Genomic DNA, 55,313 nt, shown 5'->3' with positions numbered 1-55,313 from the left:
CTTTCGCAGATTACCGCTTCGATCGTTACGATGCCGTACTGACCCGGGCGATGGCCGAAGGGCACCGTATCTACTCGGCCGCCTATATCATGCCGCCGGGCAGCTCGGCGTTCGGCCACAAGGCCAAGCACCAGAATCACCTCAAGCTCCTTGAGATGATGATGGCGCAGTCCCTCCCGCAGAAGCTTGCATCGGCGCGCACGATGCAACGCGGCTTCGAGTTGCTACGCGCCTATCCGACGATCGGCGATTTTCTCGCCTATCAGTTTGTCACCGACGTCAATTACAGCGAGGTGACGAACTTTTCCGAAATGGATTTCGTGATCCCGGGACCGGGCGCCCGCGACGGCCTGCGCAAATGTTTCGCCGACACGGGCGGCCTGAGCGATGCTGAACTGATCCGCTTGATGGCCGACCGGCAGGAGCAGGAATGTGCGCGGCTGGGCCTGGAATTTCCCTCGCTCTGGGGGCGGCCACTACAGCTCATCGATTGCCAGAACCTTTTTTGCGAAGTCGATAAATATGCCCGCGTGGCGCATCCTGAAGCGGCAGGTCTCACCGGCCGCACGCGGATCAAACAGAAGTTCGCCGCACAGGCCCAGCCCATCGAATTCTGGTATCCGCCTAAATGGGGTATCAATGATCGTATTGCCGCAGGTGCGGTGCCGAACGAAGCGTTTGAGGCAACTCGGCCGGGCGCTGCAAATACGCAAGATGAAAGCATCTAGGTTGGGAGTATTGCGGTGGATCTAAAAGCCTATCAAGCGCAGGCGCTGCTTACCGACCAGGTGCCGGGAACCAGTGACGACGAAGCCGCGACGGCGTTGATCGTGCCGATGCTGGGCCTGGCCGGCGAGACTGGACAGCTGCTGAGCGAATACAAGAAGCATTTGCGGGACGGCGCGGCGCACCGTCTCTTCAAGGACCGGGTCGGCGAAGAGCTTGGCGACCTCTTATGGTACATCGCCAATGTCGCGAGCAAGTTCGGCCTCGACCTCGATCAGATCGCCGAAAAGAATCTCGACAAGGTGCGCGCGCGTTTTGCGCCCACCAGTGCGCAGGCGCCCCAGCACGATTCCGAATTTCCCGACCTCGAGCGCTTGCCGCGCCAGATGATCGTGCGCCTGGCCGAAGAGCCCGAGACGGGGCCGAGACCGAAAGTGCGAATGACGATCAATGGCGAGGGGATCGGGGCGCTGCTGGGCGACAATGCCTATGATCCCGACGGCTACCGATTTCATGATGTTTTCCACCTGGCCTATGCGGCGGTTCTGGGCTGGTCGCCGAACCTGCGGGCGTTCCTCAAGCGTAAGCGCAAGAGCCGCCCACTGCTCGACGAGGTGGAGGACGGCGGCCGGGCTCGGATCATCGAAGAAGGCGTGTCCGCCTTGGCCTTCGACTATGCGCGCGTGCATAGCTTCCTCGATGGCGTCAGCGAGATCGACTATGGACTGCTGCGCACGATCCAGAGCATGACGTCGCATCTGGAGGTCGGCGGCGCCACCGCAGCCGATTGGGAGCGCGCGATCCTGGAAGGCTTTGCGGTCTGGCGGCAGGTTCTCGCCAACAACGGCGGTGAGATTTCGGTCGATCTCGACGCCCGCACGATCAGCTATCTCGGCGCGCTCTGATCTCCCAGAGCGATCACGCTCGCCATGGCCATGTCACCTTCATGGCTGGTGCTGACCAGCCAGGACACGATGCCAAGCGCCTCGGCGCGTGCCTGTGCCTCGCCATGCAAGGCGATTGTCGGAGCGCCGGAAGGCAGCGTTATGACCTCGATGCTGAGGAAACCGACCCCGCCCGAGAAGCCCGTGCCGAGCGCTTTCATGACGGCCTCCTTGACGGCAAGTCGCCCGGACAGACGCGCGACGCGATCGGCGCCGGTCCCGGCAGATTCCTGTTCCTGTAGCGTGAAGCATCTGGTCAGGAGCTGATCGGTCGGATCAGCGAGCAACCGCGCGGTGTGGGCGATGTCGACCAGATCGATGCCGTGCGCGATGATCATATTGTCAGCTCGTTCATATTTCTGACAAATCTCTAAGACGGCTTGTTAGATTGGTGTAGCGAATTTTGACAAACGGGAGGAGCATGATGGGGACAACGGGGTTCTGGAGCGGGGAAACGCTATCCACACGTTTGCCAGCGCTCATCGCGCCATTCGACAAAGATCGAATAGATTGTTCAGCATATACCTTGAGCATGGGTCGCGAGATCTATGTTTCTCCAAGCGATCAATCTGAAGATCCAGAAAGCGTTACAATTCGCAAGCTAGCCGATGGTGATGCGTTCACGATTCCGTCGGGCCAATTTGCATTTCTACTGACCGAGGAAATCGTAGAAGTGCCCGATGATGCGCTGGGCTTCATATCGATTAAAGCGAAAATCAAGTGGCGCGGCCTCATCAATGTTTCGGGGTTTCATGTCGATCCTGGCTTTAAGGGGCGTCTGATCTTCTCTGTCTACAATGCGGGGCCAGTGCCGGTCCACCTTCGGCAGGGGCAGCCAATGTTCCTACTTTGGCTGTCGAGCCTCGATCGCCCGACGAAATTGGGCCGAAAAAATGCGGCTCAACTCTCATTCCCGGCAGAATTAATACCTAGCATTTCCGGCGAACTGCAATCAATCGCCGGCATCAACAAGAAAATCAAAGATGTTGATAAAGACCTGACCAGCCGCATCCACGCGGTCGAACGCGAACAAACCTACTATCGGGTCATCGCGTTAATTCTGATGCTATTCGTCGGTGCCATGGTGACAAATTGGGTGCGCGAAGGTGGCTTGCAGCAACTTCTCGCAGCCTCTTCAACCGGGCTGGATCAAGCGAATGATGCAAGCGTCGACCCGCGCGTCAATTCGAGTGGCGCAATCCCTTCAAATGCGGCGGACTCGGTTTCAAACTCAACTGAAGCCGGTGGTGGGGTTAAATAATGCAATTGCTGCGGCCGACCGCACTCGAGGACCTCGCAACCTATCTCCCGCGATTTCTTTCTTTGGTCGGTCGAGAGCGTTGGTTCAAGCGCGCTGACCAGCTAGATGAGGAACAACGCCGGTCGCCATATCGATGGAAAATCGTCGCTGACTATCATTGGCTGGAGTTGGCGATCAGCTTCCAATGCGACGTGCTGGCAAAGGAAGGCCGTCTTCTCCCTGAATATGCGGACACGCAGGCACGGGCTGGCCTCCATTTCGCGGCTACCGTGGTCGAGGTGCATGATGCGCTGAACGACAAGGGCAAGAATGCCCTCATTGGCCGCCTCAGAGACGCGCTCAAGGCCGAAACCGGTTTCGCGGCGCTGTACCTTGAGATGGACGTTGCGCAGCGCCTCGCCATTGACGGATTTCATCTCGAATTCCCGGACCTCGAGGGCACGGGCCAATTCGATGTCGCCTTTTCGCTGGAAAACATTCGAGGTGAAGTGGAATGTAAAAGCCTCTCTGCTGACGCTGGAAGGCAGATTCACCGCAAGGATTTCTATCGTTTCATCGAGGCGATGACCCCGGCCTTCGCAACCCAGATGAAACGGTCTCGTCGCGAAGTTATACTAGTCGACTTAGCTGACCGCCTGTCGGCTAAACTAAGCGATCAGAAGCAGTTGCGAAACAACCTCACAGAGTTACTTTTGAGCGGCAATAACGGGAATGCCGCTTCGGCGCCGTTCGAGATCACGATGCTCAATTTCGATGAGGAGATGCAGGGTGTCACGATCAACAACCAAGCGACCCTGAGCGCCGCGTGTCAGAGTAGATGGGGGCACAATTGCCATGTCGCAGGCGCAATCACCGAAGACGCTGGTTGCCTAATTGTGATGCGTAGCAAGAAGGAAGACGATACGTCCAAGCCGTTGTTGGCGGCAATGCGGAAGGCAGCAACTCAGTTTTCGGGCGATCACCCGGCGTTCATCGCTGTACAATTTAATGAGATCGATCCTGCAGATTTGATGCTTCCGCATCTTCGTCGGCGCGCTGGAATTCTCTCTTATGCACTGTTTCTACACTATGGCGCGGAGCACGTAAACGCGACATGCTTTAGTGGCTTCGACGGCTTGGTCGAGCATGAAGGCAATGTAGCCTCTCCCTGTTTTTGCATCCCCAATCCCGAGCCCCGGTTCTCATTGAACTCGTTAGATATCCCAACCTTTCTTCAATCGATTCCTGACCAACAATTCGCTGGCCTTATCGGAGCGCCAATGCCTGCGCCCGACACCTCAAACATTCCATTCGACAAATGACACGCGCATGTCCGCTCCGTTCATTAGCTAGACGAAAGTGTGTCGGCTTTGGCGATTCAAAATTCACAGGCTGCCAGTCCGCTACCGGCCAGTCTTGGGCATCCAGAATGGGAAAGCTGCCGGTCCGCACCTGCGAGCGTAAAATTGGGTGCTGAACGACGGGGAAGGGTCGGCGTCGGCCGCTCTTCATCATGCAAGCCATCAAGGCGGTGTTCGCCGACAAAGCGGTCATTCGCAGTTCAAAACGCGGCCGTCCGAAGCTGCCCTTCATTCATGGGGTTCTATCGGTAATTCTCACCGATTGCCGGCATCGGCGGGCGATGGCGCGTTTAAAACGAAGTGAAGAGGGGTAGCGTTGTGACGCGTCAGCGGGTGCCGACGGCTATCGCATGCCGCATCCAGTTGGGGTTCGGTGCCTCCTTTCCTATCCACCGCCTTTCTGGACGACAAAGCGTGTAAATCTCAAGTCGGCGGCAGTGTTCATACCACGACGCCACATACGATCGCTCCACATGCGGCCGCAAAGCGCATTGGGATCATCCCGGTCGCGAGTGACCCACACCGCTCCCCGGAACTTGGCATCATCGCTTACGACATCGGTCTGGTTCACCTGCTCGAAAATATAGGCGAGAGCATGTCGACCGCGTTTGCCCCGAATGGGTTCTACGACAAGCGTTGTCGATTCCTGGATCGGTCCCGCTCCTTGCGGATTCCAAAGCTCCATTTCGATGTCGAGCCAGGACTGGCTTATACGGGCGCGCATCTGAAACTTTCCCAGCGGCGGCAAGGCATCCTCCGACCCTGCTCGCATGTCGATCAAGGCAGCATCTCCCTTCGCCGCTTTCAACAATGCGTCTATGCGATTCCAGTTCGTGTCTCCGACGACATCCCACTCGCCGTTGAGGTCGGGAAATACCCACTCGTTGAGCTTGGGGCACCAGCGCCAGATCACGCGCCAGAAGGGCGTGACGATCGCCAGCGTTATGATCGACTGCACGACCAGAATGGCCCAGGTTACTTTGGGCGTGATCCCGAGGCCGCCCAAGGCTGGGGTGATGGCATCCAGTCCGGCGAGGACGAGAACAGTCAACCAGGCGACCGGAACGACCAAAAAAGTTGGAGGAAACATCTTGAACATAGCATGAACGCACCTACATCTATGGTTAAGAAGAAGTTAGCATACACAATACCGGGGGCATAGGCCGTTCCGGGGAGGTAAGAGCAAATGGGGTTTCTGGCCAAAGCGAGCGCGCTTTTCGTCGGCCTTCGGGTTACGGCAAGTTATCATCAGGCGCTGCAAGTCGCCGACTTGCAAAAGTCCAGCCTTCTCGACGCGCGCCGCGACATCCGCAAGGCTATCCGGGCAAGCGCGGCCCGCATTCAGATCGAGGACGGTTTCTGGGAGCCGGCTTATGCCGCTCGGTCGGCCCGGTCGCGACCGTCCATCATGCCGAAGTTCTTCACCCAAGGGTCTTTCGCCTACGATCTGTTGGTGGACCCGTGTCACAAGCCCCCGCAGCAGCTCGATCTCGACGACGGCATGTACGTCCGGGTGGATTATCTCGAAAATGGCCAGCCTGCGCTGGTCGCCAAGACATTATTCGCGCTCGTTGAGGATGCCCTCCGACCGCTTTGCCGCGAACGGGGTTGGATTTTGGATACCAGCAAGCTGACATGCGTCCGGGTCCAGCTCAGCCGCGAAAGCCATGTCGATATCCCGATCTATTCGGCTCCGCGCGAACTCGCGGAGTCGATCTCTTTTGGCGATGCGCAAATCCAGTCGGGCCAGTTCGCCAAGCGTGCGGGACGATTCTACGCCAAGTTGCCGTCCGATCAGATCATGCTCGCGCATCGCGACGGGACGTGGCAGCAGTCCGATCCGCTCGAATTGCAGAAATGGGTGGAGGCATGCGTCGCCCGCTACGGTGAGGACTTTCGCCGCGCCTGTCGCTACTTTAAGGGCTGGCGGGACCATCGCTGGGAACATTGTTGCCTGTCGTCAATCACGATCATGGCCGCCGTTGCGGAGGCTCTGGAGCAGCTCAACGGCACCCACCGCAACCTGGACGATGACCGCATCGCCTATGAAATCGCCCAGCGGCTCCCCGGCATCTTTCGCGGTGAACTCCTCAACCCGGCCTTTCCGGGCCAGCGCATTGTTCTGAATGACTGGACCGATGATGACCGGACTACCGTCGTCAAGGCTTCGGAAGCGCTCGCAGCGGATATGCACAGCGCGCTCAAGGGGACGGCCAACGCCGATCTCGTTGTCCACGCGCTGCGGCGTGCCTTTGGCGAGCGGATTCCCTATCGGCCAGATATGGTCGAAATCCTTCCGACAGTGGCGGCGACCGTCGCTGCCGAGGCGCCTGCCCTCGTGCCTGCCCCTAAGGTGACGAACTCGACGTCGGGCTAGGACCACATCTTGGCCGACCCGCTTTGGACCATTGATGCGACGCTCAAGCACCAGGGCTTCACGCTGGAGCGGCCGATGGCCACGTACCGCGGGCAGATTCTGGCGCATGGCAAACCAGCGACCGTCGAAATCGACATTCCCGATGTGCGTTTCGTAACCCCTCCGACCGTCCGGCTGGTCGATGGTTCGGCATTGCCAGTGCCGGAACTCGCGCATCTGATGACGAACGGCCATATCTGCTATGTTGGCGAAGGTGGCCTGCCGCTCGACCTCTACAATCCCGGCGGCTCTGTCCTGCGCGTGCTCGCCGAAGCCTCGGCGACACTCGAACGGTCCTTCAGCGGGGGCGCGAAGGCCGATTTCGAACAGGAACTATCCGCCTATTGGAAAGGGTCAAGCATCTATTGCGCGATCGCGCGCGTGAAAGTGCCCGCCATCGTGCAAGCCGAAATGATCCTTCTCGACGGAATCAGAACCCCCGTTCTTGTTGCCAAAGGGGCCTGGGCGCATCGCAGGCCGCGAAGCCGTGTGCCGACCATCGTTTTGGCCTTTGCGGCCAAGTTGCAGCATACGACGACCTTCCCTCTCGGATCGCTCGCGGCCGTGCTCGACTATATCGCCGCCCAGCCCAATCCGCCGAATGGATGGCGCGAGGCGGTGTTGGCGGCAACGGCATCCTCCCGTCCTGTCTTTCTGGCCGCGCCAAATGCCATCATCGGCTGGACGTCCCAATTCCCCCCCTCTCTCGAACTGATCCGATCGGCGAAGGCGGGTTTCCGCCCCGCATTTTTTCGCAAGATGGTGGACAAACAGACCCAGGAAATAGGACTGGACCGGATGACAGGCACCGAAACAGATTTGCGCTTTTGCGTCGAACGCAACCTTGTCGGTGAACCCACCCTTATTGGCAAGAAAATCGCGATTGTCGGTTGCGGTACGATCGGCAGCAATCTCGCCAAGATGCTGGTGCAAGCGGGCGCCGGGTGCGACCATCCCCTATGGCTTTACGACACTGACCGGCTCTCGCCGGGCAATCTCGGCCGGCATTTGCTTGGCTTTTCGGATCTGGGAAAGCCCAAGGCGGATGCGGTCGCGGACTATCTTCACGGCTTTCATCCCGATGTGCAGATCGAGCCAAAGGGGATCGACGCCTCACAGGATTGGGCCGCCCTCGAAACATGCGATCTCGTAATCGACGCCACCGGCGATCCCAATGTCGCCAGCGCGCTCAACGATCTCTGGCTCAAATCCGACCGAACGGGAGATCAGCTCGCTCTTTTGCATTGCTGGGTCTTCGGCAACGGTATCGCCAGCCAGACCTTTCTCAACCTCAAGGATGCCGATCTCGCCTGCTACCGATGTCTGCGCACCGGCTTTGATGGGCAGTGGCGTTACAGTCCGCTCAAGGATGCTAACTCGCCACTGCGGATGGCGCCAGCGCGTTGCGGGGAAGCCGGCTACATACCTTTTGCGGTGGACGCGCCGGTCGCCGCAGCCAGTCTGGCCCTGCGCACCGCGCTCGATTGGGCCGGCGGAAAACCCGGCCTCCGTCTGCGAACCGTCGTCCTCAATCACACCGAAGGTCGTGAGGCGATGAAATGGGTTTCCCCGACCCGCTTTGACCAGTGCGTGGCTTGTGGCGGATAGCGACAACAATCCCCCATCCGCGATCCTGATCGCCCATACCGCCATAGAGCCGATCCTCGCCGACGCCGCGCGCTATGCTGGACGAAGCGAACGCGGGGGTATCTTCCTCGGTCTCCGTCGCGGTCCCCATCTCGAAATCAAGGAAGCCACGCTCCCCACACGATGGGACCGGGGCACGATGTTTGCGTTCCACCGGGCGGCAGCAGGGCATCGTGCCGTAGCGCTGCAACGCTGGCGCAAATCCGGGCGTGTCATGGATTGGGTCGGCGAATGGCATTCGCATCCCGAGCGCTTCCCATCGCCGTCATCGATCGATCTGCGGAATTGGCAGCAGATCACAAAATCCCGCGGCGACCAGATGGCCTTTCTGATCGTCGGCTACGAAGGGATGTGGCTCGGGCTATGCCGGCCAAATTGTCTCAAGCCGATCCGGTATGTCGAAGCGGAGCGGTCGGACGCTGGTATCGCCTTCCTGGCTCAATAGGCGGCCGCAAAACTCAATTCATATCCTCGTCCGCCTTGCCTGTGCGACGACGAAAGTCCATCAAGGCCCGCATTCGGCCCCAGGCGCTTCGACGTGTGGCAAGCGTGCGGCGCATACTGGCGAGGTTGTTCTCGCGATAGCGCCCGTCGATGCGGGCATCGTCCGCGAAATGATCGAGAATTCTGGCCGGATCATTGGTCATCACCTTGTGCGCCTGTTTGCCTGCCACATCGGAACGGAGATATTTGAACAACCCCTCCAGGGTCGAGGTGGCCTCGCGGTGCAGCCCGATATCCAGCATCTCCGCAACATACTCCCGCAGGACGATTGGTGCCGCTTCGAGCTGTCGGCGCGCGACATCCTGCTTGCGGTGGAGCGTTACGACATTGGCGATGCGACTTTGCAGGCAATGCAAGGGGTGCATGATCGGCACTGCCAACGTGCCCTCGCCATCGGTCGTGCGAACCCGCATGATGATTTCGACCGCGGCATTCTCCAAGCCGGGCGATTGCACACCCAGCACATGCGTTAGGAAATCGATCTCGATTTGCCGGCCCTCGATTTCAGCTACGACGATCGCCGATTGCGGCGTGGCATTGTCGAGGTCGGGAACGCGCAGCGAACCGCCGATCGCGGTCGCCAGCTTTTCGGCCGCCTGCCGATACCCGAAATAGTCGATGTCCTTTGAGGTATACGGGCCGTAATCACTCAGTTCGGACGCATTGCTATAGCGTTCGGCCCATATGTTGAGCGCCTGTCCGCCAACGATGAACGCGCCATCATCAAGTGTTAGGATTTTGGCGAGGTCATAAACGAGTTCGGCGGGAAGCGGCTCTTCGCTCAGGCGACCATGCCCCGGTGCCGGATGGACGAACTCACCACGTCCAGCGGTGCGAGAAAGCCGTTGCGCATCCGCAGTGCTTCACGCGAGATATCACCGTTGCGCAGGGCACGATCATCCCGCTCGCGAGCGCAATCCTTTTCGCGCTGACGCTCCACGGGGTCGTAATGGCTCACCTGCAACATGGGTTTACTCCGCATACCTATATACGAACGCAGGGGTTTCCGGTCAATGAACGCGCGGAGATCCCTGGTTATCCGTCGCTTCCAACAACTTTTTGAGCATTTGACCGCCCGCCACCAGCCGAATCACCCGCACCATTGGTTGGCGAGGCTACCTACACACATCTCGCGAACGGGACCATACTGGTCGTGGGTTCGGGCTCCTCGACCAGATTTTGCAGGTGGATCGCCCAAGTATCAAGCGACCGCTTACCGCTACTTCGCTCTCTAAAGGTGCCGTTCGGGACTGTCCAACAAAGCTACCGAACAACTGTGATCCGAAGCTTGGAGGGAGATCTCTTCGACATGATCGGCGCCATCCCCATTGCTGATTTCACTCCGCCGCTGATTCTTGCGGTCCTGCGCGAGATCAAGGCGCGCGGCGCGATCGAAACCACCGAGCGCGTGCGCCAGCATTCAGGCGTACTCGTCTACTCTATCGCGCAGGGCATCACGCAAACCGATCCGGCCGAGAAGCTTGGCGCGGTGCTGAAACCCCTGCGCAAGGGGAGGCAGCCTGCAATTACTGATCTGGTCCCCTTGAGGAAGATGATCCTGGTTAATCAACCGCCCCGCCAAGGATACGGCGCGGTATTCGCGACATCGGGTGCCCGCGCCGGTCGATGCGGATTTCGGCTCCCAGTGAGACGACGCGCCGCCAGAGTTCGGGGGGTCTTGATTGTCAGAAGCGTGTAGCGCGCTTCTGACAAATCGCTCGCGGAGAATTAGGTCAGGAGGAACGCTGAGTTCAGGATATCGTTCATGGCAGATGAGACCAAAATAAGATCGAATGGGAAAGGAAAATATCGTCTTGCTAGCGACTCACGCGATCGGCTGCAGCTTCGCGATCAAGGGCGGCGAAATATTGTCTTGCCCAGATGCGCGAAGGCAGCGATCAAAATCCAGGCGACGAGGAAATGCCCGAGTATGAACGGCCAACCATAGCCTTCATCGCCGCCCGTCGCCGCGACGAGTGCGGCGATGGCAGTAATAATTGCGTAGGAGGTCGAGCCCAGCCCAGAATTTGTCCGCATGAAAATGCCTTTCTGCACGCTCCACTACGCACCTGCGAAGAGGTCTGCAATCAACGATGACGCCTGCAAAGGCTGGGCCAAGCAAGGCACGCAACGTTAGCTATACCCGTCGGTCTTCTTCGACATCGACCAGACGGAAGCCGGATCGGCAAATAACTATCACCCTTTGCATATAGACTTCCATTATCGCGCGGTCGCCGCCAGAAGGTTAGGCTGCTACGTGTTCCGGGGGGATCATGAGAATCTATATTGTTGCGTCCGCCGTGGGGCTGGCTGGCGTGATGTCTGGCGCTTCCGCACGCGAGGCTCATGGCGAAACCTTGCCGTCATCTATTCAGGCCGAATCGGCAGACTCTGGATTGATCGTGACGGGCGAGAAACTCCGCCGCTCTTTGCAGGACACACCGGCAAGTGTGGCAGTGACGACAAGCCGCTCCATCGAAGAGCAAGGCATGATCTCGGCCTATGATGTCCTTGACCGAACCCCCAATGTGGCGGTGGACGGCAATCGGACGACCTTTTCGATGCGGGGCATCGATGCCTTCAACGTGTCGGGAGGCGGGGAGGGAGCGCTGGCGAGCATCTATGTGGACGGCGCGCCTATTCCCCGCCTTGCGCTAGCTTCAGGCCCTCTCGACCTCTTCGACGTCGCGCAGGTCGAGATATGGCGCGGCCCGCAATCGACCGTCCAGGGGCGCAATGCGCTGGCTGGATCGGTCATCATCAATACCGTGGATCCTGGCTTCGACTGGACCGGCAGAGCCCGGCTGCTGCTGACGGACGAGGATGGCCAAAGGCGGGCGGGGATCGCGGTCGGTGGTCCTATTATAGAGGATGAGATTGCCTTCAGGTTGGCGGCGGAAGCCTCCAAAGCGGCAGGCCTGATCCACAATGTGACGACCGGCGGTAACGGAGACCCGCAGCGTTCAAACACATTGCGGGGGAAGCTGTTGCTTGAGCCGCGTGCCCTACCGGCTCTGCGCCTGCTCGGCACCCTTTTGTATGACCGGCATCAACGGGGTACATTCTATACGGAACTCGATCCGCCCTATGATCCGCATGCGCGGATCGTGACCTCCGATATCCAGGACAAGAAGCGCGTCACCAGTGCGATCGGCACATTCTCCACGGAATATGAGATCGATTCGGAATCCGTCTTCAAATCCGTGACCAGCTACAGCCGCATCCGCTTTCGTTCGCTCTCGGACGCCAACCGCACTGCTATCCCCGGCCAACTTAGCCGCATGGATGACCTCACAAGGACTTTCCAGCAGGAGGTTCGTTTCAACTTTCGCAGAAATTGGGTCGATGGTCTGGTCGGCGCCTATTATCTACGCGAACGGCGCGCCTATTCCTATAGCGCGTTACAGAGCCTCAGCCTGGTGAACCTCGGGATAGGACGCCAGTTGCAGGCAGCGGGCCTGTCGCCTGCGATGGCGGAAGCCGTCCTCAATCTCTATGGTGGTATCCTTCCCATCAGCAATGACCTCGCAAATCCGAGGATGACGAACAACCATGCCGGGTTCGTCGATCTGACTTTCCCGCTTGGACAGCGAATGCATCTCCGCTTGGGCCTGCGCTATGACGCCGAGACCCAAATACAGAGCGCGACGCAACGCATTGCGATCGACCGGCATCTGCCCGATCCTGAAAGACTCGCGGCTCCTGCCCTTGCTCCAGTGGTTCGCCGGTTGAACAGTCTGCTTCTGGGTCTCGTCCAAGGCGCCAACAGCGCAGAGCCGCTCCGCCGCGTGCGCTATCATGCCTGGCTTCCCAAACTGGGCCTCAGCTATGATCTGGCCTCGAACGTGGCGTTAAGCCTGACGGCACAGCGCGGCTACCGGGCTGGAGGTTCGGGATTCAACGAGCAGCGCGCGGAAAGCTATGATTTCGCGCCCGAGCACAGCACGACCTATGAATGGGCTGTGCGCTCATCATGGTTTGGGAAACGGTTCTCGCTCAACGCCAATCTCTACAGGACCGATTGGAGGGATCAGCAGGTTCTGATCCAACTGACCCCCGGAGCGCTTTACGACACCAGGATCGTCAATGCAGGAAAATCCCGGCTTCATGGCTTGGAGATAGAATCCCACGCGGCCGTGACGCGAACGCTTGCCCTGTTCGCGGGCCTCGGATTTGGCAGCGCCAGGTTCAAGAATTTTCCCTTGGCCGGGGACACGGCTCTCGAGAGCGCGCAAGGAAAGGCGTTCCCGCTTGCGCCTCGCTGGACGCTTTCCGGCAGCGCAACCTTCTCCCATCCGAAGGGATGGCTTGCGAACCTCAATGCCAACCATCGCAGCGCCTATTACCAGAGCGTCATGGATCAGCGCGTCCGGGACATCCCTGCTCGCACCATCGTCAACGCAAAGCTCGGATGGCAGGGAAGGCGTCTGGGCGCATTCCTGACCGCCGCCAATGTCTTCAATGTGCAGAAGCTCAATCAGTTTTTTGTGGATGTCGACGGGCGCAGATGCGGTACGCTTAATCCACCGCGTATATTGGGCGTCTCCCTGGAAGGCCGCATGTGATCGGGCCGAACATATGAGGAGGTTCCAGCGCCTTGGCGCTCGCCATCGCCTATGCGATCCAGGTACCTACGATCTACCCGCGCCCCGGCGCACAAGATTGTTCCTTCTCATTTTTTTCCGCGATTTTACTCTACACAGCCTAGGAAATTTCCGCCACTGATATGGTTAATGAGGGAGATTGTTGGGAGGCGCATGTTGGATGATCGGATCGCCAAATTATCCGATGTGCAAAAGCGATGTCTTCGCCTGGCTGCAGAGGGACGAAGTTCGAAGGAAATCGCGCCGCTGGTGGGCCTCACCCATCATACCGTCGATCAATATCTTCACCGCGCCCGGATCATTTTGAACGCGGAGAATCGGCGCGAAGCGGCCCGGATCTTCACGGAAACCGATCGCGCAATTCCGTTCAAACAATTTGAATTAAAGTCGGCAGACGTTGAAATTCCCCACGATACGGGCATTTCTGAGGAACCGGCCGAGCAGCGACAGGCGCAGCCCAAACCGCTCGGCCTTCCCCTTATCGGAGGCCCACCCAATGACCTGACACGCGCTCAGCGCCTCATCGCGATCGGCAAGATCGCCCTTTTTCTCACGATCATCGTCCTTGCGGTGATCATCCTCTTTGCGGCAGCACTCGACGCTCTGTCGAAGTGATCCTCCGCTTGTCCACAACCCGATCTTACAAACGCACGCCTCATGGCCGTGCGAAGGAGACCTCATGACCGATTTCAATCCGCAGCAGGCCCGCAAGATCGTTACGGATCTTGGCCGGACGCAACTTTTGATCGACGGCGCCCTCAAGAAATTCTCCATGCTGACGACCGACGTGATCGAGGCCTTTTCCGAGGCGAAGCTGAGCGATGCGGCGAGCCAGCCGACGCTCGAGGAACTGGCCGACGGCTTCAAGACCTTCGTCGAGGGACGACGCAACTTCGTTAACGCCCACAAGATGCTGATCGACATGAAGAAGGATTCGAACCTTCATACTGTCGAGATCGGCTGCGCGCCCGGTCCGCTCTGTCCGTGGATTGAGCCGGAATCGAAGCTGCAACTGGTTGCCTAAACGCTGCTTCGGTGCTTTGGCCGTCTTGCGCGAGATGGAAGACGGCCAGGGTTCATGCTTCTGATTATATTCTGGGTGATGACGCTATGCTGCTGTCTACATGCCGCATGCGTGGGCGGTCCCACCGGACGCCTTGGCGCAGGACTGATCGTCTTCAAGACTATTGCCGAATTTTATCTGGCGTTGATGGACCAAAGCTGGGCACATACACTCTATCCAATACTCGTGTTGGACACTGCCTGCCTTCTGGCATTTCTCCTTCTGGCCTTGCGGAACGACCGACATTGGCCGCTATGGGTCAGCGGTTGCGCTCTGGCAGCGGTGGCTGTCCATCTGGCCTCAATCCTCGAAATCGACATCGATCCGAAAATCTACCAGGGTTTAAAGGGCATCTGGGCGATTCTGATGCAATTGTTCATGACGCGAGGGATCGTGCTGGACGCCCGGTATCAGCGCTCATCCGGACATATGGCGGTCAAAGCCATGCTCTGATCTCCTATCTCGAAGCTTGCATGGCGTCGCTGCGCGAGGAACAGGTTCGCGTGCTGTTCTTCAATGATTCATGCGACGCGATAGCCGATGAGCGCGTTTGGCTTGGCACGGCCACTGAAGTGGAGATGCCTATCGGAGAGCTCGTACGGCACGCATTTGCATGCGGTTCACCCATGCTTCTCATCGCCCACAATCATCCGTCCGGCATAGCCCAGCCCAGCCGGATGGACGTGGATTTCACTCGAAGGCTGGTCAAAATATGCAAAGAGCTGCAGATCAGGGTGCACGATCATATCATCGTTACCCACAAAGGCTCGTTCAGCTTCCGGGAACTGGGATATATGTAGCTCCCGGATCGCTTGCATCCCATCTCTGCAGGTCAGTACGTAGAATTACCGATTTACGGCTCCGCTCCAAATATGTGCCTAGAATGCGGCAGGCCGAGCAAAGAGCGTTGCCGGGAATTTGCGGAAATGACTTTTTGAATTAATGTAAGATAAGTTTGGAACGCAGCTAGCAAGATATGATGATGGAAAAGGTTCGTGCATTTCTGGATGAGATGATAGCCGAGCGCAGAAGTACCTATTCCGACATATCGCGTCTAATCGGCAGAAATCCAGCCTATATTCAGCAGTTCATCAAACGGGGCACTCCTCGCCGACTGGATGAGGAGGATCGCCGGATAATCGCGCAGTTCCTTGGCATATCCGAGCATCTGCTCAGCGGTCTTCCATTACGCGAAACCGAGTCCGCCCCGCCCCCCACGCGCGCAAGATCCATATCGGTGCCAAGGCTGTCTTTGGGCGCCTCGGCCGGAGGAGGCACGCTCGATATTGAGGAGCGCGCAACAGAGAGCGTCGCGATCGACTGCCGCTGGCTGCAGGAAATCGGCGTCCGGCCGCCGCATGTCTCGATTATCCGGGTCGACGGAGAATCCATGAGCCCTACATTGAGTCACGGCGATGAGATCATGGTCGACCACAGCGACAGCGTGGGCCGGCTGCGGGACGGCATTTATGTGCTGCGCCTCGACGATGTACTCCTGGTGAAACGTATTGCAATGCGACCGCGACGCGGAGAGTTCAGCATATTGAGCGACAACTCTCTCTATCCCAGTTGGTCCAATATAGACCCTGCGCTGGTGGCTATTGTCGGCCGGGTGGTTTGGGCAGGCCGCATCTTGCGCTGATGGCCCGGTGAGGGCCCGGCGGAACAGTCGGCAAGTCTGCAATCAGATCGAGCAGTTCGATGGGTGGCACGGCGGCTTGTCCAGGCAGCGCATTGATAGCTGCTCCCAGATGCGCTCCGGCTTGCGACAAGCCTAATTCGTCGAGAAATCCCAGGCACCGGTTGAGGATTCTGGCGATGTCGGCAACCTGCTGGTCGAGTTGCGCTCCCAAGCCCAATATCTCCGGATCCTCCGTTGCCTGCACTGAAGAACTATGAATCTTCTCCGCCTTTTTGCCCTGCCATCTCATGATGCCCCGTTACTCTCGTCCTTGGCCAATAGGAAACCCTTTCAAATCCGAAATGGTTGATAGGATGGTTAAATGAGGATGAAGCGGTCCAGCAGCGCTCTGCATCCTGCAAGCGGCTTGACTTGCTTCCAGTCGGGGGCGACATCGCTTCATGACCTTGGGCAAGGTCGAGTTGGGGGAATATCAGTGAGATTGATCCATGTTGCGCTGGCATGTGCGGCCACTGCTCCAACTGTGGCCATCGCAGAGGTGACGGTACCTGCACCCGCTACCTGAAGTAGGGCTTCCGACAGAAAACGTCCTTCGCACTGGCACCAAAATCCAGTTGAAGATGGAAGAACAGCTGACAACCGAAGGTAAGAAGCTGCGTGTCGGCCAGCACTTTCGTCATTCGGTGATCGAGCCGGTAGTAGTGGGCAGCCAGATCGTCATCCCCGTAGGCTCGCCTGCGATGGGAGAAGTGACCGAGGTCCGCAACAAGGGGATATGAGGCAAATCGGGCACCTCACCGCCTCTCTCCTCACGTCAGCGTCAATGGCCGTCAGATCCGGCTGAATGGCACCTTCGATGACAAGGGCGTCACTGGAACCGCAGGCGTGGTGGCAGCAGTGGCTTTCGTTCCTGTCGTCGGCTTTTTCACGACCGGGACCAGCGCCAAAATTGCCGCAGGCTCACAGGTCAAAGGCTTCATCGGTGAGGACGTGCCGCTGGTGTTCGCCGAGGCGGTAACTCCCCTGGCCATAACCGTTCCTGTCGCAACAGCAGTCTCTATCTCTACGGCAGAACAGCCTGTTGCCGTGTCTACCGCTGCCACAAACTAACCCGTTCACTCGAAAGGACTGAGATGCGTTTCAGAAACTCCGCCGCGCTCGTAATCTCTACCAGCTGGGCGGAGTGGCAGGATCCGCGAATGGCGCGCGGCAGCACGATCTGGAGGCGTTCCTTGCGGATCTCCTCGGTCTGGAGTCTGCGAGTCGCCTGACCCCCGCGTGCTCTGCCCCTTCTTTGCCGCTCATGGGAGGTTTCCCGACCCCAAAAAACGGACATGGCCGAGCCCATACTCAGGTATACCGTTATGTCGGGTTTGTCCGAAATCCGGTAGTTCGACCGGCCACTAAATCAGGATATAGTTGGCCCCGATCGACCTCGCGCAAATTTCCAGCTGATCCCGTCGACGCGCATGATCCCCGATGCAACTTTGCCGATGTTGCGATCGAGAACGTCACGCCACGGCACGAGCGTGAAATCCCGCGACCGTTCGACCAGCGCGTGAGGGCAGCTTTCGAGGTCCACGCGCCGCGCGATGACGCCCTCGATCGCCTCGCCCATTTTGGCCGGCGCGAAGCGCTTGCCAAGCTCCTTGCCAATTCGCTCGCCGGCGCCTTCCAGCTCGCGCAAGCGAAGGCTTTCCAACGCACCCGGCCGCAACCGAAAAGCCCGCCCGTCGCCATCAGCCAGCTGCTGCTCGAGAAGCCATTGGCGGCGGACCACTAATGCGGTCCGCACCTCGCGTCCGAACCCGGCATCGCGCACCGTCTCCGGGGCACGCGACGCCAGCTCCCGATCGAGCCAGGTCGGCGCTTCCACGCCGACTAGATCGCCGACGGGCCGCAGGGAAAGGATGGCAAGCGTTACCGGGCGGTCGCGCTGTTGTCGCTGGGCATAGGCCTCGGCACGGGCTAGATGATCGCCTGGGATGGCCCAGCTGCCATCGGGCTGCCGTTCGGGGCCGGCGCCCGCGCGGCGCATCGCCTCCAGGCGCCGGACATGGCTCGCGGCATAGGCTTCGCTGGCCTGGGGATCATGTCGCAGATGCAGGTCGATCGAGTAGCGCCCGCCATTGGCCCGCGCGACCGCATCGACCGTACGGTCCGCCTGGGTCGCCTCGGCCCTGGTCGGCTCGATCCGCACTGCCGCACCCTCAGGCACTGAAGGCGTCGCGTCGCCCCGCCCGATATCGACATAATGGACCCGGCCATCGACGCCATCGACCATCATGTAATGCCGATCGCGGTGCTCGTCCGAAAAACCCCGCTTGATGACTCGCCCGACCAGCGGTTCGCGCAAGTCGCTCGACACCACCTGCTCGACGCCGGCGCGATCGAGGCGGCGCGCAGTCAGTTCGCGCTGCATGAGGCGGATGATGTTGCCGCGCTCGCCCATGCGGCGGAGCGTCTCCTCCATCCCGTCGGCGAGCCGATAGCGGCCGCCGCCGATGTCTTCGGCCAGGTCCATCGCCTTCAGCTTGCGCAGCCGGCCGGCCGCGATTGATTGCTGGAAGGGATCGTTGTCGGCCGCAGACACGGTGCGCCCGGCGTCCATCCGGCGCAACAGCCGCCGATCGATCGCGATCAAACGCTCCTGGTCGACATCGTGGCGAAGCCGCGCTTCGATCTCGTGATCGGTGCGCGGGCCAAGATCGAGCGTCACCAGCTCGGACGCGCGTTCGCGCAGACCATGGGCAATATACTCGCGGGCGATGATCAGATTGTCACCGCGATCGTCCACGCCACGCAGGACGATGTGGGTGTGCGGGCGTTCGGTGTTGAAATGGTCGACCGCCACCCAATCCAGCTTGGTGCCGAGATCCTGCTCGACCTGCGTCATCAGGCGCCGGACATAGGGTTTGAGATCGGGATATTCGGCACCGTCCTCGGCCGATAAGATGAAGCGGAACTGGTGCCGGTCGCCGGTCGTGCGTTTGAGGAAATCGTCGCCATCGGCGCGGTTGGTTTCCGGACCGTATAGCTCGCCCGGCAAACCTTCGCGCGTGACGCCGTCGCGCTGGATATAGCGCATGTGCGCCCGCGCGACCTGCCCAGCCTTGCCCTGCAGTCGGATCAGGCTTGCCTTAACGACCGCCCGGCGGCCTCGAAATCCGGCCAGCCGATCGCGGCTCGCGAGCAGCCGCCCCATGCTCGCGCCGCGTCCGATCCGGCTGCCGTCGAAGCGCCGTGTCCGCACCCCGGTCTTGGCGCCCGCCAGCCGCGCCGCGGCGAGGATGCGCCCGCCATATTTCGTGACGCGCTTGCCGTCCTTGCCACGCTTCCGGCCGAGCTTGGGGGTGAAGCCGTCGTCAGGCATCACGACGCCCCGGAGTCTCGCGATTTCGGGCAAGAAATGGCGAATTTGCGCCATTCCTGCTCGCCATGTCTCGCGTCGCCCACCGCCTGTCTCGCGGAAAAAGGATGTGCAGACAATCACTTGCGCAGTGTCGCGAGACACTGCCTTTATCTTGTTTCCCCTCTCTTCCTTCCTCTCCACCCTTCCGGCTCAAAAAAGGGGGAGAGACGACGCCGAACCGACGCCGCCTCTCCCCGTGATATGCGCTGCGATCAGTGCGCATGGAGCATCGCATCGCGCGCCCTGACCAGCGACCGAAACTGCCGACATCCCATCATCCCGTGCGCCTGGCCATCGCCATCCACGAGCATGGTGGCGCAGAACCACTTCCCGTCGAGCCGCCCGCAAATCGCTATCCGGTCGAGTTCGAAATCCTCATCGTCGGCGCTCTCATAGGCTCCGATCCACCGCTCCTCGACCCGCGCATCCCAGCGAAAATCCGCTTCCTCAGCCTCCAGAAACCGATGTGCCAAGGCTTCGCCGGCACCGCGCCCGAACTCCAGTTCAAGCCCAGCGACCGGCGCTTCCATCACGCGATCCGACGCCGTTCCGATGCTCTGATACATGCTCATCATGACCTCCAACGTTTGTGTCCTCATCATCGAGAACGGCGTCCGAGGGACGGGTGGTGGAGCGGCTGTCAGGGCCGCGGAGCGAAGCGCAGCGCCGCGAAGCGGACGTGGGGGGCACCGATTTTCGAAGAAAATTGGGGGGCACCCGCGGGCCTTGATAGCCGTTCCGCCAGCCGTCATGCTGGGTCTATCGAGACGAGCTTCCAACCTCTCGATGACGCGCAACATTGCCTCAATTCCCCTGCGACAGCGCGACGAACAGCGGCGATGCGGATGAATTTCCTTGTGCCTCGACCTCCGCCCGGCGCTCATCATTGCGCACGACAAACAGCGTGGCCGGCGGCGCCTGTGTGCGGGCGATCGTCACTGAGGAAGGAGCAGTCGGCGCGACCTTGGCGAGGTAGGCGACGGTCTCACCGGGCAGCGTGCGGCGTCCGGCGAGATGCTCGGCGTAGCGGCCGGGACCGGCATTGTACGCACCGAAGAGACCGGGATAGCCGAACCGGTCGTACATCAGGCGGAGGTAGAGAGTGCCGGCGAGAATGTTGTCGCGCGGATCGTCGGGATTGAAGCCGAGGCCGAGACGCGACCGCATGTCGGCCCAGGTCGCGGGCATCAGCTGCATCAGCCCCATCGCCCCCGCCGACGATCGGATGGCCTGGCCATTGAGGGTCGTCTGGCCATTGCTTTCGGCGCGCATGACGCGCTCAATCCATGCTGTCGGCACACCGAAACGGGCGGACGCTTCGGCGACATAGGGATGCCAGTCGGTGACGGATTCGGCGTTTGCAGGCGCGGCCAGCACGAGGCTGGCAGCAGCGACAGCGATCCTCAGCGCGCCCATAGCAGCCGCGCCTTTCCGACGATGTCTGCTTCGCCGATGGGACCGAAATAACGCCCGTCGAACGATGCCGGATTGTCCATCAGCAGGAAGAGCTGGCGACCGCGCAGGCGCGCGCAGCCCGACCACGTCGGCATCGGCCGGCCCTTGGCATCGGCCGCGCGGCGTTCGGTGATCCAGCGTCCGTTGATGAAGATTTCCTGCCCGAGCCCGCACACGTCATCGCCGGCGGCGGCAGCGACGCGCTTCACCAGCGGCACGTTGGCGGGCAGATAATGACGGCGCGCGGCAAGGTCGCGCCACGGTTGCGGCACCCGCGCGATCACCATGTCGCCGGGGTCGGCGGGCACGCCGGGCGACACCGAATAGAGGCCGATCGGGGCGCTGGCGCTGGCGTTCCAGACGAGGCGTGGAAGGGGCAGGAAGATCGCGGGGGACAGGGTCAGCCCTACAAAGACGCCGAGCGCGGCGATGCGGCGATTGAGCTTGGCGCGGCGCACTTTCTCAGCGCGCAAGGCGTCGCCCCAGTCAAACAGCGGCCCGATCATGCGCCGATCCCCCGAGCGCTGTTCTCGCTGCTCCAGGCGTCGAGGTCGTCGATATGATATTGGACGTAGCGGCTGTGCCGGCGAAATACCGGCCCTTTTCCGGCACGGCGCAGGCGCTTGAGCTGCCGGATCGAAAGCTTAAGATAAGCGGCGGCCTGATCGGTATTGAGGAAGGGAGAACCGCGTTTGGCGCGGTTGGCGCGCGTGATGTCGTCGTTGTCGTCCATAAGGTGGTGTCCTGTCGCGGGGGAATCGCAGGGCGCGATCGCGGCACCGCAGATGCCGGGCGGGACACCGGGCGAAGAGTGTCGAAGTGCCGCTGGGCAGAACGACACCCCGATCGAGGGGAAGCCCCGCGCCGTTGGGCGCGGGGGCGTGAAGGTCAGTCGGCCGGGTTCCAGATCAGGGCGTAGGCGTCGTCATCGTCCTGCCCGGCGGAGCGGCCGAGATTGGCCCAGATGGTGCGGGGAAGCTCGGGCGCCGAGAGGCTGACGCGGACATATTCGCGCTGTGAAACCTCGCCGGTCCGGATCCAGCCCGCGCCGAGTTCGATATCGCCGGCGCGCACGATATAGTCGGGCTGATCCTCGTTGGCCTTTCGGCGATTGGGGATGATCTGAAGGTCGCAGCGCAGCGATGCCATCTTGAGCTGGCCCGTATAGGCGCCGTCCTGCTGCTTCTGCACATATCCGATTGCGGGCATTGGAAGTCTCCTTTCATGCGCGCGAGCGGCCGATCCGCCCGGGCGTGCAGACCGTCAGGCGGCGCGATCGGACACCCGAACCGTGAGGCCGCAGCGTCAGCGGAGGACCGGAGCCGCAGGCTTATTTGGAGCGAAGCGGCCGCGAGGAGCCCGTGGGACACGGGCGGGGAAATAAGCCGGAGGCGATGGTTTCGGGGGGGCGGGCGTCGCCGCCAGGTCGCTGCACATGCCCCGGCCGGACGGCCTGCGCCACCAGCTCGCAGGGACTTCATTTGCCTTCGCGATTGTCGCACAGCAGGTGGTGCCGTAGCACTGGGAGCATGGCAGTCGGAAAGAAGCGATCGGAGCAACATCTCATCGATCAGGACGGGATCGCCCTCCTTCGATCGAAGCTCCCGCGCCATTGGCTCCTGCGCGAATATCGTCCGGACTATGGTCTGGATTTCACGATCGAGACGTTCAAAGCCCTCGAATCGGAGACAACGGACGGGCGCCGGCCAACCTTCGAAACGCTGGGCGAACATGTCTTCGTTCAGCTCAAAAGCGTGGCCGAACCGAGCGTCCACACGCTCGAAATCTACAACCGGGGCAACGTCGAGAAGGCTCGCGAGACGCTCGACCTGACCGACAAGATCGCCGAAATCGAGACCTATCGATTCCAGCTCGAAATGTCGGAACTGGTCACGATCGAGCGGATGGGAATCGGTGTGCCAGTGCTGCTGGTGATCGCCGATCTGGCCCGCCAGCGCTGCTCCTTCGTTTGCCTGAACGACTATATCGACAAGATTCTGATCCCGCAGCACGATGATTATCGGACGGCCGGATCGCGCACGATCCACGTTCCGCTGTGGACCGAGATTGGGTCCGACGCCGGGATGATCGGGCTGCGCTGGTACGCCAAGCGCGCCAAGCTGCTTGCCGCGTTTCAGCGGTTTGCGTTCCAATATTCCGAGCTGCAATGGCCGGACAACGGCGACTGGCGAACGCTGGCGCGCTATTTCGGCGAGCGTATTGTCCAGTATGATTTCTGGGACGACACGGAGATGTGCGAGCCGATCCGCTATCACGCGGCGGGGCTGAGGCGTTTCCTGGAGACTGGGCAGCCCGGCTATTTCAAGGTGCCGGCAGACTTGCCCGATGGCTTCGACCCAGATGCTTTCAGGGAGCATTTCGAGAAGCAGGACGTGTTCGAGCTATGGCGGCTCCTGGCGCTGCTGCCGAAGACCTATGAAGATATCTGGCGAGAGTGGTTCCTCCCGACGTCGCTCGGGCAACTGACCTCCGCGCCATAATAGCCGCGCGCCGACGCCGGAACGGCGGTGGCGCGCGGCGCGATTTTTTCAGGTTCAGAAGACGGGCGGACCTAAGCCCGCCCGCATCACATCATGCCGCCTCGGCGAACGGCACCTCCATATCGTCGGGGTCCGGCTGTGCCGCCTGATTGCGCGCGGCCATGACCTTGGCGTGGGCCGTGACGGTGGCGACACCGCCGCGCGCGGTGTAGGCGCTCGGCGGGAACGCCATCCACCGGGGCACCCAGCGTTCGACCTGCTTGCGCCCGTCGTTGCCAGCCAGATGATCGGTGATACGGATCATGTGGGGGTGCTCCCGTTCGTGTTGTGCGCACGAGGGAAGCAGCGGGGCAGCGGACGATATAGACCGAGTGATTACTCGGGTTGACGGCGCCGGAGTTCGTCGAGGCCGACCTCGCCCGCCAGCACGGCGGTGATGACCAGCTCGGTGCGATCATGCACGCCGAACAGCCGGCGTGCCGCAGTCAGATAGCCGTCGACGGTGCGAGGCGTGAGCGCCAGTGCCCTGGCGATTTCCTTGTTGGAAAGGCCGCGGCCGGCGAGAACGACGCAATCACGTGGGCGCGGGTGCAGTCGCGGTGAACGCGGAATCGGTGTCGCAGCGCCGACCAGCCGCCGCGCGGCCTGAAAGGCGAAGACGCCGATCATTTGAGCGGCGCCAAGATAGATGCCGGAGCGGTCAGGCCGGTTCGTACCTGCAAATGTGCAGGATCCTATGGCATCCCCGAGATGCACAAACGGAACGGTGATCCCCTCGTTCAATCCCTCCCGAGCGCCGAAAGCTAGGCTCTCGCGGTCCCCGCGATCGAGCGTCAACATGTCGGGAAGGTCTGACCAGAGAAATGCGGTGACGGCGTGCAGACATGCGCGCACCACTGGATCGCGACGAAATAGACCTTGTTCGACCAGGCGATCGGTGACCGCGGCGGGATAATCCATCAGCCTAACGCGGCCAGCCTCGCTCTCTACCCTATTGTCATGGTGTGCTAGCGCGAAATGACGAAAGCCCATTTCGCGAGCGATGACCTCCATCATCGTCGCGAGTTCGTCTAGGGAGGCTGCCGATTTGAGCGCGCGAACAACGGCATCTGTCAGCGACAGGCATGTGACGCGCCGCCACCGCACGCGGTCGCTTAGCAGGAACCGAGGTTCTTCCGAGACGTGAAGCGGCGTTGCTAAGTCTCCTTCAACCGATGAAGGGGGAGTGATATCCTCTTAATTCTAAAGAAATGGCGAGAGTCTTAGTCTGAAGTGCGACGACCACAGACCCGGGCCGCCGCACTTCTTCCAATCCCCAACAGCTACCAGCGCTTTGTAAGTGAGAGCGTAAAGTTCCGACCGAAAATCGAACGTCCTACCGATGCATCAGCGACGGAGCCGGCCAATACTGCGGCTGACCGAGCGTTTCCTTCAGTCAAGCCTACGACATTGCCGACATTGCTAATCAAGCCACGTAGTTCGAAGCCATTTGCGGTAGCGATAGATGCGCCCAGATCGAAAGATGAGTAGGCCGGCAGACGACTAAGGTTAGAGGCGTCTTGAAAACGACGACCGATCGTAAAGAACGTGGAGAACACGCGAGCTTTCATTGAGCCGACCTCGAAGCTGTAAGCCGGCTCGACGCTGAGTTGGAACCTTGGCACGCGGGCAACATCGCCTCCCTTCGTGCTGCTAGCATCAAGTCCTGTCAATGTTTCGACGCGAGTATAAATTGGCCTTTGGATCTGACCATTTGCGACGATTTCGACACCATCGAAGGGGGTCGCCACGGCCTCCAGCTCCAAGCCGTAGGTTCGCGTATCGAAAATGATGTTCGAGTTGGTGATCAGTCCATTTGCGTCCGCGATCTGCGTGCCGCCATTCAGCACATTGAACTTTGACCAGAAAGCTGTTGCCGCCAAGCGTAAGCCCGGAAAGGCATATTTCACCCCGGCTTCGGCCTGCTTGATATCCGATACCGGAATTGGAGTGGTCGAATTGGGCAAAACCGACCCGCCCAGGATATTGTCAAAGCGCGGATAGCTGAAGGTACTCGTGTACCTCGCGAACACGTTGGCCCGAGGTGAAAAGACGTAGCCGGTCCCAACTGTCCAGCTTGTGCCCGATGGCTTCTCGGCGCGGGCGACTTCGCGCACGACACCCGTCACGGTACGGGCCGGGATCGGGCCATTGGGATTCGCTACAGCAGTTCCAAGTACGCCTTGCACACCGCTCTGGTCGCGTGTCACCCTACGGACGCCAGCGTCGATCGACCATGCGCTTGTAATTTGCCACGTATCGGCGACGTAAAAGGCAAACGAGTGTCCGCGAACGCGGCCGTTCTGGCTACCATTACCGTACGCGATGAAGCCGTTCTCCGTGACACTTCCGACGACCTGACCGCTTGAATTTAATGCCTGCACATCCAGCGCTAAGGGCCGGGTTTGAACGTTGGTCAAGATGGCGTTCAACAGCTGGGTCTGATCGAGACGATAGCTGCTGTAATACACGCCCGCCGTCAGAGTGTGCTTCCCGAGACCCGTCTCCAACGCCTTGGTGATGTGGAAGTCGTTTGCGTCGAAACGAAACTTGGTATTCACGCTTGCCCAAGTGTTCGGCATAACCAGATTTGCCGTGGTCGACGGATCATACACCTTATTCGTACCTGCTATCACGTAGCGCAGCGAGCTAACGGTGTTGCCGAAGGCACTCTGTGCCGCGCCCAGCCGAGTAGCAAGGTAGGCTGCAGCGCCAGTTGGCGCACCGTTGTACAAACCGTTCAAAAGCACCGTGCCATCGGTGTGGCGATATGTGTTATATAGGTGGAAACCACCGCCTAGATCGTAATCACCGCCAAGTGTTGCGGTGAATGTTTTGGGATGGATGCCATCCTGCAAATCCCGATTGACGGTCATCGCTTGACCATTGGCGCCGATGGTACGGAGGGTGACCCGCCTGAACGCATTCGATGTTAGAGTCCCGTCGCGAGGATCTATGAGCCGTTCCAGCGATTCTCCATTCAGCGGACTCGTGATCGGCACCGCCGTGTAGAAAGCGCTTCGGTCGTTTAGATACTTGATGTCAGCCCAGATCCTTCCTCGATCGAGTTCGTAGTTGATCCCGGCCTTGATCTGGCCGCCGAGGTCGGCGTTCTTGAAACCCGTGTCGCGTAGACCGTCGTCTCGACGGTAAAAGCCGCTAATCGTAGCACTGAGCCGATCGGACAGTGGGCCAGAGACCGCGACATCGCCTCGAATGCGATTGCCTGTTCCGGTTTCGAGTCGAACAGCACCCTCGAAGTTCTTGGATCCATGCCCTGTGATGAAGTTCACCAGCCCGCCGGAGGCATTGTTCGAGTAAACTGGTGCCGTTCCGCCTCGCACGATTTCCGCGCGTTTGGTGTCGAGATCGACGCGATAAATCTCGTCAATATTGAAGTACCGTTCGAAGTTCGACTCAAACAGCGGCATGCCGTCTTGGTTGAGGTCGATCAGGCGCCATCCGCTCCATGGCAGGCCGCGAATGACGATATTTTCGCCACCACCTTCGCCACCCGACGCCTCTATGGTAATACCGGGAATGCTTCCGAGCAAATCGGCGACGCTATGCGGCGCCGTGTCCTCGATGCGTTGCTGATCAACCGTCGAAACGGAATAGGGAGCATCGAATTTCGTCTGCCGAGACGACGTGCCGGTCACTACGATTTCATCTGCACGCGGGGTGCTCGCGTCATCGGTTGCTTGCTGGTCCGCGCCGGGTGCGCTGCTTTTGGACGAACTTTGTGCCCAAGCGGGCGAAATCGATAGCGCCAGTGCCGATGTTCCGATCACCAGCAGCCGCGTGCGCCTGTTTGTTTCTCTTGTCATATCCGCTCCCTGAAGACAGTCACCGTCGGCGGGTCGCCTCGTGGCGCCCATTGATTGATGCATGGGGAGCGAAAAATCCGGACACGCGACCGACAATGAATTCGTCGCCATGCCCTATGGCCGCCACGATGATGTTTCTGGGCCACAGAGGAAATGAATTTCTTCTGCGGGCTACGTCCTCAAAACTTCAATCTTGGTACTTTATCAACGGCAGCTGCACTGGTGCCTCGTGCGGAATCGCTCGAATCTGGCTCAGGTTGAAGGTGCGATCAGTGGCAAGGTCTGGCTGTCGTTTATAAGTGCCACCTGCACGCTCTACATTGTGCTTTTGCGTGTTAGCGAGGCCGCGTCCGCGATTGCACGCACGTCGGCTACACCGTTTTTGACCAGCCAACTCCCACCAATGCAGGCGACATGAGGTTCGGCCAGCCAATCGCTGGCAGATGCTTGAGAGATGCCGCCAGTCGGACAGAAGAGCGCATTGCCGAAGGGGGCCGCAAGCGCCCGCAGCGCAGGGATTCCACCAGATGTTGCCGCAGGGAAAAATTTGTAATGGCGAAGGTCCATATCAAGCCCGCGCATCAGGTCTCCGGCGGAGGATATCCCAGGGAGGAAGGGTACTCTGTTGGAAAGGGCGGCGTGGGCTAAGCGATCTGTTAGGCCCGGCGATACGATGAAGCGCGCGCCGGCACTAAGCGCGGCGTCAAGGCCTTTAGGATTGAGCACAGTCCCGGCCCCGACGATTGCGCCTTCGACCTTCGCCATCTCGGCGATGGCTTCGATGGCACATGGCGTTCGCAATGTCACCTCGAGCACTCGCAGGCCGCCCGCGACGAGGGCTTCGGCAATCGGTATCGCCGTCGCTACATCGTCGACGATGAGCACCGGGATGACCGGCGACACGCGCATAATTTCATCGATAGTCATTATATGTGCGTCCTTGCGAAGGCTGCCGCGGCACCGAATAGCCCCGGCTCTGAGAGCGTGATCAGTTTGACGGGCATGTCGCGCAGCATCGTCTCGAAACGGCCTTTGGCTGCGAAGCGCTCGGCAAATCCGGAATGCGGAAGATGGTTGACGAGGCGTGCGCCCAGACCTCCTGCGATCACCACTGCCGAGGCGCCCTGTATGAGCGCGATGTCTCCGGCGACTGAGCCAAGCGTCATGCAAAAGCGGTCCAGCGCAGCAATTGCCAGCGGGTCGCTACCATCGAGTGCCGCGGTCCAGAGTGCCTTGTCGTCGGGCGCTTCGATGACGTGACCCTCGACGCGGGCGAGGGCTTCATAGAGAGCGCGAATGCCGGGTCCGGATACTATCCGCTCGACAGACACTCGGCGCGTTTGCTGTCGCATCGCTGCGAGTAGGCCATCCTCGAACCCGTCGAGTGGGGCAAAATCGCCGTGTCCGCCTTCGGTTTCGACCACCCGGTAGGCGGCGCCATCGCGCATCAACTGCGCAACGCCGAGGCCGGTGCCCGGCCCGATGATCGAGATTACGCCGTTGACCGGCGTCGCCCGCTTGGGACCGCATAGGTGAACGAAATCGTCAGGCTCGGCTTGCGCGACGGCATGCCCCACTGCCCCGAAGTCGTTCACGACAATGTAGTCGTCCACGTCGAGGCGTTCGGGGATCAGTGCTGGTCGCACGACCCAATGGCTATTCGTCAATTGGAGAACTTCGCCCGACACCGGGCCTGCGAACGCGATAGCCACGGCCCTCGGTAACGGGGTGGTATTGAGCGCTGCAAAGGCTTGCCAAGCAGTCTGGAAGCTCGCGTGCTCCGCGGTTTTCAAGGTAGTCGGCGCGCCGAGCGACTTGACACGACCATCTTCGACCATCGCGATGGCGAAGCGGGCATGGGTTCCGCCGATATCGACGGCTACGACGTCGCACTTTTGCGCATGTGCTGCCGTCACGATGGGACTGGCGCTCATAGATCTGCACCGGCCAGCATCGCCGAGGCACCCTGTTCTGCGTCGTTGGCACCGACCCGCATGAACCCGAACAGTTCCCGCCCTGTGCCGCTTCCGGCAATCGGCGGTGCGGCCGGGGCACGTCCCTCGAAGACGATCGGCGCCAGTCTCACTTCGAGACAGCCTGCGACTGCATCGAGCCGCACAACGTCGCCATCGCGCAAACGCGACAATGGTCCTCCGCCCATTGCTTCCGGGGTGACATGGATCGCTGCAGGAACCTTGCCGCTCGCTCCAGACATGCGTCCATCTGTGACGAGTGCGACCTTGAAGCCCTTGTCCTGCAACACGCCAAGCAAAGGTGTGAGCTTGTGAAGCTCAGGCATTCCATTTGCACGGGGCCCTTGGAACCGCACGACGACAACGACGTCCCGATCTAACTCGCCCGCTTTAAAGGCGGCGGCCACTTGATCTTGATCTTCAAAAATTCGAACGGCCGCTTCGATCGTCCAGCGAGCGGGATCGACCGCGCTGGTCTTGAAGGTAGCCCGGCCCAGGTTCCCTGTGACGAGCCGCATCCCACCATCTGGCAGGAAGGGTGCGTCGTAAGACCGAAGCATTGTCTCGTCGAGCGAGTTGGCGGGCGCGTCGGCCCAAGCCAGAGCGTCGCCGTCGAGCATTGGCTCGCGTGCATATTCGGTCAAATCGCCGGTCGATACTGTCATCAGATCGCGGTGAAGCAGGCCGCCATCGAGCAGGGTCGAGATGGTGTAGGCCATGCCGCCCGCCGCCTGAAAATGGTTCACGTCGCCCGACCCGTTGGGATAAACCCGCGCGATCAGCGGCACCGCGGCCGACAGCCGATCGATATCGTCCCAGTCGATCAGGATGCCGGCGGCGCGGGCGATGGCGGGCAGGTGGATGACATGATTGGTCGAGCCGCCGGTGGCGAGCAGGCCGACCGCTGCGTTGACGATCGCCTTCTCGTCGACGCACTGGCCCAGCGGGCGATAGTCGCCGCCGTCCCAGCCGATCTCGGCCAGCCGGTGCACCGCCTTGCGGGTCAGCTCCTGCCGCAATTTCGTGCCCGGGTTGACGAAGGCGGCGCCGGGTATGTGGAGGCCCATCACCTCCATCATCATCTGGTTGGAATTGGCGGTGCCATAGAAGGTGCAGGTGCCCGCGCCATGATAGGAGGCGCTCTCGGCCTCCAGCAGCTCGGCACGGCCGACCTTGCCTTCGGCGTAGAGTTGGCGGACGCGCTGCTTCTCCTTGTTGGCGAGCCCCGAGGGCATCGGCCCGGCCGGCACCAGGATCGTCGGCAGATGGCCGAAGCGCAGCGCCCCGATCAGTAGGCCGGGCACGATCTTGTCGCAGATGCCGAGCAGCGCCGCGCCCTCGAACATGCCATGGCTGAGCGCGACCGCGGTCGACAGCGCGATAGTGTCGCGGCTGAACAGGCTCAGTTCCATGCCGCGCTGGCCTTGGGTGACGCCGTCGCACATCGCGGGGACGCCGCCCGCGACCTGCGCGGTGATCCCCGCCTCGCGCGCCCAGATCTTCATCTGGTCGGGATAGCGGCCATAGGGCTGATGCGCCGAGAGCATGTCGTTATAGGCCGTGACGATGCCGATGTTCATCGCCTTGCCGTCGCGGATCACCGGCTTGTCCTCGCCACTGGCTGCAAATCCGTGTGCGAGATTGCCGCATGACAGGTTTGGGCGATCGACGCCGCTATCGCGCTCGCGCGCAATCAAATCGAGATAGCGGGTCCGCGAGGACCGAGAGCGTTCGATTACCCTGTCCGTGACGGCTGAAATGGTCGGTTGAAGTGTCATGCGATCTGATCCTCGGCCCAGTGCACCGTGACCATGCCTCGCGCTCGGCGAAGGAAAGCTCCGAGAGGGCTTGGTTCTGACGAAGTGAGCGCGCGCTCCAATGCAGCTCGTTTTGCTTTTCCCGCGCAGACGAGCAGAGTCCGGTTCGTTTGCGTAAGCGCGGTCAAATTCCAGCTGAGTCGGGGAACCGGCGCGTTGATCGGCACCGGGTCCGGCATCGTTTCTATGAGCTGACGAGGATCATCGCCGTCGAGGGTCGAACCGGGAAAGAGTGAAGCGATATGGCCGTCAGCACCCATACCCAGAATCACCAAATCGAATGGGAAGCGAATGGTGCTGGCTGCCCCCGCACGGTCGAGAGCGACAAAGTTGGCAGCAGATCCGCATCTGCCTTCGAAGATCCGCTGTAAGCTGCCGATGTTGGACAAAGGATGGTCGGCGGGCACCTGCCGCTCGTCGGTCGTTGTGATTGTGATCCGATTCCAAGGGAGATGATAGGACGCCAAGTCAGCGAGCATCGCGATTTGCGAGCGCCCACCGGGCAGCACCACCGTGCTCGCCCCCTCCATCGCGCACATAGCGATCCACGTCGCGGCTTCTTCGGCCACGATCCTTGCCGCGGCGGCGGGTGATGCGTGATTGACGATTTCGATCAGGCACTCAGTCATGCCAGCTCACCCCGTCTCGCTCGGTCAAAGCAATTGCGGCGGACGGTCCCCAGGTGCCAGCAGCATAGGGCTTGGGATCAGACGCCGATGCCTGCCAACCGAACCGGATGCGATCGATCCACTCCCACTGCGCCTCGACCTCGTCACGCCGAACGAAGAGCGTCGGGTTGCCTTCGATCAGATCAAGGAGAAGCCGCTCATAGGCGATGCGCCGCCGCTCACCGGAAAAGGCCGTGGTCAGTGAAAGGTCTAGCGGCACTTCACGAAGCTGAATCCCATCTCTATCGAGGCCGGGCTGCTTGGCCATCATCAGTAGGCTGATGCTTTCTTCGGGTTGTAGACGGATGATGAGCCGGTTTGGCTTGAGAGCGGTGCCCCGTGTTTCAAAGATCGAATGGGGTACCCCGCGAAACTGTACGACGATCTTCGATTGCCGGATCGGAAGCCGCTTTCCCGTCCGCAGATAGAACGGGACGTTCTTCCAGCGCCAATTGTCGATGTGGGCTTTAATCGCGACGAAAGTCTCGGTGTCGGAGCCGCATCCAAGCTCGTCGCAATAGGAGGGCACCACCGCGCCTGCGATAGCACCAGATCGATATTGACCGGCGACGGTGTGGCTCTTGACATCTTCCGCCGTGATACGTCGGAGTGCCCGCAACACCTTCACTTTCTCATCCCGGATAGCTTGGGCATTGTAACTGGACGGTGGCTCCATCGCGACGAACGCGAGGAGTTGGAGCATGTGGTTCTGAACCATGTCGCGAAGTGCGCCGGCGCCGTCGTAGAAGCCGACACGCCCCTCTAGGCCAACAGTTTCCGCGACCGATATCTGGACATGCTCGATGCCCTGCGCATTCCACATCGGCTCCAGAAGCGTATTGCCGAAACGCAGCGCGAGGAGATTCTGGACAGTCTCCTTTCCGAGATAATGGTCAAGGCGAAACGTCTGCTCCTCGGAGAAGAACTCGGCGACCGCATCGTTGATCTGCGTTGAGCTGACGAGGTCCTTGCCTAACGGCTTCTCCAGAGCGATCCGCGCACCATCGACAGTTAGGCCGGCGCCCGCCAATCCTTCTATCGTTGGTCTGAAGAGCGATGGTGCTGTTGACAGGAAGATCGAGAGACCTCTTCGATCCGGCCCGATCCTATCGGCAAGCCTGGCAAACCCAGACTCTTCTCGCGCGTCAACATCGACATACTCCAGCCTTCCCGAGAATCGCTGGAGAGTCGCCGGGTCGAGGCGAGTGCTTTCGACCGTTCGTTCAAGCGCGTCGGAGGTCAGCGCACGAAATTCCTCGTCATTCATCGAACTGAGCGCCGTTCCGATGATCCGCATATCAGGTGGCAACAGACCGTCGGCCTCAAGGCCGAACAGCGATGGTAACAACATACGCTGTGACAGGTCTCCGGTTGCTCCGAAGAGCAATAGCGTAGGCATCAGATCTTCCTTTTATCGCTTACGCCGGCGGCCTGCGCCGTGCTCCGCGCGCGCGAGATTTTGTGCTGCTCAGAAATTCGGCTTCCGGGAAATCAATCCGAAAGCGACGATGACGGCGTAACAGATGGCCGGAATCAGCAGCGATGCGCGCAAGCCGGAAATGTCGGCCATCTGCCCGGTAAGGGGCGGAATAATCGCGCCGCCTACGATCGCCATGCAAATGACCCCGGAACCTTCGGCGGCACGCTTGCCCAAACCAGCGCTCGCCAGCGTGAATATCGTCGGGAACATGATCGAGTTCATCAGGCCGATCGCCAGCAATGCCCATCCGGAGATGGTACCGACGGTGTTGGCCGAGATGAGGATAAGAAGGATCGCGGCGGTGGCGACACTCGCCAGCACCTTGCCCGGGTTGATGACGCGCAGAATGCCTGCGCCCACAAAACGGCCCACCATGGCGCCACCCCAGTAAAAAGCGACATGCTGTCCGGCCGCTTCCTGGCCGAGATCGAGAGTGTCCGTTTGCGTAAGGTAGCTGACGATCAGCGAACCGATCGCGACTTCGGCACCCACGTAAAGAAAGATGCACAGAGCGCCGAAAGAGAAGCGCCGCTGGCGGAGCAGATTAAAAGCGCGCAATATCGGGGTGTCGTCCGTGACCGTATTCGCGAGCCGTCCGCGTCGAAGCCAGACCACTCCGGCAACGATCATGAGAGCCGCAGCCAAACCGAGATAGGTTTTCACCACCACCTGAGATTCGGCAGCGCGATATGCGTCAAGCGCGGCCCCCGACAGCGTCGCTACGTTCACTTCGTTCAGCGAGCCGAGGATGAGTATCGAACCCACGATCGGGAAAATGGTCGTGCCGAGCGAATTGAACGCCTGAGCGAAGGTCAGGCGACTGCTGGCCGTGCGTGCCGGGCCGAGAAGCGAAATGAGCGGGTTGGCCACGACCTGAACTGTGGTGATCCCGGCTGCTAATACGAAGAGTGCAAACAGAAATACGTCGAAAGTGGCGGACGCAGCTGCCGGGATGAACAGCAGACAGCCCGCCGTCATTGTCAAAAGGCCGATCGATGCGGTCGTCATATAGCCAAAGCGCCGCACGATTGCCGCTGCCGGCACCGAGATCAGGAAGTAGGCTGCGAAAAAGGCCGATTGCACAAGCATGGCTTGAGCGTAGCTGAGCGTGAACAAGTCCTTCAGCTTCGGAATGATGACGTCGTTCAGACTGGTGATGCCACCGAACACCAGAAAGAGAGCAAAGACGAAGATGCGGAGATCCGGAGCATCGACACCGTTGTCGGGCGATCCGTCTGCGGCCACGGGATCCGTCGATGTAATGGCTTCGACGTTCAACTGCATAACTCTCTCCTCTCGCAGGACGTCAGGGGCCGACTGGCTCCGGCTGGTGTCGCGGCGTGAATATTGACGGAATGATCTGTTCGTTCGGACCGCAGGCCAGTGCATTCGCACTGCTTCGCCGTTTCAGCAGGTCGAGCTCGCGAAGAGCGGCCCGCATGTCTGCCTGAAAGCGGGGGTTGCGCTGCATCACTGTCAGTGTGACCGACGCGGATAGACGTCCCGTTTCGACCGCACTCGCATTGTGAACGCCGCACACAACACGGCTCTCACCATAGGCGCGACCGCGTGCGAGAATTGGAACCGCACGCTCCGGCAGCAATTGTGCAAGCAATGTAGCCCACGTCCATCCGCGCGTCGTGTGACCCGAGGGATAGTCGTAGCTGTTCGTAACCTCGGCGGCTGGCTGACAGATTGGTCCAGCGTCGATCTTAAAGGGTCTGGCGCGCTGAAAGCGGTTCTTGGCCTCATTGTTGACCCGCGCCGTGTCAGCGGCGGCGGCAACCAGGAGGGCGGTGAGCCGTGGTGCCTTCTCGGGTGTCAGACTCAACCCGGCAGCACAGCTGAAGTCTCGCAGGAGGTCACCCGGCTTTTCGCTCACATCTCGAGTTGCCAAGCGCCAGCGATCGCTATTTTGGAGGGCTCTGGTCTTCAGGAAGATGGCGCGATCGGCCTCGTAACGCGGGTCGCCAACCACAGGAGCTGGCGGTATGACATCGATGATGCTGAACGGCGTCGCCGGTAAGTACGTGGCGGCCGATTTCGGCTCGCGAGCGCCCGACGCTGTATAGATCGCTAGGCTAGCGATACATACGATTGCCGACCGCAAAGCCCATTTTGCCATCGAAGAGTGGCAACCGGGGCGGCCGACAGTTGGCGGCGAATGATCGAGGGATGCCATGTGCCTATCCCAGATAGATGATGCGGTGAAAGGCGAACATGTCGTCGAAGGAGCAGAATTCCGGTGCTCCCAGCGTGATCACCGGCGACTTCGATGCGAGTTGCTGGGCCCAGCGGTTGAAAGTCCTCGCAAATGTGATCTGCTCAGCCGCGGTCAGCCAGGCGACGAAGTAGCCCAGAGAGATGTGGAAGCGGTAAGTGTCTGGCGTCGGGATTGGGACTTTGGTCACATCTGCGATCGCGCGGCGGAGGTCTGCGAGCTTGCCACGTTCTGCCTCATCGACTGGAAGTAGCCGTAGCGTGAGGGGAGCCCCGTTCGTCGGGTCTTGGGAGGGATCGACTTTCATCCTTATGGGCAGGCTACATCCAAGGCGAGCCGCCTTGAGCCGTTCCGCAAGGATTTCGGTGCACCGCTCGATCGGCATGTCGATCGGAAGATCGGCTGGCCAGGATTTGCGCTCGCGGGGCTTGTCATTCGCTCCACCGAATATCGTCATATGGTAGCTCGACGGCGGAAGTAGCGTGATCTTGCGAACGAACGGATGTGCCGGAGCCTCCCGATAGATGTCCAAAAGCGCGTTGAAGCAGCCGGAGTGCTCCCCTTGCTGGGGAACATGGCAAATGACAGTGTTGCCCGGAAATGGGTGGACGCGGCCGTCAGCATAGAATTTCGACCCGACGTCTGGGGGAAATTTCGAACGAACCTGTCTCGCGGAGACGGGCGCGCCTACAACCGCCGTGGCTCCCGCAGCCATGAGTCCGAGAAAATTGCGACGGTCGGTTGAATGCATCTTCATCTGTGCGGTTTCTTCGCTGTTGTCTGTCTGGCTGGGGAGCATGATGCGCGTTCCCAGCGAGAACCGAAAATTGAACTTTGACCAACGGAAATCGCCTGCATCTGATCGTCTGTAATTCGGTAGATGCGTTGACAGTCTCGTTTCCGGGCACGGCAGACAAATTTTCTCGAAGGCTGGCTGCCGTGGCATGAAACCGTCACATTCAAGCATCGGCCCGAAGACCAAACTTGCAGTGTCGGTCCATCGAATCTGAGGGCAGTATGTGCCGGTAACCCGAGGGTTTGACTCCCCCGTCAGGGGGGAGTGTTTATTCGAAGCCTGAGCCCGGCGACCCACCCCCACCTAGCCCTAGTATGCAAGGTGGAAGTTCGCGCCGACATAACGACGATCATCCCGCGGAACGAAGCGGACTACGCCTTGGCCGAACGTGCCCAAGTTGGTGGAATAGGACTTGTCTGTGATGTTCTTCACGACAAAGTTGAACTCCCAATGATCGCCGCCCAGCAGACCGAGTGAAGCGTTCCAGATTCCAAACGCGCTCTGCACAGTCGTTGGCGTCTGGTTGATGCTGTACTGGACCTCGCTTTGCGCATTTGCGTCGGTGGTCAGGCGGATCGAAAGGTCGCCGCTCAGCGGAATTTCGTAACTCGCGCGGACGTTGCCCTTCCATTTCGGCGCATAGGGCAGCGGCTGACCATTGATCTGGCACGACGCGGCTGCACCCACAGGGCAGGTGAAATTGTCGACGCGGGCGTTAGTGTAGGCGCCACCGGCGGACAGCGTGAAAGCTCGCGACGGCTGAAGGGCCACATCGACTTCGACACCTCGCGTCGAGACCCTACCAGCATTGATCAGGCGCGTGACCGGCGATCCGTTGAACGTGTCGAAGAAATTGACCTGATAGTTTTTGAACTTGTCCAGGAAAGCTGCGATGTTGAAACGGAGCATATCGTTGAAGAAGCGCGACTTCAGGCCGACTTCAAATGAATTGGATGTCTCCGGGCTCAGTGCCGACGTGTCCTGGGGCAACATGCTGAAGGCGACGTTGTAGGCGGGGCCTTTGTAGCCGCGACCATAGGTGAAATAGGCCATCGCCTTAGGCGTAAGGTCGTACTGCACGCCCGCACGACCCGAGAATCCGGTGTTGCTCGTATTTCCACCCGCCGTAAACGCAGTCTGGATGCCGGTGACCGGTGTGGGCGAGGTCGAGGTTCGGGCAAAGGAGTAAGTTAGCTCATCCCGCGTAACCCGCCCGCCAAGCGTTCCGCGAAACCGTTCGGTAAAGTGCAGATTCGCTTCGCCGAAGCCAGCATAGCTCTTGTTGGAAACACTATAGTTGGCGACACCAACAAAGCTCGCGCCGGTGCCTAGCGTGGTCGTCCGCTGATAGCGTTCCGTATCGTCTCCCTGAAAGTAGAAGAGACCCACCTGATAGTCGATGAACTGGCCCTTCGGAGATGCGAGCCTCAACTCCTGAGAATACTGATCGAAGTGCAGATTGCCGATGTCGTGTTGCTGGGCAAAGGCGGTCGTCGCACGCGGCAGACGATCCTGATCCTGCGCTTGGTCATTCTTCCACCCTCTCCATGCGGTGATGGAGGTGAGCGTGTAGTCTCCAATGTTCCAATCGATCTGGGCAGACAGGCCGTAATTTTTGTCCTCGGCGTTGGTGAAGTAATTGGAGTTAATTGAACGGTTTTCCGCGCTTGGTACAACCGGCGCAACCGCCGTCGCGAACGCAGGGAAACTGGTCACGGCGTTCGTCGGATATGCGATCAGTGTCGTCGATGAGACAACGCCCTGGGGCGTGGTGTTCCGTGCATCGGCATAATCGCCGATGAGCGTTATGGTGAGGTCTTCGGTAGGTTTGAACTGGAGCTTGCCCCTCACACCGGCGTTGCGGAAGCCGTTGACCGTGCTGTTGTCGAACACGTTCGTCACATTGCCATCGTAGTGAGAATAGGCGCCGGTAAGGCTGAATGCGACCTTTTCGCCCAGCGGACCGGAAACACCCGCGCGAGCCCTCCACTCGTCGCCGCCCGTGTAATATCCAAGGTCGAAAAACCCGTGGAATTCATCGCCGGGCGCGCGCGTGACAATGTTTACCGCACCGACCGAAGCGTTCTTTCCGAAGAGGGTTCCCTGCGGGCCGCGCAGGACTTCGATATGATCGATATCCATCAGGTCCATGCTGGCCTGACCTTGACGCGCGAGAACCACGCCGTCGATCACGGTTGAAACCGTGGGCTCAACGCCGGGCGAGGTCGATACCGTACCAAGACCTCGGATGAAGAGCGCCTGATCCTTGGCCGATGCCGTGTTACGGAAATTCAGAGATGGGACGATCGTCGAAATCCCCTGCAGGCCGGCGCGATTTTCGGAACGCAAGATGTCCCCACCAACGACCGAGATTGCGATCGGGACCTTCTGGAGAGGCTCCGCGCGACGCGTAGCCGTGACGACGATGTCGCTTGTTTCGGTCGCGCCTTCGGCGACAGGCGGTGCAGCGGCCTGGGCATGAGCTTGCGAGCCGAACGCCATAGCGATCATCGCTGCAGTGCAGGCTGTGCTCGTCAAACGCACGAAGTTTGAGCGATTTCCAGACATTTGATCCTCCTTTAGCACGGTATGGATGCGTCGAAATCACTCGCCGCAAGTCCGCTTGGCAGCCTCTATGCCACCAATGCGGCACAAATACACTCATAAAGTGTAAGTCTTATGACATTATTTTTGTGAAGGCGCTGTTGTTTCCACGCGCGACAGGTGCAATCACCTAGGGTGACAGGAGAATTGCTGGCAAAATGTCCGAGAACGATCCCTCTTTTGCGAAGCTGATGAACAGCGAGCGAGCTGTGCTTGACGCGCTATTCCGCGCTGGCAGCACCACGCAGGGCGACTTGGTCAATGCATTCGATCTGACTCAGCAGTCAATCTCACGCATCGTGGGTGGATTAACGGACCGGCAGATGGTCGCTGCCGGCGAAAAGGTGAGCGGCGCAAAGGGATATCGAACCTCGGCGCTCAAGCTCGTCGGAGACTTCGCCCATTCAATTGGCGTGTCGATCACCGCTGGAACGGCATCGCTCGTGGTGATGAACTTTGCCGGTGAGGTGGTAGCCCGGCGCAAGGCTCATCCCCGTACCATGGGCGTGGAAAATGTTGCCGAGTGGATCGAGGGTGAGATGCGAGGCGACCTCGGGGAAGACGTTCGGCGCGGTGGCTTTGTCGGCCTTGGTATCAGCATCGCTGGCTCGTTCATCGATGCGCGATCTTTCAACACGCCGAGCTATCTTGAAGAGTGGGCCGGAATTGACGTGGAGAACATCCTTCGGACAAGGCTCGCCTGCTCCGTATTTGCGGAGAACGACGGTAACGCCGCAACGCTTGCCGAAGGCATGCTGGGCGTTGGTCGCTGGGCGCCGAGCTTTGCGTATCTTTACCTCAGTTCCGGCGTCGGCGGTGGTCTCATGCTGAACGGCGACCTGTGGCGCGGGCGCTATGGCAGGCTCTGTTGCAAAGATTGGCGGCAGTCAGAGGTAGGCTGTCGCTCTGCGCCGATCAGGCGGCTGCTGCGAAATGGTGGTTGAGCATGCCCATGGCCTCCGTCAGCGCCGAGGGCCCAATGCCAAAAGCTCTCTCCACAAGGCGCACCTCGCCCCTGATGCCGGGCTGCAGGCACCAGGGGCGAGCCTGTCCTTTGCGCAGGGCTCGCATGACTTCGAATCCCTTGATCGTGGCATAGGCCGTGGGGATCGATTTGAAACCGCGCACCGGCTTGATCAGTATCTTGAGCTTTCCGTGATCGGCCTCGATCACGTTATTGAGATACTTCACCTGCCGGTGGGCCGTCTCCCGGTCCAGCTTTCCTTCGCGCTTCAATTCGGTGATCGCTGCACCATAGCTCGGCGCTTTGTCGGTATTGAGCGTGGCAGGCTTTTCCCAGTGCTTCAGGCCTCGCAGGGCCTTGCCCAGGAACCGCTTCGCTGCCTTGGCGCTGCGGGTCGGCGACAGGTAGAAATCGATCGTGTCGCCCCGCTTGTCGACTGCCCGGTACAGGTAGGTCCACTTGCCCCGCACCTTGACGTAGGTTTCATCCAGGCGCCAGCTCGGATCAAAGCCACGCCGCCAGAACCAGCGCAGCCGCTTCTCCATCTCCGGGGCGTAGCACTGGACCCAGCGATAGATCGTCGTATGGTCGACCGAAATGCCGCGTTCCGCCAGCATTTCCTCAAGGTCGCGATAGCTGATCGGATAGCGACAATACCAGCGCACCGCCCACAGGATCACATCACCCTGGAAATGGCGCCACTTGAAATCCGTCATCGTTCCGTCCGTCCAATCTCCGCCAAGCATGCTCAAGCTTCACGATTTTTGCAACAGAGCCCATTTTTGCCACACTGGCGGAGTTTGAGCGGGATATGATCCGCGAGCGCACCATGGCTGGCCTGGCCGCTGCCCGCGCGAGGGGACGCAAGGGTGGCCGCAAGTTCGCCCTCTCCAAGGCCCAGGTGCGGCTCGCTCAGGCTGCTATGGCCCAACGCGACACGTCCGTTTCCGACCTCTGCAAGGAACTCGGGATCGAGCGCGTCACTCTCTACCGCTATGTCGGTCCCAACGGGGAACTCCGGGATTACGGTCAGCGCGCGCTTGCTGCCAAAACGCGATGATGATGACGGGAGCCCCGATCAAACTTACCCAAGCGGACGCCGCAGACGTTGCAGACCTGTACAACCGTTGCAGCGACTATTTCCTGTTGCAGGACGGGGCCGCGCCCACGCTGGACGATGCTCGCGAGCTTTTCTCCGATGTGCCGCCCGAAAAGAGCGCCCACAATCAAGCTGTCCTGGGATGGAAGGGGCCTGGCGGCCTATATGCAATCGCGGCCATCCTCCGCGATTATCCGCGTGATGGCACATGGGGCTCTGTTGCAAAAATCGTGAAGCTTGAGCATGCTTGGCGGAGATTGGACGGACGGAACGATGACGGATTTCAAGTGGCGCCATTTCCAGGGTGATGTGATCCTGTGGGCGGTGCGCTGGTATTGTCGCTATCCGATCAGCTATCGCGACCTTGAGGAAATGCTGGCGGAACGCGGCATTTCGGTCGACCATACGACGATCTATCGCTGGGTCCAGTGCTACGCCCCGGAGATGGAGAAGCGGCTGCGCTGGTTCTGGCGGCGTGGCTTTGATCCGAGCTGGCGCCTGGATGAAACCTACGTCAAGGTGCGGGGCAAGTGGACCTACCTGTACCGGGCAGTCGACAAGCGGGGCGACACGATCGATTTCTACCTGTCGCCGACCCGCAGCGCCAAGGCAGCGAAGCGGTTCCTGGGCAAGGCCCTGCGAGGCCTGAAGCACTGGGAAAAGCCTGCCACGCTCAATACCGACAAAGCGCCGAGCTATGGTGCAGCGATCACCGAATTGAAGCGCGAAGGAAAGCTGGACCGGGAGACGGCCCACCGGCAGGTGAAGTATCTCAATAACGTGATCGAGGCCGATCACGGAAAGCTCAAGATACTGATCAAGCCGGTGCGCGGTTTCAAATCGATCCCCACGGCCTATGCCACGATCAAGGGATTCGAAGTCATGCGAGCCCTGCGCAAAGGACAGGCTCGCCCCTGGTGCCTGCAGCCCGGCATCAGGGGCGAGGTGCGCCTTGTGGAGAGAGCTTTTGGCATTGGGCCCTCGGCGCTGACGGAGGCCATGGGCATGCTCAACCACCATTTCGCAGCAGCCGCCTGATCGGCGCAGAGCGACAGCCTACCTCTGACTGCCGCCAATCTTTGCAACAGAGCCCTGGCTCGAACGACAGTTGAACGACCCCTATGTCCGCCGCGCCAAGGCGGAAGGGTGGCGCAGCCGCGCCGCCTTCAAGCTGATCGAGCTGGACGAGAAGTTCCATTTCCTGAAGGGTTCCCGCGCCGTGGTCGACCTGGGCGTGGCGCCGGGCGGCTGGGCGCAGGTGGTGCGGAAACTCTGCCCCAAGGCGAAGGTGGTGGGCATCGACCTGCTGCCGACCGATCCCATTCCGGGCGTCGCCCTGTTCCAGATGGACTTCATGGACGACAAGGCGCCCGCCTTGCTGGCCGAGGCGCTGGGCGACGCGCCCGATCTCGTCATTTCCGACATGGCGGCCAACACCGTCGGCCATGCGGCGACCGACCATCTGCGCACCATGGGCCTGGTTGAGGCGGCGGCGATGTTCGCCGTCGAAAACCTGCGCAAGGGCGGCACTTTCGTGGCCAAGGTGTTCGCGGGCGGCACCGACGCCGACCTGCTGGCCATCCTCAAGAGGCATTTCACCACGATCAAGCACGCCAAGCCCCCCGCCAGCCGCAAGGGCAGCGTCGAATGGTATGTCGTGGCCCAAGGCTTCAAGGGGCGGCCCGAAGAAGGCTGATCGGGCGGAGCCGACCGATCGTTACGCCAAGCCATTGAAATAACCCCGTGTTCCTGCGAAGGCAGGAGCATGGCGGGGCTGGACCCATTGGGGCGCAGGGGGAACATCATTGGTTTCGACGGTATCGACGGTCGCCTATCTGGGGCTGGAAGCGCGCGGCGTGGAGGTTCAGTGCCAGCTCGTGCCCGGCCTCCCCAATTTCATCGTCGTCGGCCTGCCGGACAAGGCGGTCGCGGAAAGCCGGGAACGGGTGCGCAACGCCATCGCCGCCATCGGCCTTTCGCTGCCGCCCAAGCGGATCACCGTGAACCTCTCGCCCGCCGACCTGCCGAAGGAGGGGTCGCATTTCGACCTTCCCATCGCGCTGGCGCTGCTGGGCGCCATGGGCGTGATCGATGCCGAGACGCTGGCGGGCTATGTCGTCGTGGGGGAACTGGGGCTGGACGGCCGCATCGCCCCGACGCCCGGCGTGCTGCTCGCCGCGCTCCATGCGGGGGAGCGGGAACTGGGCCTGGTCTGTCCGGTGGCGCAGGGCGCGGAAGCCGCCTGGGCCGGTCAGGTGGAGGTGATCGCCGCGCCCGACCTGCTGGCCATCCTCAACCATTTCAAGGGCGCCGCCGCCCTCTCGCCCCCGCGCCCCGGCGAGGTGGAGCCGCCCGTCCGGACCGCCGACCTGCGCCAAGTCAAGGGCCAGGAAAGCGCCAAGCGCGCGCTGGAGATCGCGGCGGCGGGCGGCCATAATCTGCTCAAGTTATCTCCACAAGACCCTCAATTTGAAATGCGACAGTTCGAGTTGGAGATCATAGCAGAGTGCTACCGGAGGTATGGATCGCGCCCGTCTGCTGCCGTCCGTTGAGGGAGGCTTAATCGTTCTCCGCTTGCGGCGGGTTCTCTTCGTCAATGAGCGCCTGAAGGACCCCAATGGGCGTGTCGTCCTCTAGCCGGATCATAGCGCCACACGAGCACCCAACGGCCTTCTGGAGCCTGATGACCCGATAAGGAACGCTCAGCTCCTTCCCGCACTTAGGGCAGTCCACCTGGGCCTTAATGTCGTCCAGCTCATTCGCCATGGTCGTCTGATACGCCCTTGTCAGGAATGAGTCACTCTGCTGCCGTGACGGGGCTCTCGTCCTTAATCAGTCCGACGATGCTCCGGGCGCCCATATGTATGAGAGCCGCGAACAACATTGCAGTGAAAGCTGATATGCCCTGCGCCGATGAAGCGCTGGAAATTGACTGACGCAAAGCCACGACGCTTATTAGTGCTCCGGCGATTATATTTGCAAAAGTGGCAGTGAGCTTGATCTGCTCGTTCGCTCGCTTTGCCTGGATAGGGGTACAGGGCTGGTATTGTTCGATCGCTCGGATGAAATAATCCGCCAGGCGGCTAATGTAGACGCTTCCTGCCACTGTCAGCGTCAACCGTAGGTTCTCTCCGCTCATAAGACCGAACCATACTGCACGTTCAGGGATCATGTGGACTACGGCACACGCCACGATGAACATGAACACAAACAGGTTCGCACGGCGCCAAGCCGGATAGTCCTTCAATTCCATCTTTCATCTATACCATCGGGAGGGCGCATAGAAATACTTCAGTCCATCACCAGCCGCTTATCGGGAATTGAGCCCGCAAGGTCTCCGGCGCTGACATTCCAGGCCCGCGCCAAGGCGTCCAGCTCCGCACGGGACATGCGGTCCCCGTGGCTGATTGCGGTAAGCCTAGCGGCCGCTATGCCTGTCTGGCGTGCCAGCTTGGCCGTAGGCGTGCATTTCTGCATCTGCCAAGCAGCGAACCAGCTCGACCCCGTGCGGATCATGTGGACAACCGGGTGACTTTCGGACCATGTGTCCAGCAGGCGCGGAATGGGCTGCTCCCCTTTTCGGCGGCTCATTGTTTCTCCCCGAAAGCCCAAATCATTTCCTGAAGCTGCGCCTCGTCATAGGAGACCCCAGCGTCACCCCAGGGCATCGGAAGGTTCTTGCTGTCCTCCAGTCTGATCCTTGCAACGGCTTCACAAGTGGCGAGCCATTCGCCCTCTACGATCCCGCAGGAGTCCATGAGAGCACCAAGGAGCGCCATGCGGACTGAAAGGGCCTCCGCTGCCACGACGGGCGGCTTAAGGCGCTGGTGGGCCGCAAAACGCTCCAGACGGGCACGTCGGGATTCTACAGGCCCTTGGGCATAGGCGAAGGCGTCCACCAGCATATCGCCGGTCAGCGCCACGGCGTTGATTTGGTCGAGCGGAACCGCAGCGGCTGAAGGGGCAGCGGCGAGGGGCATTGCGTGCATTTCGATCCTCCAAGGCGACTCAGGGCATGGAAGGAGGATAGAACAAAAGACGAACAAAGAGAATGGTCCGGATTGATCTGATTAGTTGAATTTGAAGGCCCATCTGGCCTATGCGCTCCGCCGCGCATTCTGCGCAAAGGGGGAAACCATTGATGATTAAAAAGTTTGGAGCGGTCGCTCTGGCGGCTGCCATTGCTCTCCAGTGCGTCCCGGCGATGGCTAACGGGATCATGGTCGAAGCGAACGGCGCTCGCGCTCACGGTCGCTGGGGAGGCGAGCTGGGCTTGGGATACACGTTGTCGGCTGGCGGCTTCTCGCTTCGCCCGATCGTTGGCGCGTTCATCTACCAAGGCGACAACGATCGCTATTATGAGGATGACCTGAGCAACGGCCAGACACGGTGCCGCGACAGCACGAACGGCCAGTTCGCCAAGGATAGCCTGTGCGACAATACGGCCGTGAAGGCCTACGGGAAGATTGAGGCGACCTATTCCATTCCGCTCGTCGCGGAGATCGGGGGCGGCGCCCGCTTCAGCAGCGACAAGGTCCGGCCGTATGGAACCGTCGCGGTGCCGCTCGCGCCGAAGATCAGCGTGAAGGGCAATGCGGGTCCCAAGTACTACGCGCTAGGCCTGAAGGTCGGTTTCTAAATTTCTCAGGTCGGAGGAGCCGCTCGGGGCCGCAAAGCTCCGGGCGGACACAGCGACTAGAAGGCCACAACTTGGCCCGACCGTGCGGCTTTATCCGCCGCGTCCATCGCTCCGGCGGTTGCTAGGACCGCAACGCCGACCGCCAACCCCAGGAGGACCCGGCTCGGCTTATAAATTGCATCGGCCTCAGCGCGTCCCAGCCGATAGCGGGCGATCATTGGGATAGAAAATAGCGCTGTGGCGAATATCCACGCTCCGAGCGCTGCCATGCCGCTGCCCATCGTTGTCGCCCCCTGTCCGTCAGTTCCGAGCGGCTTCCTATTGGGTCTTCAAGTCTCCCGCAAGGTAGCCGGCTGCCCGAGATCATCCGCGACTGGAGAACATCGGCAATCCCGAAAAATACTCACTTTCTCGCTGGAGCCGCCATGGATCAGGCAGGCAACAGGGAGAAGTCAGTGAGTGCCTTGGATAATTATGCAGCAGCAATCGGGGAATTGAGAGCCGCGATCGGCGCCAATATCTCGATCAGGCGGTTCGGGTTGCTTCTGGCGCTCACCAATAAACCGGGATCGACGCTTGCCGAGCTGATGGTGGTGACGAAGGACGCGCAGACAACCGTTTGGGAGGACCTCCAAGCTCTGATGGCGCCTCCGCAGGCGTCCGGCCGGTATCAACTGGTCCGCGAGGTTCCGGGTGAAGCCAGCGAGGCCCTTCGCAGCTATGTGCTGACCGAAAAAGGGGAGAGGGTCATCAAAGGCTTCATGGACCGGGCGAGGGGACTGCAAGGGCCGGCGGATGACTGAGGACCCTATCGGCTCCCTATCGTCGGCCTTGGGCGTTCTACGAGGCGCTCTGTGGATGGACGTAACCGCCGAGACGCTCGACATCGTTCTAGCGGTGATGCGGCAGGAGGGGCTTACCGTCGATCACTATTGCGAGATGGCCGATGGAAATCCGTTGAGGATGCGGCGGACCCTGCGCCTTCTAGCAAAGGATAATCCCCGGGTGCCCCGCAGCCGCGCCCTCATGGTGATGGAAGGCAACTTAAGAGGCTTCGAGAAGATCAATTTAACCCCGCAAGGGCGATTTATAAGGGGCAAGCTGCTCGAAGTGTTTGCCGCAGGCTAGAGGAACGTCCCCCACCCGAAATCCGGCGGCGCCTAAATGAGGGCGAATGGGGACGCGACGTCAGCAACACATGATTTCGGCGCTCCGGTCGATCCCTAGAGAAAACCGCAGAAAACCAAGTGATATTGCCTAAAGGCAGCAATTAGTGCGGACATATGGATAGCTGGCTCAGCGGGCTAACGGCTCGGACGGCAAAACATTAGTCCTCACATAGGGAAAGCGCCGTCTGCGTCCCCCTCCTTCGGTGGAATTGGACCGGACAGACAAAGAACCCCTCCAATATCCCTATAGGGTCTCTTAGGGTTCTTGAAGCGCTTTAGGTACCTAGCATTTGATCAATAAAGAAATTCTCCATGAGTGATACACCTTCAGGAGCCCTTATGTGCCCTGCGGCTTCTACTCAGCTCCGGCCGGCCTTAACGGCTATGCGTCAACTTCTTAGCGGTGAAATCAAGACACGGTCTTTTCTCGTGGCGTCGTTTGACCCTGGGGCAGGAAAGACTGGCGCTTTGTGTGCCTTTTTGAAGTCGTGGAAGTCTTCCAGCTTTCAGCCTCCTTCAGGAGCCCTCGTTGTTCTGTCGACGAGGAAAGAGATCGAGAGTTGCATCCATAGGGCGGACCTAGAGCCGTGCGATTTTGCAGTCCTCGTCCAAAAAGGACTGGAGCTAAATGAGCGAGGCAGGCCGGATACTGAGGGCGCTCCCGTCCTCTTCACGACGCAGGAGATGCTCCGGCGTCTCTGCCACGGGGGCTCATTTGCGGAAGCAGCGAGCCTACATTTTCAGGGGCGCCCAAGGGTCCTCAGGGTATGGGACGAAGCGTTCCTGCCATCGAGCCCCGCGACGATCCGAAAGGACACCCTCGTTAGCGCCCTAGAGGAGCTTCGCCCGATCCATCCGGCACAGGCAGAGGCCCTTGAGGCTCTCGCGGCACCCTTGGAGGCGGCGAGTGACTTCCAGGCCGTTGAGGTTCCGACCTCGGCCGGCAGCGCCTACATGACCCTCAGGGATCATCTGGGGCTGGCAGCGGCGGAGCGCTGGGCGCCACTTCAGGGCTTGGCGGGCCGGCAGGCGGTCACCGTCAACGGAGGCAGCAAGGGCCTTTACCTTTCCGGCGGGGGCTCACCGCTTCCCGAAGATTTTGCACCGGCTCTCATCCTCGACGCCTCGGGCAGGGTCCGGGAAACCTATAAGGCCATGGAGGCCATCGGTCTCCTTCTGCGGCTCCCAGCCACTCCCACGGACTACAGCCGTTTGACCCTGCATCATTGGGACCGCGCTGCCAGCCGATCGACCTTGAAGGACCCGAGAGCCCGCAGAGAGATCATGGCGGCCGCCGCTTCCATCATCAACGCAAGCGCCCCGAGTGAGCGGTGGCTGATCATTCATCCTAAAGCTCGGGCTTCGGACGGCTTCGATGCCTTCAAGGACCTGTGCGACCACGTAGCCTGCCCTGAGCGGCTTGCTGCCCTTCATTGGGGAAATCACCATGGCACCAACGAATACCGAGACATCCGCAAGGTCATGGTCCTCGGCCTCTGGACGCTGCCTCAGCCGGCCTACACCGCTCTCCACCTCGCGGCCGGCGGCACGATCGAAACGGCTGCGGATAAGGGAACTATCGACGCCATCAGGGCCGGAGAGCACAAGCACAACCTTCTCCAAGCCATCTGCCGCGCCTCGGTACGGCAGGGCTCCGGAGGCGTCTGTGGAGAATGTGAAGTGTTCCTGATCGGCAAGCTAGGACCCAACGCCAAGGGCATTCTCCAGGAGACCTTCCCGGCCGCCGAGGTAGTTGAATGGACCCCGGAGGACTTGAGGCTGAAAGGCAGCGCCCTTCGGGTCGCGCAGGAGCTTGAACGGTGTTTCGGAGAGGGAGGGTTGGGGGAAATCTCCAAGGCAGCCTTGAGGGCCGCTCTGGGCCTCCAGACTACCGACGCCCTCGCTAAGGTGCTCCGGCGGGATGATTTCCGGACCTGGGCAGATCGGCGGGGTATTGAGGTGACTACGAGGGCTTTGAGGGTCCGACGCGTCCCTATCGAGCGCTTCTCTTTCGGCCCCTCCTCAGCATCATCCCCGGCGCCCCTGTAGCGTCGACCTCCTCACAAAATATCCGGGTAAAATCAGCACAGGATTAGGCGCAAGCTACTAGGTGTATTAGCCAAATAGGACACATGAGGCGCTTAATAGATACCCGATTATTTTCGGTCACGAAGGAGCCGCCTCGCTTCCGCCGAGCACCTTGTAGACGGCACTCCGGGAACAGTTCATGCGGCGGGCAATCTCGGTTGCGCCTAGTCCCTCCTCCTTAAGCCGCCGAAGCTCAGCCGCGTCCAGCGTGACCGGCCGGCCCTTATAGCGCCCTTCGATCTTCGCTTTCTCGATGCCGTCTTTTTGGCGCTCACGGATGAAGCCCAGCTCCATCTCCGAGACCATGCCTAGGACCGTCAGCACGACCTTGCCCATCGGTCCCGACGTGTCGACGGCTGGCTCCAGAACCCGCAGGGCCGCCCCACGCTCCTCTAACTCATGGACGAGGTTGAGCACGTCGCGGGTCGATCGGCCCAGCCGGTCCAGCTTCGCCACCACCAACGTGTCCCCGGCCTGAATGAAGTCCATGATGGTCTCCAGCTCCGAGCGGCCCTCGCGGCTCCGGCCGGACACCTTCTCCATGCGGACGACGCTGCACCCCGCCTCCTTCAGCTTGGTAACTTGGATGTCCGTGGATTGGCTGGAGGTGGAAACGCGGGCGTAGCCGATCATGCTCATGGGAGTGTAGCTCCTTGCTGTGTGCACTAAGGTCTAAGACCCTGTCGGCAGAGTGTCAACTAAATTTGCAAACCACCCTAAAAACACACTCAGCGGCGTACCAAGTGTACGTCGCGTATGGGTGTACCTTAGTGGACAGTCGGGCGGGGGTTTGAATGTCTAGGCTGGAGAGCTGCACAGCCGGCCGCCGGATGCCTAAATGCCTCAGACATTCTAAAACCGGCGCAGCAGGACGGAAGGGTGGGCAGGGCTCCTCCCGGTCCCGCCAAGATCGCCTGCCCACCTTCACGGGTCCCCTGCCGGCCTTTGGGTCCCTACGGGTCCCCTTCCGCTCCAGCGGGCTCCCCCTGGGCCGTTGGACGAAATCCGGTTCGAAACTGGCGGCTTCGCTAAGGCGCTCACGCGGGCGTCAGACCTCAAGCAAACACACGGTTTCCCTGAGTTTTCTGGCGGATTTAATCGGGTGGATGCTCTCGTGAGGTTTGGGACCAGGTTGCCGCCCGGTCCCGCCCCACCGCGTTAGTCTGCGCGGGCAGTCAACTTGGCTGTCTTGTATTTTAGAACCACAAGTGGAGCTTCAATCAAGACAATAGCCAGTCCGATCAATTTCGCCGCTACCACTGGATTTTGAATTAGGTAGGCGGCGATGGATGTAAAAGTGATGATAGCTTGTCCTTAGAGTTACGAGGCGTCCGACCATTCGGCGCAGGCACTCCTTGCCTCGCTTCTCCACAGCCCGCCAGAGCCTCACCGCTCCATAACCTAGCTACGGGTCCCTTTCCGGGTCCCCTTTTTGGGTCCCATCCTGCCCATGACGGTTCCATCTGACCCATGTTTGGGTCGGGAAGAAAGCCCCTCCTGGGCAATCAAATTCCTGCCGGTCCCTAGTAGGACCCCAGGGCTCGCCGCTCCTCCTTAGGTGGAGGACACCCCCATCAACCTCAAACAGAATACCTATGACTACCCCTTCGGCCTCTCACTGGGCCGCGCAAACTCTCACGTTCAAGAAACACCTCATCCGTATCGTCACCGTCGATCGGGTCCCGTGGTTCGCTCTCGAAGACATCAACGACGCCTTGGGATTTCCGGCGTCTCATGCGGCGCGCGCCTTCTCCACGGATTTTCCTGCACATGCCCGGATGGAGTGTCTAGAGGACACCGAAGAAGGCCAGAAGGACGCGACCATCCTTTCCCCTGTCGGCGTCTGGTACTTCACCATGGCAACGGACCGTTACAGAGGGCAAGCTCTGGCGAGTTGGGCGAAGAAAACTGCGATGGAGTTCTTCCCCGATGCGGCCCCCACGGACCGCAGGCTTTATCTCACGCTCGACGAAAACGGGGAGGTCCCTGAGTACCCTGCCAAGTTTTCGGGCAGGCGTACCGAGTGGATCAACCTCAAGACCTCGCCGGCATATCGGGGCACGCGTTACCGCTCGTAGCCTCCGCCCCATCAGCGCCCTCGCGCTTCCCCAACGACAATTACACTAAGGACGCCCATGTCTTTCTTCGGCCTCTTCGGCCAGAACCGCGACACGACCGCCGCGCAAAATCCGGTCATTAACCTCCCAAAGCCTCCTCCTTCTAGACTGCCGTCAGGCGTTGGGTCCTTCGATTTACCCGAGCTGCCTCCGGTAGGACAGACGCCCCCGATTGTCGCCGATCTCCCTAAGGCTCCTCCTCCGGCAGCCCGGAGGGCCAGCCTGTTCGACAAGGATCACCGGAAAGAATCCTTCCTGGCGATCGCCGCAGGCATGGGGCAGGGTCTGAACTTCGGCGACGGTTTAGGGGCGGCAGCCCGTAACCTCTACGGCCTTCAGCAGGACCTCCGCCAGGAGGGCCGCCCGGTCCTCGGCGGACCCGATGATGCCTTCGAGATTTACACGGACCCGCAGACTGGCGAGCGTAGCTACAAGCCCGTCAAGGAGTTCGTGGAGTACAACGAGAACAAGCGGACGAAGCAGAAGGACGTGGCCGACATCAACGGCCGGGTCATGTACGCCATCTCGCAGCTCCCCGAGGCCGATCGACCGGCAGCCTATCAGGACGTCTTGCAGAACCCGCATTTCTACGGGGTCGACCCTGACGCAATGCCGAGGGAATATAGCCCGACCTATGGGTCCCTCACGTCCAATATGGGCATGACGGTATCCCAAGCTCTCACAAGGGCTCAGGCGGCCGCCAACTCTGCCAATGCCGAGGAGCACCGGGACATCGTTGATGAGGACCGCAGGCGCCGCACGGGAATCTACGAGGCCAGATCGGCTGCCGCAACTGCTCAAGGGCAAGCCCGGATCGGCATAGCCAGCGAGGCATTGGGCCTGCGTAAAGCCGGGGGCAGCGGTGGCCGCCGGGGGAAGTCGGCACCCAGCCAACAATCAACCGCCGATCTCATTTCATTTCTTAGAGGCAATTAAACATGGCAGCCGATCCGAAATTGGAGGCTCTTCTGGAACTGGAACGCCGGGGCGCCCTCCCGCCCGACCTTGCCCAACGGCTCCAGGCATATCGCAGTCAGGGCGTATCCAAGACGACCGCTCTCAGCCCCAACGGGCAACCACGACAAACCGATGAGGAACGGTTGGAGCTGAAGACTTCCCGTGACAAAGCAAGGTCGGCCTTGGCTCTTATTGGCCGCGTCCAGCCGCATTTGGACCGTGTTAAGACCCTATACGATGCCAACCTGAAGGGCGCCGGCCCCGTCCAGTCCCTACGGGAATACCTCCCGAGCCAGCGGAACGCTCAGTTTGACGCCGCTGTAGCCCCTCTCCGGCAGATGATACGGCAAGCGAACCACAAGCCCGGTGAAGGCACCATGTCGGACTTCGAGAGCAGGCTGGCGCTTCAGGGCGTTCCGGACAGGTGGAGTTTCGACGGCGCCAACGAAGAGGCCCTTCGGAACCTCCAGGTATTCTTGGACACCAGCCGCGACTCCTACTCGAAGCAACTGGGTCTTCCCAAGGCTCCGCCCCGCAGGCCAGCACCGTCGTCCGGCGGCTGGACCATCCGAGAGGAACGCTGATGCCGCGTTTTAGGATCACAACTCCGGACGGCAGAACGTTGACGGTGGAGGCCCCGCAGGGGGCTAGCCGTGACGAGGTTTTGCGGAGAGCACAGGCTCACGTTCAGGCACACCCGGCGCCGCCAAGATCGACCAAAGACACTCTCGCCGGCATCGCGGGCAACTATTTGGACGCGATGATCCCCGGTGCGGCGGGTGCGGTCCGTGGCGGGCGAGAGGTGCTCCTTAACGCCGTCCGGGCTCCCTTCAGTGCCTCGGAGGATTTCGAGCCGATGAAGGCCTACAGTCGTGGGCAGGCGTTCCAAGAAGCGCGACAAAAGGCAGCCAGCGAGGCGCATCCCACGGCAGCGAACGTAGCTGCTGGGGCGGGAATTGTCGGCGGTCTCACGCTCCCGGCGACGAAGATCGCCAAGGGCGCCACCCTCTTCCAGAAGGCCAAGGCCGGCATGAAGACGGCGGGGGCCTACGGGGCACTCTCCGGCGCCATGTCGTCCAAGGACGAGACGCTTCTAGGACGTGCAGCCGACACAATCAGCTCAGGCGTGACCAGCGCGGCTGTAGGCTTGGGCCTTCCTTATGCGCTCAACGTCGCCGGGAAAGTTGCTGCGCCCATAGTCAGGCCTATAGCTCGCCCGGTCACCGGCATGATCGGCAGGGGCCTCGAAGGCCTGAGCGATCACGTTCCGGGTAACCTCGGAAACTGGATTGCCGCAGAGGGCCGCCAGCTCGCTAGGGACCCCGTCCAAGCGGCCGCTAATGCTCAGCTCGGGCGGGAAATCGGCGCCATTTCCCATCCGCAGACAGGGAGGCCCCTCAGGGCTCCTCAAGTCGCCGAAGAGGTCCAGCGCCGGCAGGCCTTGGGGGTCCCGGCGGTTGCAGCGGACACCGAGGACACCTTGCGACGTCGGTTTGCCTCGGCTGTCCGTGCCCCTGGGCCAGCGACGTCGCGGGTCCGCCAGCTCGTGGACGAAAGAAAGCAGCAGGAGGCCGCTCGGACCGTCGATCACATAGCGGCTTCTCTGGGTCCTGTCGGGAACGTCGAGCGGCAGGCGGAACAGCTAAGCGCCCAAGCCAGGGCCGCAGCCGCCCCTCTGTATGAGATTTCCAACGCTCAGCCGATCCCCGTGGCTCAGGAGTTGCAAGAGCTCTTCAGTCGGCCGGCCGGTAAGCAGGCGATGCAGCGGGCCACTACGGCGCTTGAGAACGAAGGGATTGCGCCCTTTGCTAAAGGGCTCATCGAACGTCCGGGCGGCGTCTGGGAGGTCGGACAGGTCCCTACGATGCAGACGTATGACTACGCGAAGACGGCGTTGGATGATGCTGTATTCGGCGGCCAATCGCCCTTCGCAACCGTCGACGCGACCCGTGATATGCGTGGCTCAGTGGCGATCAGGTCTCGGCTCCTCGACCTCATGGATGGGGACGGAAGCGGCCCTCGGTTCAACCCGCCGGCTACCCATGAGGCCGCCAACGTCCCTACATCCATTGGGACCGATATGCTTGCGGGCCATGCATTGATGCCTCTAGGGATGGGCAACAGTCTGCCGATCCGCCTCGACACTCCGGGACCTTGGACGGGCCAGCGGCTCCACGGGGAAGCCGAAGAGGCGGCCGGGAACGCTTGGCGCTCTTCGGTCCCTCCCGAGGGCCTCAACCCCTACTGGAAGCCTGCGAGAGAGGCCTACGCAGGGCCGGTCCAGAACCGAAAGGCTCTCGAGCTCGGCGAAGAAATGGCGCGAGCGGATGCCACTGACGCCGCCAGTCGAATGGAGGGCATGACGGGAAGTCAGCTCGATCATTTCCGCCTTGGGCATCGTTCGGGCCTTGCCGAGAACGTCCAAAAGACGCCGGACTATGGGGACGCTGCAAACCGTCTCGCGGGGGCCACAGGCAAGCGTGCAGCAATCGAGACCGTCCACGGCCCAGAGGCCGCCGGAGCCCTCTATGGCCGCCTAGAGCCAGAGCAGGAGGCCAACCGTACTTATCGCGCCATACGGGGCGGTTCGAGCGACCGAGCTCCTAATGCCAACGAGCAGGACCGGGCGATCGAGGAGGGCGCTAAAGGCATCCTCCAGGCCATCACCGGCCACCCAGGCGCCGGGGTCCGTGGCGTCCTAAGCGCTCTTGCCCGTGGCGAAGAGGGAGGCGCCGCCGTCAACAACCGCATCGCGGAGATACTCGGGGAGCCTGACCCGAAGACGCTCGCCGAAGCCATGCGGGCGATCAGCCGCGAGAAGGCTCGCCGCGCATCGGTAAGCCAGAACGCCGGCAAGGCCGCGCAGAAAGCCAGCCGCTTCGTGGGTGCCCTCGCCGGAACCAACCTGATCGAGCCGGCTGATGATGAACCCCTCTACTGATCCTTGTCATTAGGGTAGCCGCAAACATTGACCCCCTGTCGTCCCTCTTGGGCCGGCCGGGGGTTCTTTTTTCATCCTTTGCTGCGACAGAGGGGTGGGGCATGAAGAGCGAGAAGGAGGCTAGAAGATGATCGCTTGGACCATCACACCAGATCACGCCGATTTGCTGGCGTCTGCCTACTTGGAACTGGTGGACCCATCGGCGGACCCTCAGGACCTCGGGACGGCCCTCCTTGCCGACAGCCTGCAAGGTGTCCAGGCCGGAGAGGGACGGAAACTTGCTCGGGAGTGGCAGGCTGTGGAGGCATACAGTTTTTCGCGGGTGCCCATAGCGGCCCGTGAGAAGGAAATAGCCGATGCTGTGGCCTTGGTGTCCGATACAGCCCGATCGGCTTCGGG

The 55,313-nt window shown here is 60.8% G+C and carries 60 protein-coding genes and 2 pseudogenes (2 of these 62 running past the window's edge); 33 read left to right on the top strand and 29 right to left on the bottom strand.

Annotated features, from left to right (window positions below):
- Window positions 1–728: the 3' portion of a nucleotide kinase domain-containing protein gene (locus SIDU_RS17055; protein ID WP_007682944.1), read on the top strand. Its footprint begins 445 nt before the window's first position; 728 of the gene's 1,173 nt are visible here — the last part of the coding sequence; its start codon lies off the left edge, out of view; its stop codon occupies window positions 726–728.
- A 15-nt stretch (window positions 729–743) separates the two neighbouring features.
- The gene (locus SIDU_RS17050) at window positions 744–1,631 is read left to right on the top strand and encodes a nucleoside triphosphate pyrophosphohydrolase family protein (protein ID WP_007682946.1); all 888 of its coding nucleotides are present in this window, start codon (window positions 744–746) and stop codon (window positions 1,629–1,631) included.
- Here the strand turns inward: SIDU_RS17050 and acpS are convergent.
- The gene (acpS, locus tag SIDU_RS17045) at window positions 1,613–2,008 is read right to left on the bottom strand and encodes a holo-ACP synthase (protein ID WP_007682948.1); all 396 of its coding nucleotides are present in this window, start codon (window positions 2,006–2,008) and stop codon (window positions 1,613–1,615) included. The genes SIDU_RS17050 and acpS overlap by 19 nt on opposite strands.
- Window positions 2,009–2,091: 83 nt before the next feature.
- On the opposite strand from acpS, the gene SIDU_RS17040 reads away from it, so the two are divergent.
- From SIDU_RS17040 to SIDU_RS19710, 3 genes are all read left to right on the top strand, one after another.
- The gene (locus SIDU_RS17040) at window positions 2,092–2,931 is read left to right on the top strand and encodes a dCTP deaminase domain-containing protein (RefSeq protein ID WP_129965616.1); all 840 of its coding nucleotides are present in this window, start codon (window positions 2,092–2,094) and stop codon (window positions 2,929–2,931) included.
- Complete coding sequence (locus SIDU_RS17035) at window positions 2,931–4,232, top strand: hypothetical protein (RefSeq protein ID WP_007682953.1); 1,302 nt, start codon at window positions 2,931–2,933, stop codon at window positions 4,230–4,232. The genes SIDU_RS17040 and SIDU_RS17035 overlap by 1 nt, the downstream gene beginning before the upstream one ends.
- A gap of 191 nt (window positions 4,233–4,423) precedes the next feature.
- Window positions 4,424–4,585, top strand: a complete 162-nt coding sequence (locus SIDU_RS19710) for a hypothetical protein (RefSeq protein ID WP_158514639.1) — start codon at window positions 4,424–4,426, stop codon at window positions 4,583–4,585.
- A 71-nt stretch (window positions 4,586–4,656) separates the two neighbouring features.
- Here the strand turns inward: SIDU_RS19710 and SIDU_RS17030 are convergent, their stop codons facing one another.
- A complete protein-coding gene (locus SIDU_RS17030; RefSeq protein WP_007682954.1) occupies window positions 4,657–5,370 on the bottom strand; it encodes a hypothetical protein in 714 nt (237 codons plus the stop codon).
- Between the two features lie 87 nt (window positions 5,371–5,457).
- On the opposite strand from SIDU_RS17030, the gene SIDU_RS17025 reads away from it, so the two are divergent.
- Genes SIDU_RS17025 through SIDU_RS17015 form a run of 3 tightly spaced genes read left to right on the top strand, consistent with a single transcriptional unit; the run spans window position 5,458 to window position 8,779 of the window.
- Window positions 5,458–6,648, top strand: a complete 1,191-nt coding sequence (locus tag SIDU_RS17025) for a CBASS cGAMP synthase (protein WP_007682956.1) — start codon at window positions 5,458–5,460, stop codon at window positions 6,646–6,648.
- A gap of 9 nt (window positions 6,649–6,657) precedes the next feature.
- Window positions 6,658–8,295 (top strand): ThiF family adenylyltransferase, encoded by a 1,638-nt coding sequence (locus tag SIDU_RS17020; RefSeq protein ID WP_007682958.1) that lies wholly within the window; start codon window positions 6,658–6,660, stop codon window positions 8,293–8,295.
- On the top strand, window positions 8,285–8,779 hold the full coding sequence (locus tag SIDU_RS17015; protein WP_007682959.1) for a Mov34/MPN/PAD-1 family protein: 495 nt from the start codon (window positions 8,285–8,287) through the stop codon (window positions 8,777–8,779). The genes SIDU_RS17020 and SIDU_RS17015 overlap by 11 nt, the downstream gene beginning before the upstream one ends.
- Before the next feature lie 13 nt (window positions 8,780–8,792).
- Here the strand turns inward: SIDU_RS17015 and SIDU_RS17010 are convergent, their stop codons facing one another.
- Together SIDU_RS17010 and SIDU_RS17005 are read right to left on the bottom strand one after the other, a co-directional pair.
- Window positions 8,793–9,278, bottom strand: coding sequence for a hypothetical protein (locus SIDU_RS17010; RefSeq protein ID WP_007682961.1), 486 nt, complete (start codon window positions 9,276–9,278; stop codon window positions 8,793–8,795).
- 341 nt (window positions 9,279–9,619) lie between these two features.
- A complete protein-coding gene (locus SIDU_RS17005) occupies window positions 9,620–9,805 on the bottom strand; it encodes a hypothetical protein (RefSeq protein ID WP_007682963.1) in 186 nt (61 codons plus the stop codon).
- Between the two features lie 186 nt (window positions 9,806–9,991).
- Between SIDU_RS17005 and SIDU_RS17000 the strand changes: the two genes are divergently transcribed.
- Window positions 9,992–10,537: a phage integrase central domain-containing protein gene (locus tag SIDU_RS17000; protein WP_409349297.1), complete on the top strand. Its 546-nt coding sequence runs from the start codon at window positions 9,992–9,994 to the stop codon at window positions 10,535–10,537.
- Between the two features lie 152 nt (window positions 10,538–10,689).
- On the opposite strand, the gene SIDU_RS16995 is transcribed toward SIDU_RS17000, so the two are convergent.
- On the bottom strand, window positions 10,690–10,875 hold the full coding sequence (locus SIDU_RS16995) for a hypothetical protein (protein ID WP_007682966.1): 186 nt from the start codon (window positions 10,873–10,875) through the stop codon (window positions 10,690–10,692).
- A 236-nt stretch (window positions 10,876–11,111) separates the two neighbouring features.
- Here SIDU_RS16995 and SIDU_RS16990 point away from each other — a divergent pair, with 236 nt between their 5' ends.
- From SIDU_RS16990 to SIDU_RS16970, 6 genes are all read left to right on the top strand, one after another.
- On the top strand, window positions 11,112–13,403 hold the full coding sequence (locus SIDU_RS16990) for a TonB-dependent receptor (protein ID WP_037508326.1): 2,292 nt from the start codon (window positions 11,112–11,114) through the stop codon (window positions 13,401–13,403).
- Window positions 13,404–13,595: 192 nt separating this feature from the next.
- On the top strand, window positions 13,596–14,057 hold the full coding sequence (locus tag SIDU_RS16985) for a helix-turn-helix domain-containing protein (protein ID WP_007682970.1): 462 nt from the start codon (window positions 13,596–13,598) through the stop codon (window positions 14,055–14,057).
- Between the two features lie 64 nt (window positions 14,058–14,121).
- On the top strand, window positions 14,122–14,466 hold the full coding sequence (locus SIDU_RS16980; protein WP_007682971.1) for a hypothetical protein: 345 nt from the start codon (window positions 14,122–14,124) through the stop codon (window positions 14,464–14,466).
- A 111-nt stretch (window positions 14,467–14,577) separates the two neighbouring features.
- Window positions 14,578–14,958, top strand: coding sequence for a hypothetical protein (locus SIDU_RS19705; RefSeq protein ID WP_158514638.1), 381 nt, complete (start codon window positions 14,578–14,580; stop codon window positions 14,956–14,958).
- A 20-nt stretch (window positions 14,959–14,978) separates the two neighbouring features.
- Window positions 14,979–15,305, top strand: coding sequence for a JAB domain-containing protein (locus SIDU_RS19700; protein ID WP_007682973.1), 327 nt, complete (start codon window positions 14,979–14,981; stop codon window positions 15,303–15,305).
- Window positions 15,306–15,484: 179 nt separating this feature from the next.
- A complete protein-coding gene (locus tag SIDU_RS16970; protein ID WP_409349303.1) occupies window positions 15,485–16,147 on the top strand; it encodes a S24 family peptidase in 663 nt (220 codons plus the stop codon).
- Here SIDU_RS16970 and SIDU_RS16965 read toward each other — a convergent pair.
- A complete protein-coding gene (locus SIDU_RS16965; protein WP_129965615.1) occupies window positions 16,104–16,436 on the bottom strand; it encodes a hypothetical protein in 333 nt (110 codons plus the stop codon). The genes SIDU_RS16970 and SIDU_RS16965 overlap by 44 nt on opposite strands.
- A gap of 331 nt (window positions 16,437–16,767) precedes the next feature.
- On the opposite strand from SIDU_RS16965, the gene SIDU_RS20125 reads away from it, so the two are divergent.
- Both SIDU_RS20125 and SIDU_RS20120 read left to right on the top strand, forming a co-directional pair.
- A complete protein-coding gene (locus tag SIDU_RS20125; protein WP_233431850.1) occupies window positions 16,768–16,926 on the top strand; it encodes a hypothetical protein in 159 nt (52 codons plus the stop codon).
- Between the two features lie 106 nt (window positions 16,927–17,032).
- On the top strand, window positions 17,033–17,257 hold the full coding sequence (locus SIDU_RS20120; RefSeq protein WP_233431849.1) for a hypothetical protein: 225 nt from the start codon (window positions 17,033–17,035) through the stop codon (window positions 17,255–17,257).
- A 298-nt stretch (window positions 17,258–17,555) separates the two neighbouring features.
- On the opposite strand, the gene rlxS is transcribed toward SIDU_RS20120, so the two are convergent.
- The 6 genes from rlxS to SIDU_RS16930 all read right to left on the bottom strand — a co-directional run bounded on the left by rlxS (window position 17,556) and on the right by SIDU_RS16930 (window position 22,223).
- Window positions 17,556–19,574, bottom strand: coding sequence for a relaxase/mobilization nuclease RlxS (gene rlxS / locus SIDU_RS16955; RefSeq protein ID WP_007682976.1), 2,019 nt, complete (start codon window positions 19,572–19,574; stop codon window positions 17,556–17,558).
- Between the two features lie 197 nt (window positions 19,575–19,771).
- The gene (locus SIDU_RS16950) at window positions 19,772–20,134 is read right to left on the bottom strand and encodes a hypothetical protein (RefSeq protein ID WP_233431848.1); all 363 of its coding nucleotides are present in this window, start codon (window positions 20,132–20,134) and stop codon (window positions 19,772–19,774) included.
- A 229-nt stretch (window positions 20,135–20,363) separates the two neighbouring features.
- The gene (locus SIDU_RS16945; RefSeq protein WP_007682978.1) at window positions 20,364–20,975 is read right to left on the bottom strand and encodes a lytic transglycosylase domain-containing protein; all 612 of its coding nucleotides are present in this window, start codon (window positions 20,973–20,975) and stop codon (window positions 20,364–20,366) included.
- The gene (locus SIDU_RS16940; RefSeq protein ID WP_007682979.1) at window positions 20,963–21,520 is read right to left on the bottom strand and encodes a S26 family signal peptidase; all 558 of its coding nucleotides are present in this window, start codon (window positions 21,518–21,520) and stop codon (window positions 20,963–20,965) included. Before SIDU_RS16940 ends, SIDU_RS16945 begins: the two co-directional genes overlap by 13 nt.
- Entirely contained in the window at window positions 21,517–21,747 is a 231-nt protein-coding gene (locus tag SIDU_RS16935) for a helix-turn-helix domain-containing protein (RefSeq protein WP_007682980.1), read from the bottom strand. The genes SIDU_RS16940 and SIDU_RS16935 overlap by 4 nt, the downstream gene beginning before the upstream one ends.
- A gap of 155 nt (window positions 21,748–21,902) precedes the next feature.
- Window positions 21,903–22,223, bottom strand: coding sequence for a DUF736 domain-containing protein (locus SIDU_RS16930; RefSeq protein ID WP_007682982.1), 321 nt, complete (start codon window positions 22,221–22,223; stop codon window positions 21,903–21,905).
- Between the two features lie 320 nt (window positions 22,224–22,543).
- Between SIDU_RS16930 and SIDU_RS16925 the strand changes: the two genes are divergently transcribed.
- Window positions 22,544–23,515 (top strand): DUF4365 domain-containing protein, encoded by a 972-nt coding sequence (locus SIDU_RS16925; RefSeq protein WP_007682983.1) that lies wholly within the window; start codon window positions 22,544–22,546, stop codon window positions 23,513–23,515.
- A gap of 91 nt (window positions 23,516–23,606) precedes the next feature.
- On the opposite strand, the gene SIDU_RS16920 is transcribed toward SIDU_RS16925, so the two are convergent.
- The 12 genes from SIDU_RS16920 to SIDU_RS16865 form a co-directional block, all read right to left on the bottom strand.
- The gene (locus SIDU_RS16920; protein WP_007682984.1) at window positions 23,607–23,819 is read right to left on the bottom strand and encodes a hypothetical protein; all 213 of its coding nucleotides are present in this window, start codon (window positions 23,817–23,819) and stop codon (window positions 23,607–23,609) included.
- A gap of 71 nt (window positions 23,820–23,890) precedes the next feature.
- Entirely contained in the window at window positions 23,891–24,661 is a 771-nt protein-coding gene (locus SIDU_RS16915) for a LuxR family transcriptional regulator (RefSeq protein WP_257787141.1), read from the bottom strand.
- A gap of 176 nt (window positions 24,662–24,837) precedes the next feature.
- Window positions 24,838–27,381 (bottom strand): TonB-dependent receptor, encoded by a 2,544-nt coding sequence (locus SIDU_RS16910; RefSeq protein WP_233431847.1) that lies wholly within the window; start codon window positions 27,379–27,381, stop codon window positions 24,838–24,840.
- Between the two features lie 315 nt (window positions 27,382–27,696).
- Entirely contained in the window at window positions 27,697–28,308 is a 612-nt protein-coding gene (gene eda / locus SIDU_RS16905) for a bifunctional 4-hydroxy-2-oxoglutarate aldolase/2-dehydro-3-deoxy-phosphogluconate aldolase (RefSeq protein WP_007682991.1), read from the bottom strand.
- Window positions 28,308–29,315, bottom strand: coding sequence for a glucokinase (locus SIDU_RS16900; RefSeq protein ID WP_007682993.1), 1,008 nt, complete (start codon window positions 29,313–29,315; stop codon window positions 28,308–28,310). Before SIDU_RS16900 ends, eda begins: the two co-directional genes overlap by 1 nt.
- Window positions 29,312–31,132, bottom strand: coding sequence for a phosphogluconate dehydratase (gene edd / locus SIDU_RS16895; RefSeq protein WP_007682994.1), 1,821 nt, complete (start codon window positions 31,130–31,132; stop codon window positions 29,312–29,314). Before edd ends, SIDU_RS16900 begins: the two co-directional genes overlap by 4 nt.
- On the bottom strand, window positions 31,129–31,800 hold the full coding sequence (locus tag SIDU_RS16890; RefSeq protein ID WP_007682996.1) for a 6-phosphogluconolactonase: 672 nt from the start codon (window positions 31,798–31,800) through the stop codon (window positions 31,129–31,131). The genes edd and SIDU_RS16890 overlap by 4 nt, the downstream gene beginning before the upstream one ends.
- Entirely contained in the window at window positions 31,793–33,238 is a 1,446-nt protein-coding gene (zwf, locus tag SIDU_RS16885) for a glucose-6-phosphate dehydrogenase (protein WP_007682998.1), read from the bottom strand. Before zwf ends, SIDU_RS16890 begins: the two co-directional genes overlap by 8 nt.
- A 69-nt stretch (window positions 33,239–33,307) precedes the next feature.
- Window positions 33,308–34,603: a sugar MFS transporter gene (locus SIDU_RS16880; protein ID WP_007682999.1), complete on the bottom strand. Its 1,296-nt coding sequence runs from the start codon at window positions 34,601–34,603 to the stop codon at window positions 33,308–33,310.
- 22 nt (window positions 34,604–34,625) lie between these two features.
- Window positions 34,626–35,501 (bottom strand): acid phosphatase, encoded by an 876-nt coding sequence (locus tag SIDU_RS16875; RefSeq protein ID WP_233431846.1) that lies wholly within the window; start codon window positions 35,499–35,501, stop codon window positions 34,626–34,628.
- Window positions 35,502–35,505: 4 nt separating this feature from the next.
- Complete coding sequence (locus tag SIDU_RS16870) at window positions 35,506–36,339, bottom strand: DUF1868 domain-containing protein (RefSeq protein ID WP_007683002.1); 834 nt, start codon at window positions 36,337–36,339, stop codon at window positions 35,506–35,508.
- A gap of 306 nt (window positions 36,340–36,645) precedes the next feature.
- Window positions 36,646–38,904: a TonB-dependent receptor gene (locus SIDU_RS16865; RefSeq protein ID WP_007683004.1), complete on the bottom strand. Its 2,259-nt coding sequence runs from the start codon at window positions 38,902–38,904 to the stop codon at window positions 36,646–36,648.
- Window positions 38,905–39,098: 194 nt separating this feature from the next.
- Between SIDU_RS16865 and SIDU_RS20115 the strand changes: the two genes are divergently transcribed.
- Entirely contained in the window at window positions 39,099–39,884 is a 786-nt protein-coding gene (locus tag SIDU_RS20115; protein WP_073507167.1) for an ROK family transcriptional regulator, read from the top strand.
- Here the strand turns inward: SIDU_RS20115 and SIDU_RS16855 are convergent.
- Complete coding sequence (locus SIDU_RS16855) at window positions 39,856–40,620, bottom strand: IS6-like element IS6100 family transposase (protein WP_001389365.1); 765 nt, start codon at window positions 40,618–40,620, stop codon at window positions 39,856–39,858. The two genes, SIDU_RS20115 and SIDU_RS16855, sit on opposite strands and share 29 nt — an antisense overlap.
- A 62-nt stretch (window positions 40,621–40,682) precedes the next feature.
- Here SIDU_RS16855 and SIDU_RS16850 point away from each other — a divergent pair.
- From SIDU_RS16850 to SIDU_RS16830, 5 genes and pseudogenes are all read left to right on the top strand, one after another.
- A pseudogene (locus tag SIDU_RS16850) lies at window positions 40,683–40,964 on the top strand (recombinase family protein); the annotation flags it as partial.
- Window positions 40,961–41,311 carry a hypothetical protein gene (locus SIDU_RS16845; protein WP_148663265.1) on the top strand — a complete coding sequence of 117 codons (351 nt, stop codon included), beginning with the start codon at window positions 40,961–40,963 and terminating at the stop codon, window positions 41,309–41,311. The pseudogene SIDU_RS16850 and the gene SIDU_RS16845, both read left to right, overlap by 4 nt.
- Window positions 41,277–42,041 carry an IS6-like element IS6100 family transposase gene (locus SIDU_RS16840; RefSeq protein ID WP_001389365.1) on the top strand — a complete coding sequence of 255 codons (765 nt, stop codon included), beginning with the start codon at window positions 41,277–41,279 and terminating at the stop codon, window positions 42,039–42,041. The genes SIDU_RS16845 and SIDU_RS16840 overlap by 35 nt, the downstream gene beginning before the upstream one ends.
- A 28-nt stretch (window positions 42,042–42,069) precedes the next feature.
- Window positions 42,070–42,699, top strand: coding sequence for an RlmE family RNA methyltransferase (locus tag SIDU_RS16835; RefSeq protein ID WP_050983528.1), 630 nt, complete (start codon window positions 42,070–42,072; stop codon window positions 42,697–42,699).
- Window positions 42,700–42,808: 109 nt separating this feature from the next.
- Window positions 42,809–43,459: pseudogene (locus tag SIDU_RS16830) on the top strand (magnesium chelatase domain-containing protein); the annotation flags it as partial.
- Window positions 43,460–43,800: 341 nt separating this feature from the next.
- Here the strand turns inward: SIDU_RS16830 and SIDU_RS16820 are convergent.
- From SIDU_RS16820 to SIDU_RS16810, 3 genes are all read right to left on the bottom strand, one after another.
- A complete protein-coding gene (locus SIDU_RS16820; RefSeq protein WP_007681919.1) occupies window positions 43,801–44,256 on the bottom strand; it encodes a hypothetical protein in 456 nt (151 codons plus the stop codon).
- 38 nt (window positions 44,257–44,294) lie between these two features.
- Window positions 44,295–44,480 carry a helix-turn-helix domain-containing protein gene (locus SIDU_RS20110; protein ID WP_233431903.1) on the bottom strand — a complete coding sequence of 62 codons (186 nt, stop codon included), beginning with the start codon at window positions 44,478–44,480 and terminating at the stop codon, window positions 44,295–44,297.
- Between the two features lie 110 nt (window positions 44,481–44,590).
- Window positions 44,591–44,992 carry a hypothetical protein gene (locus SIDU_RS16810; protein ID WP_007681916.1) on the bottom strand — a complete coding sequence of 134 codons (402 nt, stop codon included), beginning with the start codon at window positions 44,990–44,992 and terminating at the stop codon, window positions 44,591–44,593.
- Window positions 44,993–45,144: 152 nt separating this feature from the next.
- Here SIDU_RS16810 and SIDU_RS16805 point away from each other — a divergent pair, with 152 nt between their 5' ends.
- From SIDU_RS16805 to SIDU_RS16790, 4 genes are all read left to right on the top strand, one after another.
- Window positions 45,145–45,642, top strand: coding sequence for a hypothetical protein (locus SIDU_RS16805; protein ID WP_233431902.1), 498 nt, complete (start codon window positions 45,145–45,147; stop codon window positions 45,640–45,642).
- 425 nt (window positions 45,643–46,067) lie between these two features.
- Complete coding sequence (locus SIDU_RS16800; RefSeq protein WP_007681911.1) at window positions 46,068–46,445, top strand: hypothetical protein; 378 nt, start codon at window positions 46,068–46,070, stop codon at window positions 46,443–46,445.
- Between the two features lie 55 nt (window positions 46,446–46,500).
- The gene (locus SIDU_RS16795) at window positions 46,501–46,770 is read left to right on the top strand and encodes a hypothetical protein (protein ID WP_129965433.1); all 270 of its coding nucleotides are present in this window, start codon (window positions 46,501–46,503) and stop codon (window positions 46,768–46,770) included.
- Between the two features lie 935 nt (window positions 46,771–47,705).
- Complete coding sequence (locus tag SIDU_RS16790) at window positions 47,706–48,860, top strand: hypothetical protein (protein ID WP_129965434.1); 1,155 nt, start codon at window positions 47,706–47,708, stop codon at window positions 48,858–48,860.
- Between the two features lie 117 nt (window positions 48,861–48,977).
- Here the strand turns inward: SIDU_RS16790 and SIDU_RS16785 are convergent, their stop codons facing one another.
- The gene (locus SIDU_RS16785) at window positions 48,978–49,538 is read right to left on the bottom strand and encodes a recombinase family protein (RefSeq protein ID WP_007681906.1); all 561 of its coding nucleotides are present in this window, start codon (window positions 49,536–49,538) and stop codon (window positions 48,978–48,980) included.
- 956 nt (window positions 49,539–50,494) lie between these two features.
- Here SIDU_RS16785 and SIDU_RS16780 point away from each other — a divergent pair.
- The 5 genes from SIDU_RS16780 to SIDU_RS16760 all read left to right on the top strand — a co-directional run.
- On the top strand, window positions 50,495–50,977 hold the full coding sequence (locus SIDU_RS16780; protein ID WP_007681904.1) for a BRO-N domain-containing protein: 483 nt from the start codon (window positions 50,495–50,497) through the stop codon (window positions 50,975–50,977).
- A 57-nt stretch (window positions 50,978–51,034) separates the two neighbouring features.
- Window positions 51,035–51,952 (top strand): hypothetical protein, encoded by a 918-nt coding sequence (locus tag SIDU_RS16775; protein WP_007681902.1) that lies wholly within the window; start codon window positions 51,035–51,037, stop codon window positions 51,950–51,952.
- 2 nt (window positions 51,953–51,954) lie between these two features.
- Entirely contained in the window at window positions 51,955–52,557 is a 603-nt protein-coding gene (locus tag SIDU_RS16770; RefSeq protein ID WP_007681900.1) for a hypothetical protein, read from the top strand.
- Between the two features lie 167 nt (window positions 52,558–52,724).
- The gene (locus SIDU_RS16765) at window positions 52,725–54,914 is read left to right on the top strand and encodes a hypothetical protein (RefSeq protein ID WP_129965435.1); all 2,190 of its coding nucleotides are present in this window, start codon (window positions 52,725–52,727) and stop codon (window positions 54,912–54,914) included.
- Between the two features lie 127 nt (window positions 54,915–55,041).
- Window positions 55,042–55,313: the 5' portion of a hypothetical protein gene (locus tag SIDU_RS16760; RefSeq protein WP_007681896.1), read on the top strand. The gene runs 61 nt beyond the window's last position; 272 of the gene's 333 nt are visible here — the first part of the coding sequence; the start codon lies at window positions 55,042–55,044; its stop codon lies off the right edge, out of view.

The sequence above is a fragment of the Sphingobium indicum B90A genome (assembly GCF_000264945.2).
Lineage (GTDB): Bacteria > Pseudomonadota > Alphaproteobacteria > Sphingomonadales > Sphingomonadaceae > Sphingobium > Sphingobium indicum.
The sequence above is the reverse complement of the archived record's forward strand: the minus strand, read 5'-3'. Positions and strand labels throughout refer to the sequence as shown.

Excerpts from the sequence above, each read along its gene's own strand:
- acpS (WP_007682948.1), bottom strand. The coding sequence starts at position 2,008 with ATGATCATCGCGCACGGCATCGATCTGGTCGACATCGCCCACACCGCG.
- SIDU_RS17040 (WP_129965616.1), top strand. The coding sequence starts at position 2,092 with ATGATGGGGACAACGGGGTTCTGGAGCGGGGAAACGCTATCCACACGT.
- SIDU_RS17035 (WP_007682953.1), top strand. The coding sequence starts at position 2,931 with ATGCAATTGCTGCGGCCGACCGCACTCGAGGACCTCGCAACCTATCTC.
- SIDU_RS19710 (WP_158514639.1), top strand. The coding sequence starts at position 4,424 with ATGCAAGCCATCAAGGCGGTGTTCGCCGACAAAGCGGTCATTCGCAGT.
- SIDU_RS17030 (WP_007682954.1), bottom strand. The coding sequence starts at position 5,370 with ATGTTCAAGATGTTTCCTCCAACTTTTTTGGTCGTTCCGGTCGCCTGG.
- SIDU_RS17025 (WP_007682956.1), top strand. The coding sequence starts at position 5,458 with ATGGGGTTTCTGGCCAAAGCGAGCGCGCTTTTCGTCGGCCTTCGGGTT.
- SIDU_RS17005 (WP_007682963.1), bottom strand. The coding sequence starts at position 9,805 with ATGTTGCAGGTGAGCCATTACGACCCCGTGGAGCGTCAGCGCGAAAAG.
- SIDU_RS16995 (WP_007682966.1), bottom strand. The coding sequence starts at position 10,875 with ATGCGGACAAATTCTGGGCTGGGCTCGACCTCCTACGCAATTATTACT.
- SIDU_RS16990 (WP_037508326.1), top strand. The coding sequence starts at position 11,112 with ATGAGAATCTATATTGTTGCGTCCGCCGTGGGGCTGGCTGGCGTGATG.
- SIDU_RS16985 (WP_007682970.1), top strand. The coding sequence starts at position 13,596 with ATGTTGGATGATCGGATCGCCAAATTATCCGATGTGCAAAAGCGATGT.
- SIDU_RS16980 (WP_007682971.1), top strand. The coding sequence starts at position 14,122 with ATGACCGATTTCAATCCGCAGCAGGCCCGCAAGATCGTTACGGATCTT.
- SIDU_RS19700 (WP_007682973.1), top strand. The coding sequence starts at position 14,979 with ATGGCGTCGCTGCGCGAGGAACAGGTTCGCGTGCTGTTCTTCAATGAT.
- SIDU_RS16970 (WP_409349303.1), top strand. The coding sequence starts at position 15,485 with ATGATGGAAAAGGTTCGTGCATTTCTGGATGAGATGATAGCCGAGCGC.
- SIDU_RS16965 (WP_129965615.1), bottom strand. The coding sequence starts at position 16,436 with ATGAGATGGCAGGGCAAAAAGGCGGAGAAGATTCATAGTTCTTCAGTG.
- SIDU_RS20125 (WP_233431850.1), top strand. The coding sequence starts at position 16,768 with ATGGAAGAACAGCTGACAACCGAAGGTAAGAAGCTGCGTGTCGGCCAG.
- rlxS (WP_007682976.1), bottom strand. The coding sequence starts at position 19,574 with ATGGCGCAAATTCGCCATTTCTTGCCCGAAATCGCGAGACTCCGGGGC.
- SIDU_RS16950 (WP_233431848.1), bottom strand. The coding sequence starts at position 20,134 with ATGATGAGCATGTATCAGAGCATCGGAACGGCGTCGGATCGCGTGATG.
- SIDU_RS16945 (WP_007682978.1), bottom strand. The coding sequence starts at position 20,975 with ATGGGCGCGCTGAGGATCGCTGTCGCTGCTGCCAGCCTCGTGCTGGCC.
- SIDU_RS16940 (WP_007682979.1), bottom strand. The coding sequence starts at position 21,520 with ATGATCGGGCCGCTGTTTGACTGGGGCGACGCCTTGCGCGCTGAGAAA.
- SIDU_RS16935 (WP_007682980.1), bottom strand. The coding sequence starts at position 21,747 with ATGGACGACAACGACGACATCACGCGCGCCAACCGCGCCAAACGCGGT.
- SIDU_RS16930 (WP_007682982.1), bottom strand. The coding sequence starts at position 22,223 with ATGCCCGCAATCGGATATGTGCAGAAGCAGCAGGACGGCGCCTATACG.
- SIDU_RS16925 (WP_007682983.1), top strand. The coding sequence starts at position 22,544 with ATGGCAGTCGGAAAGAAGCGATCGGAGCAACATCTCATCGATCAGGAC.
- SIDU_RS16920 (WP_007682984.1), bottom strand. The coding sequence starts at position 23,819 with ATGATCCGTATCACCGATCATCTGGCTGGCAACGACGGGCGCAAGCAG.
- SIDU_RS16910 (WP_233431847.1), bottom strand. The coding sequence starts at position 27,381 with ATGACAAGAGAAACAAACAGGCGCACGCGGCTGCTGGTGATCGGAACA.
- eda (WP_007682991.1), bottom strand. The coding sequence starts at position 28,308 with ATGACTATCGATGAAATTATGCGCGTGTCGCCGGTCATCCCGGTGCTC.
- SIDU_RS16900 (WP_007682993.1), bottom strand. The coding sequence starts at position 29,315 with ATGAGCGCCAGTCCCATCGTGACGGCAGCACATGCGCAAAAGTGCGAC.
- edd (WP_007682994.1), bottom strand. The coding sequence starts at position 31,132 with ATGACACTTCAACCGACCATTTCAGCCGTCACGGACAGGGTAATCGAA.
- SIDU_RS16890 (WP_007682996.1), bottom strand. The coding sequence starts at position 31,800 with ATGACTGAGTGCCTGATCGAAATCGTCAATCACGCATCACCCGCCGCC.
- zwf (WP_007682998.1), bottom strand. The coding sequence starts at position 33,238 with ATGCCTACGCTATTGCTCTTCGGAGCAACCGGAGACCTGTCACAGCGT.
- SIDU_RS16880 (WP_007682999.1), bottom strand. The coding sequence starts at position 34,603 with ATGCAGTTGAACGTCGAAGCCATTACATCGACGGATCCCGTGGCCGCA.
- SIDU_RS16875 (WP_233431846.1), bottom strand. The coding sequence starts at position 35,501 with ATGGCATCCCTCGATCATTCGCCGCCAACTGTCGGCCGCCCCGGTTGC.
- SIDU_RS16870 (WP_007683002.1), bottom strand. The coding sequence starts at position 36,339 with ATGCTCCCCAGCCAGACAGACAACAGCGAAGAAACCGCACAGATGAAG.
- SIDU_RS16865 (WP_007683004.1), bottom strand. The coding sequence starts at position 38,904 with ATGTCTGGAAATCGCTCAAACTTCGTGCGTTTGACGAGCACAGCCTGC.
- SIDU_RS20115 (WP_073507167.1), top strand. The coding sequence starts at position 39,099 with ATGTCCGAGAACGATCCCTCTTTTGCGAAGCTGATGAACAGCGAGCGA.
- SIDU_RS16855 (WP_001389365.1), bottom strand. The coding sequence starts at position 40,620 with ATGACGGATTTCAAGTGGCGCCATTTCCAGGGTGATGTGATCCTGTGG.
- SIDU_RS16845 (WP_148663265.1), top strand. The coding sequence starts at position 40,961 with ATGATGATGACGGGAGCCCCGATCAAACTTACCCAAGCGGACGCCGCA.
- SIDU_RS16840 (WP_001389365.1), top strand. The coding sequence starts at position 41,277 with ATGACGGATTTCAAGTGGCGCCATTTCCAGGGTGATGTGATCCTGTGG.
- SIDU_RS16820 (WP_007681919.1), bottom strand. The coding sequence starts at position 44,256 with ATGGAATTGAAGGACTATCCGGCTTGGCGCCGTGCGAACCTGTTTGTG.
- SIDU_RS20110 (WP_233431903.1), bottom strand. The coding sequence starts at position 44,480 with ATGCAGAAATGCACGCCTACGGCCAAGCTGGCACGCCAGACAGGCATA.
- SIDU_RS16810 (WP_007681916.1), bottom strand. The coding sequence starts at position 44,992 with ATGCACGCAATGCCCCTCGCCGCTGCCCCTTCAGCCGCTGCGGTTCCG.
- SIDU_RS16805 (WP_233431902.1), top strand. The coding sequence starts at position 45,145 with ATGATTAAAAAGTTTGGAGCGGTCGCTCTGGCGGCTGCCATTGCTCTC.
- SIDU_RS16800 (WP_007681911.1), top strand. The coding sequence starts at position 46,068 with ATGGATCAGGCAGGCAACAGGGAGAAGTCAGTGAGTGCCTTGGATAAT.
- SIDU_RS16795 (WP_129965433.1), top strand. The coding sequence starts at position 46,501 with ATGGACGTAACCGCCGAGACGCTCGACATCGTTCTAGCGGTGATGCGG.
- SIDU_RS16785 (WP_007681906.1), bottom strand. The coding sequence starts at position 49,538 with ATGAGCATGATCGGCTACGCCCGCGTTTCCACCTCCAGCCAATCCACG.
- SIDU_RS16780 (WP_007681904.1), top strand. The coding sequence starts at position 50,495 with ATGACTACCCCTTCGGCCTCTCACTGGGCCGCGCAAACTCTCACGTTC.
- SIDU_RS16775 (WP_007681902.1), top strand. The coding sequence starts at position 51,035 with ATGTCTTTCTTCGGCCTCTTCGGCCAGAACCGCGACACGACCGCCGCG.
- SIDU_RS16770 (WP_007681900.1), top strand. The coding sequence starts at position 51,955 with ATGGCAGCCGATCCGAAATTGGAGGCTCTTCTGGAACTGGAACGCCGG.